A 57,207-nucleotide genomic window follows, 5' to 3' on the forward strand; every position below is an offset into this window, starting at 1 on the left:
ACCATCAGCCGTGGCGTGCTCTTCGCCGTCATCGTCCTCAACGGCAGTTCGCTGTACCGGCGCTGGCGTGGCCGCTCGACGGCCGCGGAGCTCCTGAAGGTAATGACGCTTTGGCCGCTCATGTTCTGCCTGATGGCGGTGTATGCGCTTGCGATGAGAGATGGTCACGACACATCACGCTTATGGTGGGGTGGTTGGTTCGGCCTGAGCATCACGGGGGCCTTGCTTTTGAGAATGGCTGTTGGGGCAGCCGTACGCTGGGTCAGCGCTCAGAAGATAGATACGCGTATTTCTGTCGTGGTCGGCGCAAACCCCGAGGCACAGGGCTTGGTCGATGCCATTCGGCGAGACGATTCGTGCGGAATCGAAGTCCGTGGCTGGTTTGCCACGCATGCCGACCGCGGGGAATTGACCGGTGCGCCCATGCTCGGGCGGCTAGATAACCTTGGCGAGTACGTCGCGTCACGCAACGTCGACCTAGTTTGGCTGGCATTGCCCATGCGCGATCAAGCGAAGATCGCCTTCGCTCTCGACCAGCTAAAGCATTCAACAGCAGACATCAAGCTGGTGCCCGATCTTTTCGGTTTGCATCTGTTGAACCACTCGGTCGAAGAAATCGCCGGCTTGCCGGTGATCACACTGCAACAAACGCCGTTGTTGGGCAGGGCACGTCTAATCAAGGCGGTCGAGGACTTCGCCTTGTCGACGTTGATTCTCTTCATGATCTCTCCGCTGATGATCACGATTGCTATTGCAGTGAAGCTCAGTTCGCCTGGGCCTGTGTTCTATCGACAGCAGCGCGTGAGCTGGAACAACAAGACGTTTGACATGCTTAAGTTTCGGTCGATGCCGACCGATGCAGAGCAAAAGACCGGTGCGGTTTGGGCCAGAGCCGGCGAATCACGGTCGACGCAAGTCGGCGCATTCCTGCGCAAGACGAGCCTCGATGAATTGCCTCAGTTCCTCAATGTGTTGTTGGGTGATATGTCCATCGTCGGACCGCGTCCGGAGCGACCTGTATTCGTCGAGCAGTTCAAGAACGAGATCCCTTCGTATATGAAAAAGCACATGGTCAAGGCCGGCATTACTGGGTGGGCACAGGTCAATGGCTGGCGCGGTTCCACAGATTTGACCAAGCGCATCGAGTGCGACATCGAATACATCGAGAACTGGTCGCTGGGCTTCGACTTGAAAATCATTGTCTTGACGCTGTTCAAGGGCTTTATCAACAAGAACGCCTACTGACGTGAAGGTTGCCATCGTTCACTACTGGCTGGTCGGCATGCGCGGTGGTGAAAAAGTTGTAGAAGTGCTGTGCGATCTGTATCCCGAGGCAGATATCTTCACGCTGGTGTGCGACCCGGCTGCCATCTCCGAGAAGCTCAAGCGCCATCGCATCACGACATCGTTCTTGCAAAAACTAGGCGGCGTGCGGCATTACCAAAAGATGCTGCCGTTGATGCCCTATGCCCTGGAGTCTTTCGATCTCACTGGCTACGACTTGATCATCTCCAGCGAGTCAGGTCCGGCCAAGGGCATCATTCCAGGTCCAGACTCCACTCATATTTGCTACTGCCATTCGCCGATGCGCTACATCTGGGACTTGTATCCGCAGTACCGTTCCGCGGCGGGATCTTTGACTCGTGCCTTGATGTCGCTGACTGCGCCGTCGCTGCGCCAGTGGGACGTAAGTACGTCGCATCGCGTCGACCATTTCATTGCTAACTCCGCCTATGTGGCGCGAAGGATCGAGAAGTATTACCGACGCACTTCCCATGTCGTGAACCCGCCCGTCGACCTCGCACGCTTCGAGCCGGTCGATGCACCGGGGGACTACTACCTGTGTGCAGGTCAGATCACGCCTTACAAGAAGGTTGAAATCGCCGTGGAGGCGTGCACCCGCATGGGTAGGCGGCTTGTCGTTATCGGCTCGGGTGCAGGCCCAGCGCTCCGGCAGCTTGCTGGCCCTACCGTCGAGTTTTTAGGCGCTGTCGACGACGCCACCATGGCGCATCACTTCGCTCATTGCAAGGCGCTTCTTTTCCCTGGGGTCGAAGACTTCGGGATCGTTCCTTTGGAAGTGATGGCGAGTGGGCGGCCCGTCATAGCCTATGCAAAAGGCGGCGCACTAGAGACAGTCGTCGAAGGCAGCACGGGCTTGTTCTTCGCCGAACAAACCACAGAAGCCATGGTCGACGTGATAGGGCATTTCGAGGCTGTTGCAAGCTCATTTCGCTCCGAGGTGGCTCACTCGCATGCAGCCACTTTTGATACGGTCGTATTCCGGGCACGGATGGCCGAGCTTATCGGCTCGTTGGTTGCCACGCCCCCACGGCTTGCAACCTGACAGGGCGGCCACATGGAGCTAATCCCGGTCGGCATATTCTGGAGCGTTGCGCTGTGGGCCTTGTTCCAGAAGAAGCAGGTGTTGATTTACCTGTTCTTCGCATCCATGCCGTTCGGTTCTTTTGCTGCAATCCCCACCGAGTTGACCGCGGGGCTGACCCTAACGCCGACACCTATCGTCGCCATGCTGCTGATAGCGCGTGAACTTGGCAATGCACGCGGCTTGACGAAAGCGCTAGACGCTGCCTTGAAGTCATCCGGCTTGCTGCTGCTGTTTCTTTTTTGGCTAGTGGCCGCTGTGGTCACCCTCTTCATGCCGCGCTTTTTTGCCGGTCAGGTCGAAGTGGTGCCAGTGCGCGCGGGCGCATTGGCCTCGGACACGGCAATGCTCGCGCCCACTGTTCAAAACCTCTCTCAGTTGGTGTATGTCAGCATTTCGGTACTGGCCGTTTTTGCCTTCGCAAGTGTCTTGCGCGGCGAGGGCATGCGCCGACACGCCCTGAGTGCTTTGTGCCTGGGTGCGGCCTTCACGGTCTTTACGGGATTTCTTGATTTTGCGTCGCAATACTTGCCTCTTCAGTCGTTCATGGAAGTCTTTCGCACGGCCAGCTACGCACTTATTACCGAGGCAGAAGTTCAGGATGTCAAGCGCGTCGTAGGCTTGATGCCTGAGGCATCGTCTTTCGGCAGTCTCTCTTTGAATTTTCTGACGTCGCTCTACTTTTTTCGACGGGCGATGCGGTCCGGGCATCTTCGTGATCGCGTGGTTCCGGCTTTGATGGGCTTGCTGCTCCTGCTCGTGTGGATGTCGACCTCATCGGCAGCGTATCTTGGTCTGGGCCTTTTCGGCGCGGCGGCGGCTGCGGAGTGGTGCTGGCGATTCTTCGCGTCAGACCGCAATCACTATCTTCGCCATGGTCTTATGGGCGAGTTTTGGTTAGGTGCCGTGGCCGTATGGGCCATTCTTCTGGTCGTTATCGTTGTCCCCAACGTCCTGACTCCACTGCTAGACATGGTCAACGTGACGGTGCTGCAAAAGGCGAACACCAGTTCGTTCGAAGAGCGAGGAATGTGGACCCAGATGTCCTGGAACGCGCTGTTGGCAACTCATGGTTTGGGAGTCGGTCTGGGCGGCAGTCGCGCCTCGAATTTTGCAGTGGCCCTTGTCAGTAATGTGGGATTGGCCGGCGCAGCGCTCTATTTCCTTTTTGTTTTGCAGTGCTTTTTTGTGCGGCGGGCAGGGCGTAGGGACGCCGAGGGAAGTGCTCTCTTATCGGCCGCCCGCTGGTCGTATCTACCCATGTTTTTTGTCAGTCTGACTATTGGCACTACGCCGGACTTCGGTTTGTCCAATGCGTTCCTGTACGGGTTTGCGGTAGCAATTGCCCATAAGATCCTTCAACGCGCCGTCTGGCCCACCGAGGTTCATCGGCTTTTGAGCACCCCGCGTTTCAGGGCGCCGCAAGTGCGCAGCAGACGGAGTGCCCGCATTGACTGAGCAACCGAGCATGGCGAGCCGTGCCGTCGGGGCGGGCGTGTGGACCGTGGGTACGCGTCTGGCCACGAAGTTGATTGATCTGGCAATGCTGCTGTGCCTCGCTCGGTTCTTGGGGCCGGCTGAATTCGGTTTGGTCGCGGTGGCGATGGCTGTGGTCGTTGTCATAGAAGCCTTGTTCGAGCTGCCGATGGCAGCCGCGTTGATTCGTGCGCCTGTTCTGGTTGCAGACATGTTGCACACCGCTTTCACGCTGAGCCTGCTTCGCGGGCTGGTTATCGCCGCTCTGCTGCTTGTTATTTCCTGGCCGTTGGCAGTGTTCAACGAAGAGCCTCGACTGACAGCTTTGCTGGCAGTACTCGCGCTGGCCCCGGCGTTGCGCGGGTTGGTCAGCCCGCGAATGGTGGAATACGCGCGCGCCTTCAACTTTCGCCCCGACGCGATGCTGGAGCTGGTGGGCAAGGCCGCGGCTTTCATCATCGCGGTCGCCATCGCTTTCAATACGCGGAGCTATTGGGCGATTGCTGCTGCGACCGTGTGCGGACCGCTAGTTACAACGTTTATCTCGTATTTCATAGCACCGTTGCGACCGCGTTTTACGCTGACGCATTGGAAGGATTTTTCGAGCCTGATCGGCTGGAATTTCATAGCCCAGTTGGGCTCGGCTCTGAACTGGCAGATCGATCGGCTCCTTCTTCCAAGACTGATTACGACCGCGGCGTTTGGGCAATACGCCATGGGCAAGCAGATATCGGAGCTTCCGATTCAGGCGCTCGTTCAGCCATTGGCTCGTCCTAGTATGGCGGCATTGGCGTCGGCCGCCGAAAGTCGAGGTTCGCGCTACCTGCAGTTGTCTCATGGGATCGCATTCGTCATTGCACCGGTACTGGGGTTGATGCTGGTGTGGCCAGAAGTGCTTGTTCGCGTCACATTGGGAGAGAGCTGGTTGCCAGCTTCGGAGTGGATGCGCTGGATCAGCGCATCGTCGGTGCTGGGGCTACCCGCCATTCTGTTGGGGCCGCTTGCGATGACGCTGGACCGCACGCGCTGGTTGGCTGCACGGACACTCATTGAATTGCTGGTCAGGCTGCCTCTGGTATGGATGGGCGCTTTACGATTCGGGATTCCGGGCGCTATCGCCGGCAGTGCAATCGCGACTGCCATCGGTACTTTTACGGCGCTATTTATGGTGCGGCGTCTGAGCGGTGCAGGGGTGATCGCTCAACTGGGGACGCTCTTACGGCCGCTGTTGGCGGTATTGTTGGCTGGCAGCCTGCTGTGGCTGACAAAGCCCGTCGCGCTGGGCGCTTCAAGCCTGCCACAGCTGTTGGTAGCTGCCGTACCGATCGGCATCGTTTATCTGGTTGTCTACGGAACGTGTGCAATGCTTGCATGGCAATGGGCAGGGCGGCCGGCAGGACTCGAACAACACTTGCTCGAGCTTATCCGCAGCAAGATCATGCCGAGGCCGAGTCAAGATGCCACTAGGTCTGTGCTCGGACAAGTCAAAACAAAATGAAGTCCTGAAATCGATGTCAAGAAGTCTCAATGACACAGGCGCCAAGGGCGCTGCCGTAACAAGACTTGCCATCAACGGCAAGTTCCTGCAGCCGAAAACCAGTCGATCCGGAGTCAACCGTGTAGCTCGCGAACTCCTGCGGGCCCTGGACAAAGCACTTGCGGACGATCCCGTGCTTGCGGCTGCTGTGTCGTGCCGTGTGATCATGTCTGCGGGGCAGTACGGCGACCTTCCGCTTTCGCATATTCGAGTGGAATTGAACGATGGGTCCAGCGAAATGGGCTCTTTTATGCGCAAGCTGAATGGGGCGTTTTGGGAGCAACTCGTTTTGCCCCGGCGCATCAAAGGCGACACCTTGATCAACTTTTGCAACACGGGGCCGGTGCTTCACAAAGATGCGTTCACCATGGTTCATGATGCACAGATATACCTATCGCCCGAGTCGTACTCCTTTGCTTTTCGCACTTGGTATCGACTAGTGTTGCCCTGGCTGGGGAAACGCAATACGGCATTACTCACTGTGTCGCAGTTTTCGCGGGAGCAACTGGACCATTTCAGGGTCGCTACCTCGGCACGTATTCGGGTAATACACAACGGCTGCGACCATGTGCTTCGGCTTGTTCCTGATTCGACGAAAGTAGCGGCCTTCAAGTTGGCGGGAAGCTGCTATGTCATAGCACTCGCCAACGTCCAGCCTCATAAAAATATTCAGGTTCTCCTGAAGGCTTTTGGATCACCAGCGTTACGTGACGTCACTCTTGCCCTGTTTGGTTCGGCGACACGTGAGGACTTTGAGAGTCAAGGTCACATTGTTCCCCCCAACGTCAAATTTCTCGGATTTGTCAGCGACGAGCAATTGGTTGGGCTGCTGGAGCAGGCCAAGGCGTTGGCCTTTCCCTCCACGACGGAAGGCTTCGGTCTGCCACCGCTGGAGGCGATGGCACTGGGGTGTCCGGCAATCCTTTCGCCCTGCGGCGCACTACCCGAAGTGTGCGGCGATGCTGCACTGTGGGCCGATTCGCTGGACCCGGTGCAATGGGAGCAGCAGATTGTCCGCCTGTGCAACGACAGCCTGCTGCGCGCCGAGATGCAGCGACGTGGACGAGCGCACGCTGCTCAGTTCACATGGGAAAAGGCGGCACATCGGTTGCTCAAAATAGTGATGGGTAAACCCGGGCCGATTGCGCGCTGATCCAATCGATGTCGATATGTCTTGTCCCTTACTTACAAAATATGCGCCCGCAACGCCGCATCTTTTCTCTTTCATGAACTCAGAGATTGTCCCCCTGAAAATTGCCATTGCTATTGCCACTGCAGGACGGAGGGAAGTGATCGCGGAAACGATCGATCTCCTGGCCAAACAGTCGCGCATCGCTGACGAGCTGTTAATTTGTCCTGCGCGGGACGAAGATCTCGATATGGCCTGCTTGCAGGATTACCCTGGAAAGGTTCGCGTCTTGCGCGGGCCGGTGGGCTCTTCTGCTCAGCGAAACGTGCTGCTCGACGCCACGGCAGCCGACATTGTGATTTTCTTCGACGATGATTTTTTGCCTGCAAACGACTACGTTGAAGAGGTTGAACTGTTGTTCACCGAGCATCCGACTGTCGTGGTGACGACAGGCAAAGTTCTGGCGGATGGAATCATCGGTCCTGGCCTTGGGCATGCAGATGGCTTGATCATCCTCAAAGCATCCGAGCCAAACAGCGAGACAACAACTTTGGTGTCGGCGTACAACGGATACGGATGCAACATGGCTGTTCGAATGCAGGCCGTGCGAAATAATCGAATTCGCTTTGATGAACGGTTGCCGCTCTACGCATGGCTCGAGGACGTGGATTTCTCAAGGCAGCTCGCGTCATACGGGGAAATCGTTCAAGCGGCGCGCCTTCGGGGTGTTCATCTTGGTACCAAGCGATCGGGCCGCAGCCCCGGACGACGTCTGGGCTATTCCCAGGTAGCGAACCCTTTGTATCTCGCGCGCAAGGGCACCATGCACTGGCCTCGCGCGCTGAAGCAGATTGCAAGAAATCTGCTCGCCAATGCTTTCCGGAGCTTTTCTCCTGAGCCATGGGTTGATAGGCGCGGACGTTTGCATGGAAACATGCGAGCGCTCCGCGATTTGGTCGGAGGGGGAATTTGTCCGGAAAGAGCCGCGAGTCCGTAGAGCCCGTCGCCGAGACTACTGTGCCGATCACTCACCGCTCTTGTGGAAAACAGGGCAATTAACATGCGCATTGCGATCGTCTCCAAAATTCCGATGTTCCCCACCACCGGCGGGAATCGGGCGAGAATTCTTACTCTTGTGCAAGCGCTCCATGCAATGGGCTGCGAGGTGTTTTTCATACTCATTCCATCTCGGCAGCTTGCTGTATTCGATGAAGAAAAGCATGTTGAGCTGTTAGGGGCACACAGATTCGTAATACTTGAATTTACACTGCTGGCTCGAATTAGAGACTTCGCAAAAAAAGCTTTTTACTCGATTCACTACAAACTGTATAAGAAAGTAAAAAGAAAAACCGCGCTACGAAATAGCCCGGATTATTTGTTCGAGCGAGAAATTACAAGCTCCATCAACGATCTTTTTGAAATTTGGCAGCCTCGGGCAGTAGTAATCGTCTATGTCCACTTTTCTGCGGTATTGGACTCGCTGAACTCGTCTATATACAAAATTATAGATACGCAAGATGCGTTCTTTAATGAATTCACGGCTGAAGCAGAATCGAAAGGCTTGAATCGCGCAGACAAAATTATCGCCATTCAGGATAAAGAAGCCAATTACTTTAGGTCGATACTTCCGCGTGCGAACGGGGACAAGGTGGCGACAATTGGTCACATCACTATTTCCTCCGAACGGGCCGTCCTTAGGCAAAATTGCGCTGCTTCATTTGTCGGATCGTTATTCGAAGCAAACATAATTTCGATCTTCTATTTTGTCAATGATGTTCTGCCAGCAATCTTGAAAGAAGTTCCAGACTTCAGGTTGTATGTCGGTGGGTCTATATGCGACGTCCTCCAGGGAAAAGAAGGTGTGATCCCTTTAGGCAAGGTGGACAGGCTTCTTGATTTGTTCGAAAAAGGACCAATCTTGATAAATCCTATTCGGGATGGCACCGGTCTGAAGATTAAGTTAATTGACGCTATGGCACTGGGTTTACCGGTAATTAGTACCGTCCGCGGAGTCGAAGGATTACCAGACGACATGGTTCAATGCGTGGAGGTCATCGATGATGACGACGCGGCGGCATTTGCAGCGGCCGTCATCAAAATGTGTTTAGATGAGAACTCTAGAGCTAAAAAGGGCGCCCAAGCCTTTGAATGCTCTAAGTTCTGGAATGAACGGCAACGCGGCGGTCTCCGCACGATTCTCGAAGAGGTTAAGAGGATTTCAGCATAGAACTCGTCGGTCTTCAGCTAATTTCCAAGACTCTCCGCGGATGGAGTCGGCCTCTAAATAAATCGCTGACAGCGACTAGGTTTCCTTTAAGCCGACCCCGACGATCAACCCAGGGTTCCGGATTCACGCAACGCGCCAGATTGGCAGTCACATTGCGACCCATTTGAAAGAAAGCGCGTGACCACGCGAACGTTCCCTTTTTTGCCATATATATGGGATTGGCTATCTGCGAGTAGCCAAAGCGCACTCCTGAGGTTCGGCCGCGCTTGGTGGCCAAATGCACACCTCTAAGCGATCGGCTCTGACCTATGGCACCCTTGGAAGACATTGATCTTGAAAAATCAACGTCTTCCAGCCATGAATAGAGCGGTAGATTCTCGTCGAACGCCGCGCTCGAATCTCGAATAATTGATGCGCGAAATGCCATATTGCAACCGTAGACGTTGTAAATGGTATCTGGTGTGAGATCAGTGCATTCACTGTGTGAACTCAAAATTCTCAGCGCTTCATCGTGCTCTATACCAGGGCCCAAAGCCCCATCCACGATGACTACCCCTGTCATTGCTACAAAATCTGGCGAGGCCGAAAAACAGCTGATTGTCTTTTCTAGAAAATCTACCGCTGGATAAAAATCATCGTCAAAAAAGACAACTAGATCATCGTGGGAGATTTTCTTGAGTATCAGGTTTCGCTGAGCACAAAGTCCGCGCGCGCCGCGCACGACTTCGATTGGATAGGGCAACTTCGAGATGATCGATTCATCGAAATCGTGATCTGTGGCGGGGCAAATAATTACGCGGTCAGGAAGTTTGCGCTGCAGAGTCAATTGCCAGAGCATTTTTTCGAGTACATCTCGCCGGCCGGCAGTAGCGATGCCGACAACAATATGCTCGTTGGCATTGGCTCTCATTCGCAAAAACGTCAATGTTGGAGAACGACAGGTGCGAAACAAGAGATTGCGATATCTTCTTCAGGGGTGCTGATGCCTAAAGCGAGCCGCGTGAGCAACACATGGCGCGAGCCAAAATCTTTGATCATTAAGCCGGCATTTGTCAGATGGGATCGCCTTGCAATTTGAAGGTCGCGGTCCTGGCCAACCACTGCAGCGGCCCGAATAGCAGTCGCCAAGCCGATCGCATCGCCCGGCTCTGCATAATGAGCCGTGCCCCCAAGGTAATCTTCAATACCGCCGGTACGGGTTAGCACCACAGGACGGCCAGCGTTGATGCCTTCCATTGCCACGGTAATTCCGGAAGCGTGCAGGTTGCCTAGGAGCGGAACCGCAACGACATCTGCGGCATCGTAGGCGGCTATGAGATCCTTGATGCCGACAGCGCTGCGCACGACGAAGTTTGGAACGTCAGCGGATATCAATCGACTTGCCCGTCGACGCTTAGAGAGCACGACGATCTCTATATCCGAATTGTCGCGGGCGACTTTCTTTAGTGTGTCCCAGTCTCTATGCCGGTCGTTCCCCGGTGCAACCACTCGCAACCTGCCGTCAGGCCGAGGTTGCGAAACTGGTACCTCAAATGTCGGCTCGATACCAAAGGGAACTTTAATGACTGTGCGCCCCAGCACTTCGGTACCAAGTTTCGAGTTCAATGCGCTGTGAGTTGTCGGTACGGTCACCTCTTCGAACAGCCAATGATGGAAGCGTTTGCGCAAAGGGCTCCATTTCGACCATTTGTCCCATAGCCAAATACTCTGTCCAACGAGCGGAATCCGCTTCATCAGGTGTAACTTCATCAGCAAAGCGTCTGCAAGATACTCACTCTCCGTGTGGGTCCATATGACATCGGCCGAGTCGGCACATCTGCGATTGCGAAATGCGTGTATCAGATCGAAGCCAAACAAAAACTTGAAACCGCGACGAAGCAAGGACACCGCCTTTGGCTCTGGAGCATCGGCAGAATAATTGAGGTTGACCCAAGTCTGAGCCCAGTGATACCCATACGGTTGTTCCTCAAACACAATGCCTTTTTGGTACGCCTTCGCCCATGTGTCCGGACCGCGTCCGTAGTCAAGATGGACATAGGCCGACGGACGATTAAACGTCTTAATGGCAGTTAAATCTCGATCGGGTCCTGGTGCATTTATCCGTCCAATGTGACCGTCTCCGTTAGTGGCCGTCGTACTCATATTTACGAGCCTCTAAAGAATTTTCGGATTAAATTGGACGGCATACTGGCGCGCAGCATGGTGGTAGATCCGGTGGCTATAGCCGTAGTCTCCGTTATACCTTCGGTTGAAGTTCATTCCATTGAACAACACACCATTGATCGGCGTGCCGGCCTGGGCGAGTCGGCGCACGCTTTCATTCAACTCCTCCAATTTAGTTTTATCGGCTCGAGCCACGAGTAACACTACACCGCAAGCAGGCGCCACAGCGGCCGCGTCAGCTGCTACCAACACTGGAGCAGTGTCTATGACCAAATGATCATAGCGTGATGAGAGCATATCCAAGGCAAGAATGAAGGCCTTAGACTCCAGCATGTCGGCGGGCATGCGGGGCAGCTGTCCGGTAGTCAATACGTCGAGGTTGGGGCGAACCTGGGCGTGAATTGATTCTTGCATTCTGAGCTTCCCGGACAGCAATTCTGACAAACCACCTTCTTGTTTAAGACCAAATATTCCACGCGGCTCACGTTTTCGAAGGTCTGCGTTGATCAACAGCACTCGCTTGCCAGTCTGCGCTAGCAAAAGCGCAAAATTACTGGCAATAAAGCTCTTGCCTATTCCCGGTGTTGCACCGGTAACGAGAATTCGGTTATTCGTCGCTTCGGCCATCGCGATTTTGAGGCTGACGCGTAGCCCCCTCAATGTTTCGACCGGGTAGCTGTGAGGGTAAATGTCTGCCAACAAATTATTTGCCGTGGCTTTATTGTCGCCTTGGTCCAAAAGAGTTTGCTCGGGGCTATGGGGAACAACGGCATACACTTCCAATCCGGTGTGAAGTTCGATGTCTTTTGGACTATGAACTCCGGGCCTCGAACGCGTACGGATCAGAGCAATAGCAGGTCCTACCAAAATTCCCAACATTAATGCGAAAGCCAATACCAAGATCTTCTGCGGCTTAACCGGTATTTTGGATACGGCGGCTTTGTCGAGTAGCCGCACATTGCCGATTTTTCCTTCTTTCAGCAATCGCATTTGCAATGCATTATTTTGCATAGATTGATAGAGTGCACTGTTAACGCGCACTTCACGTTCAAGTCGCAATGCATCGCGTTGGATATTCGGCATCCCTGCAATGCGCGTGTTGATGGAGCCTAGTTCGCTTTGTACTGCACCGATCTGTTTGTCTAACGTTTGAACCTTGCTGCTCTGGTCTGAAAACGTTGGCTCCGCTTCACGGCGCTTTTGTTGCAGGTCTAAAAGACTGCTCTGCAAATCAGCTGTCTTTTTAAGCCAGACTTTTGCTTCTTCATCGAACGCGATCGTTCCGTTCTGATTTCGAAAGCGCGCGAACGCGTCCTCCGAAGTCTTGAGCTGATTTTCAAACGTCGGGAGTTGCGCATCGAGAAATGCGAGCGTTTTTTCGGCTTCGGCGGACTTCCGCGCCATGTTCTGTCGCACGTATTGCTCGCCAATCGCATCGAGCACACGTGCCAGACGCAGACGGTTGCTGTCTTCGAGAGTCACGCCGATCACATTCGACTGCCGACCCTGCTCCACCAGCTGCAAACGCCCCTGCAACTGCTCGATGGCGCGATCACGTGACGACACGAAGACGGTGAACTTGGCACCGGGTCTGCCTGCCAGCTGGCTCAGTTGAATATCGAGAACGCCGTCGGACAAGGTGTAGCGCAGGGGCTGCCCGAGCACGCCGTTGAGCGGGGCTTCGAGCATTTCGTGGCGCACTGTGTAGCGGCCTCCACCTTGCGTGGTGACGATGAAAGGGCCGGTGTCTTCCAGCGAGGGAGGCACATTGAAGCGAGTCACATCGATGCGCTCGGCTCCGGTCACATAGCCGCCAAGAATGGGCATCGAAAGACCCACATCGTGGCGCGCGAGCCATGCGCCCACTATGGGCAGATAGCGCGGTTGGGCGCTGATTTGCAGGTCTGCCTGATCGGCTGCCGCATTGAGCACCATGCGAGAACCAAGAACCTGGAGTTCGCCGGTGAGCGGCGTCTTGACCTCGAACAGCCCGGTGGTCTCGTTCAAGAAGCTTTTGCTGTCCGGCGCAGAGTCTTCAATCTGGATCAGGAGGTTGGCGCGGTAGATCGGCGTGGCCAGCGTCACATAGACCAGGCCCACGAGCAGAGCGAATGCGACTACTCCGCTGATCAGCCATTTGTGGTCGAGCAGGATGTCGCTGTAAGCCGAAAGGCGCGGCGCGTCATCCGCGTCGACCATCATCATGGCCTCGCCTGAGGCGGCTAGCGCGCGCTGGCGAGCATCTGGCGTGGAACTGATAGGAGGGCGACTCATGCTGGATTGGGAAGGCTCAAACGAAAGGTAATTGCCGGTAGAAAACTTGCCGGTACGGGGCCTGCGCAGCGAGGACTGCTGGTCACCAGGATGGGTGCCATGTCAGTGGTTTAGGGCAGTGGAGGATCTAACGGTGCGCCCCATGAAGGTTCTGAGAGTCATAGCGTGGTGATTTGGGGGAAACGGCGCCATAACGCCGCAAGATCTGTGCTCGACAACAACTTAAGTTTACATTTTGTGCTGAATGTAAACCAAAGCGTTCGTTTGCCCGGCGTCCATTAGTCGACGTTTTCGAAAATTACTCGACTTGCGTCGCACGAAAACTACCTAGGCGCGGGGCGCGCACCCACCCGAGGCGCTACCACACGCATGGTGGCCAATCCCAAGGACCTTTGCTTCCGCGTGGAGACGTGAGCGATACCCACACCAGCGAGATCAATCACCCGGCTGCGGAGTGGCGATTGCAGTCCGCGGATCACTCAGCACTGCAATACCAAAGTGGTAATGGGCTTCGAGTGACGTGCAAATGAAAGTATTCATACTATTTGAATATTCTGGTGGGCATCACTTGCCAAATCGGGTCGGATTGCTAATCGCAAATCAAATTGACACAACTGCAAAAAATATCACGGTGCAGAATGCCCTCTGCTAAACCGGATTAGGTTGACGGCCACAACTTAAGTTCGCATTTGACGCTGGTTCGGTTGGCATTGAAATTGCGCTTGATAGATAAATAAGAAGCCAGAGACAGCCCTAATACTTTTGGGTACGGCGCCCCCTTTTAATTGGTCTCTGGGAGAGTCTGATGTTGTCGACGTTTGCTATTGGCTTACAGGAAACGCGCCTTTTGGCGTTAGGAAACTTTAATCCATTATTGGGCTTGGCCCTGCGAATTGGAGATTTGGCTGTATTTGTAGGAAGCGGCCTACTGGCATTTGCTTTGCGCTTCGGCCACTCCGAAATGGGCACCGATTACGTGCATGCAGTGACACGCGGTGTGTTGTTCGCGGTCATCGTCTTCAACGGCAGCTCGCTGTACCGAAGCTGGAGGGGCCGCACCATCGCCGCGGAGCTATTCAAGCTCGGCACGCTGTGGCCCTTGATGTTCTGCTTGATGGCCGTGTACGCGCTGGCGACGAGAGACGGGCAAGACACATCACGGCTGTGGTGGGCTGCTTGGTTTGGGCTTAGCGTAGGTGGTGCACTGCTTTTGCGCGCGGCGGTGAATGCAGGAGTGCGCTGGACAAGCGGTCAGCGCAAAGACGCCCGCGTGGCCGTCGTCGTCGGCGCAAATCCTGAGGCGCAGCGCCTGGTCGATGCCATTCGGCGCGATGACTCGTGCGGCATCGAGGTCCGCGGCTGGTTTGCCACCCACTCAGACAGGAGTGAGTTGACTGGCGCACCCATGTTGGGACGCCTCGACAACCTGGGCGCCTACGTCGAGTCGCGCGGCGTCGAATTGGTCTGGCTGGCATTGCCCATCGGCGATCAAGCAAAGATCTCCTATGCACTCAGCCAGCTGCGGCACTCGACTGCAGACATCAAGCTCGTGCCTGACCTGTTCGGGCTGCACCTGCTGAATCACTCGGTTGAAGAGATCGCCGGTCTGCCTGTAATCACGCTGCAGCAGACCCCCTTGCACGGTGCGGCGCGCGTGGTCAAGAAGGCGGAAGACTTGGTGTTGTCTGCACTGATCGTTGTGCTGATTTCCCCCTTGATGCTTGCCATAGCCGTCGCCGTCAAGCTAAGTTCCCCGGGCCCGGTTTTCTATCGGCAGGAGCGGGTCAGCTGGAACAACAAGAAGTTCCACATGCTCAAGTTCCGTTCGATGCCCGTAGATGCAGAGCAAAAGACCGGCGCCGTATGGGCCCAGGCCGGTGAAACGCGGTCGACACAAGTCGGTGCATTCCTGCGCAAGACAAGTCTCGACGAGTTACCTCAGTTTCTCAATGTCTTGATGGGTGACATGTCCATCGTCGGACCACGGCCGGAACGACCTGTGTTCGTTGACCAGTTCAAGAACGAGATTCCCGCGTACATGAAGAAGCACATGGTCAAGGCGGGAATCACCGGCTGGGCGCAAGTCAATGGCTGGAGGGGCTCCACTGACCTTGCCAAGCGCATCGAGTGCGACATCGCATACATCGAGAACTGGTCACTGACGTTCGATTTGAAGATCATCGTCTTGACGCTGTTCAAAGGCTTCATCAACAAGAATGCGTACTGACGTGAAGGTCGCGTTGGTCCATTACTGGCTGGTCGGTATGCGCGGAGGGGAGAAGGTCCTCGAAGTGTTGTGCGACCTCTACCCCGATGCGGACATCTTCACGCTGGTGTGCGATCCGTCTGCCATCTCGGAAAAGCTCAAGCGTCATCGCATCACCACGTCGTTCTTGCAGAAGATCGGTGGGGTACGGCACTACCAAAAGATGCTGCCGCTCATGCCTTATGCGTTGGAGTCTTTCGATCTCACCGGCTACGACCTGATCATCTCCAGCGAGTCAGGGCCGGCAAAGGGAATCATCCCCGGACCAGATGCGACCCACATCTGTTTTTGCCACTCGCCGATGCGCTACATCTGGGACTTGTACCCGCAGTACCGCGCAGCGGCCGGTCCCATCACGCGCTCGTTGATGTCGCTGGCGGCGCCTTCGCTGCGCCAATGGGACGTGAGTACCTCGCACCGCGTCGATCACTTCATCGCCAATTCGGCCTATGTGGCCAAGCGCATCGAGCGCTACTACAGACGCACTGCGCAAGTGGTGCATCCGCCAGTGAACCTCGCACGCTTTGCGCCGCTCGCTCCATCCGAAGAGCCAGGCGACTACTACCTCTGTGCCGGCCAGATCACGCCGTACAAGAAGATCGAAATCGCAGTCGAAGCCTGTGCCCGTTTGGGCAGGCGCCTTGTCGTTATAGGCGCCGGTTCGAGCCCCGCGCTCAAGCAACTGGCGGGCCCCACCGTGGAGTTTTTGGGTGCGGTCGACGACGCCAGCATGACGCATCACTTTGCGCACTGCAAGGCGCTTTTGTTCCCAGGAGTAGAAGACTTCGGCATCGTTCCACTCGAAGTCATGGCGAGTGGCAGGCCGGTCATTGCCTATGCCAAAGGCGGGGCGCTCGAAACGGTTGTCGATGGGCGCACCGGCTTGTTCTTCCATGAACAAACGACAGAGGCCATGGTCGATGCGATAGGGCGGTTCGAGGCCACTGCGGCGTCCTTCCGTTCCGACCTGTTGCATGCGCACGCGGGCACCTTCGACACGGCTGTGTTCAAGGCGAAGTTGGCAGAACGCATCGATTCGTTGCTCGCCATTCAACAATGCCCAGCGGTCTGAGCAGGCAAGTGCATGGAAGCCATCCCTATCGCCGTCTTCTGGGTCATCGTCGTGTGGACCTTGTTCCAGGAAAAACAGGTTCTGCTGTACTTGCTGTTCGCCTCGATGTCGTTCGGCTCGTTCGCGGCCATTCCCACGGAGGTGACGGGCGGCCTTACGCTCACGCCGACGCCGCTCGTCGCCATGGCGCTGATAGCGCGGGAGCTGGGCAGCATGCGCGGCCTGGCGACGGCGGTCCAGTCCGCACTCAAGCCGTCCGGCTTGTTTCTCTTGTTTCTTTTCTGGGCGGTGGCCGGCTTCGCCACCGCGTTCATGCCGCGGCTCTTCGCGGGGGTTGTTCAGGTGGTGCCTGTTCGCTTCGGCGATCTGGCCGATTCGGTGTTGCTCGTGCCGACCGTCCAGAACATCTCGCAGTTCGTGTACGTCAGCATATCGGTGCTGAGCGTTTTTGCCTTTGCCAGCCTGTTGCGTGCCGAGGCCATGCGGCGGCATGCGTTGGTCGCGCTTTGCTTTGGCGCAGCAATGGCGGTTTTCACCGGATTCCTCGACTACCTATCTCAGTCGACGGGGCTGGAGTCGTTGCTCGAAGTCTTTCGCACCGCCAGCTACGCGTTGCTGATCGAAGATGAAGTGCTCGGTGGCAAACGCGTGGTCGGATTGATGCCGGAGGCTTCGGCTTTCGGCACGTTGTCGTTGAGTTTTCTGGTGTCTTTGTATTTCTTTCGGCGCGCGATGCCGGCAGGCCTGCTGCGGGATCGCGGGGTACCTGTCCTGATGGCCTTGCTGCTGCTGTTGAGCTGGCTTTCGACTTCGTCCGCTGCATATTTGGGGCTTGGACTGTTTGGTGCCGCAGCGGCGGCGGAATGGTGTTGGCGCGTGATTGCCGCAGGGCGCAATCCTTACCTGCGCCGCGGTGTCTCGAGCGAGTTCTGGTTAGGAGCCGCTGCGGCAGGCGTACTGGTCCTGGCTGTCCTGGTCGTTCCCAAGGTATTCAACCCCATGGTCGAGATGTTCGATGCAATGGTGCTGCAGAAGTCCAACAGCAGCTCATTCGAAGAGCGCGGCATGTGGACGCGAGTTTCCTTGAACTCCTTGTTTGCAACGTATGGCCTGGGCGTCGGCCTGGGCGGCACCCGCGCATCCAACTTCGCCGTAGCCCTTGCAAGCAATACCGGTGTTCTGGGCGCGGCGTTCTACTTTCTGTTCGTGGCGCAAACCGTATTGATGCGGCGAGCGCGGCAAGGCGACGCAAAAGGGCAGGCCATCTTGTCGGCTGTCCGGTGGTCCTATCTGCCTCCCTTCTTCACCAGTCTGACGATCGGAACGACGCCGGACTTCGGCTTGTACAACGCGTTTCTCTATGGGATGGCTGCGGCAGTGGCTGGCACAGAGCTGCAACGGGTGTTTCGCCCGGCCGTCCATAGGGAGGCACGTGTCAACTAAGTCGTCAAATATCGCGAGCAAGGCGGTCGGCGCCGGAGCTTGGACTGTCGGTACGCGGCTGATTGCCAAGCTGATCGACCTGGCCATGTTGCTCTGCCTGGCTCGTTTTCTGGGGCCGGCTGAGTTCGGCCTAGTGGCCACCGCGATGGCCGTAGTGTTCATCGTCGAAGCCTTGTTCGAGTTGCCGATGGCCGCAGCGTTGATTCGCCTGCCTGAGTTGACGCCCGCCATGTTGCACACGGCCTTCACGCTCAGCCTTTTGCGCGGGATCGTCATTGCACTCCTTTTGCTGGCGCTGGCCTGGCCGCTGGCTGCGTTCAACGATGAGCCACGGCTGACGAGCTTGCTCGCAGTGCTCGCGCTGGCGCCGGCGCTGCGTGGGCTCGTCAGCCCGCGAATGGTCGAATATGCGCGTGCGTTTAACTTTCGACCTGACTCTGCAATGGAGCTGTCTGGCAAGGCTGTCGCATTCACCGTATCGGTTGCTATCGCTGTCATCACTCGCAGTTACTGGGCTATTGCAGCGGCGACCGTGTGTGGCCCGTTGGTATCGACGCTCTTGTCTTACTACATCGCCCCATTGCGACCGCGACTGACGCTCGTTCATTGGGCAAATTTCTCCAGCCTGATCGGCTGGAACTTCTTGTCCCAGTTAAGCGCGGCACTCAACTGGCAAATCGACCGGTTGATGCTTCCGCGGCTGACCACCGACACGGTGTTTGGGCAGTACGCCATGGGCAAGCAAATGTCGGAGATTCCGATTCAGGCACTGGTCGCACCTTTGGCTCGCCCTGCGATGGCGGCGCTGGCATCTGCCGGCGGTAGCCAGGCCTCGCGTTACCTTCAGTTGTCGCACGCCATTGCGCTGGTGCTGATTCCTGTGATGGGCGTGCCGCTGTTTTGGCCGGACGTGTTGGTCCGCGTGACGCTGGGCCCTGCCTGGGTGCTGGCGGCCGAGTGGGTTCGCTGGCTCAGTGCAGTCGCCTTGCTTGGACTACCAGCCGTGCTGATGGGCTCGCTCGCAATGACACTGAACCGGTCCCGCTGGGTCGCCGTACGCACCCTCGTCGAACTGCTGGCCCGGTTGCCGCTGGTTTGGGCAGGCGCCGTGCACTTCGGCATCCCCGGTGCGATTGCCGGTAGTGCGATCGCCACCGCGACCGGCACGCTCACTGCGCTTTTTATCGTTCGGCGCCTGATCGGGACCGGCCTTGCGCAGCAGGTGTTTGCGTTGTGGAGGCCCATGGTGTCGATGCTGCCGGCGGGTGCGGTTCTCTGGCTTGCGAGGCCCAGGCTGATGGCCGCCGAAAGCCTGACCGAAATGGCGATATCAGCAGTGCTAGTGGGAGCGCTGTACCTGTTGGTCTATGCGCTGTCGGTCCTGGCTGCTTGGCGGCTTGCCGGTCGGCCAGCTGGCCTGGAACGGCACCTGGTCGACACCCTTCGCAAGCGGTTCAAACATTCGACTAACGCAATGGAGTCCCATGGTACGCAACCTCAATGACACACCGCCGTCTGGAAATGGAAGCAAGCGAGCGGCCATGCCCGGGCTTGTGATCAACGGCAAGTTTCTGCAACGCTCGACGAGTCGGTCCGGCGTCTATCGCGTGGCGCGTGAATTGTTGGTCGCGCTGGACAACCTATTCGCCCAAAACCCGGCGTTGGCCAATGCGGTGCCGTGTCGCGTGATCGTGCCGGGTGGCCGAGGCACCGACCTCCAGCTTTCTCGCATCGGGGTGGAAGTCGACCATGGGGCCAGTGAGATGAGGCCTCTGATGCGTCGGCTTTACGGCGCGCTATGGGAACAACTGGTGCTGCCCCGACGTGCCAGTGGCGACACGCTGATCAGTCTTTGCAACATGGGGCCTGTGATGCATGGCCAAGCATTCACCATGGTTCACGATGCGCAGGTCTACACCTCGCCTGCCTCGTACTCCCGCCTTTTCGGAACCTGGTACCGGTTGATGCTGCCCCGGCTGGGCAAACGCAACAGGGCATTGCTGACCGTCTCCGATTTCTCGCGAAAACAACTGGACGAGTTTGGCGTGGCCGATGCAGCGCGCATCCATGTGATCCACAACGGTTGCGACCATGTGTTGCGGCTCGTCGCGGACTCGGCCAAGGTCGATGCGGCTGGCCTTGCAGGCGAGCGCTACGTGCTCGCCCTTGCGAACATTCAGCTGCACAAAAATATCGCAGTGTTGCTGAAAGCTTTTCAGGCGCCCGCGTTGAGCGACATGACCCTTGCGCTCTTCGGTCCGGCAAAACGCGAGGACTTCGAGAGTCGAGGTCACGTCGTGCCGATCAACGTCGAGTTCCTGGGGTTCGTCAGTGACGAAGAATTGGCGGGACTGCTCCAACGCGCCACCGCACTGGCTTTTCCTTCCACCACTGAGGGATTCGGGCTACCGCCGTTGGAAGCGATGGCGCTCGGTTGCCCGACCGTCGTTGCGCCCTGCGGTGCGTTACCCGAAGTCTGCGGTGACGCATCGCTATGGGCCGATGCGCACGACGCCGATCAGTGGGCCGCGCAGATTGTTCGTCTGCGTGATGACGAGGTCCTGCGCGCAGACATGAAGCGCCGCGGGCGAACTCAGGCCGCAAAGTTCACATGGGACAAGGCTGCGCGTCGGTTGCTCGAAATCGTGATCGGACAGCCGTTGGCCGATGCCGACCTGTTGGCACCTGCGCATCGTATCGATCGTCGGCCACTTGCACCGCCGTCGTTGTCGGGGCGTGCGCTGTGACGCAGTCGCTCAATATTGCGATCGCTATCGCCACTGCGGGGCGCCGAGAGGTGGTTGCTGAAACCATCGGTTTGCTCGCTGGCCAGTCCCGAATGGCGAACGAATTGATGATTTGCCCGGCCACGGAGCAGGACTTCGATCCGGTATGTTTGCAGGGCTACTCGGGACCGGCTCGCGTTTTTCGCGGACCGGTCGGCTCGTCGCCGCAGCGCAATGTGCTGCTCGACGCGACCGAAGCCGACGTAGTGATCTTCTTCGACGACGACTTCCTGCCGTCCGACGACTATGTCGCGGAGGTCGAGAGGATGTTCGCAGCCAACCCTGAAGTCGTCGTTACCACCGGAAAACTACTGCGCGACGGTGCGCTTGGTCCCGGCATCGTTCACGAGGAGGGGCTGCGTCTCTTGAGAGAAGCGGGACCGAACAGCGAGGCCCAGTCGATAACGTCGACATACAACGGCTACGGATGCAATCTCGCCGTTCGCATGAAGACGGTGCGTGATCATGGAATCCGCTTCGACGAACGCCTTCCGCTCTATGCATGGCTCGAAGACGTGGACTTCTCGCGGCAGCTCGCATTGCATGGCGACATCGTCAAGGTTGCGCGCTTGCGCGGCGTTCACCTCGGTACCAAACGAACGGGTCGTAGCCCGGGGGCTCGCCTCGGCTATTCGCAAGTTGCCAACCCTGTCTATCTGGCACGCAAGGGGACCATGCGTTGGCCGCTGGCTTTGAAGCAGGTCGGAAAAAACATGCTCGCCAACGGCCTGCGCAGTTTTTCTCCGGAGCCTTGGGTCGATCGGCGTGGCCGCTTGCTGGGAAACATGCGGGCGATCAAAGACTTGATCGGCGGAAAGATGAGTCCAGAGAGGGCCTTGAACGTCTCGCGGTAGACGTGTGCATATTGCTCATCGAACGGTTGAAGCTCTCAAGGCGCTGTCAATGTCCACTTACATCCAGACCAATTTTTCTGTGCTCCCAGGGGACTTCGTGAACCTGGGAGATGCGATGCTTTCGCTCGCCGCAGCACGTCGCATGACGCGCGACGGTGGTCGCGTCTCGGTGTTGCCCTATCGACGGCCCAGCGACGAAGTGCGCGAAGAATTCGAGAAAGAAGGGTTTGAAGTCATCTCCATGCGGGATCATCCTTTGCTTGCATTTCGGGTCTGCAACAGTTCCTCGATCTGGATCGGTGGCGGCCACGCCATCAGAAATGAAGTCTCCCTGGGCTGGCTGTCTTTCACCACCGTCGTGTCGTGGCTGGCCAGAAAATCCGGACGAAATGTACGGGTCATTGGCTCCGGGGCGACCCACATCAAGTCGCGTTGGAGGCGATGGCTGTTCGGTAATATCTTTTCTGCTTGCGACAAGGTCTGCGTCCGCGATCAGCTCTCGGAAAAGTCACTGAAAGCGGACTTTCCTGATGCCGCCGAGAAGGTAAATCTGGTCGGCGATCTCGCATTCCTTAAAGGGCGCCTCGATTTTCACGCAAACCTGCTCGAAGAATTCTCTTGTGTGGTTTCTCCCGGCATCGACCTCGTCGAGGGCCGAACTGAAGATCCTCAGGAGATCCTCGAAGCGTTGCGGGTGCTGTTCGAACGATTCAAAATGAAGCACGTCATCATCGTGTCCCACGATTCCAGGAGCGAGTTCGGACTTCCTTTTTGCGAGGCTTTCGAATCGGTCGTTCGCGAGGCGCTTCCAGTGACGGTGGAAGTGATTACGCAAAAGGGAATCGAACACGGCCTGATGGAACCGTATGGCCGAGCGCGCTGGATCATCACGGGTCGCCTTCATGGTCTGATCATCGGTGCCATGCTGCGCAGACGGGTGTTCTACACGACCGGCTCTGCCAAAAAGCTGCGGCCGTTTGCGGAACTCTTTGAATATGGAATGGCAACGCACGTGCAGGGCATCCAATCCCCAAGTACCGCAAACGAATCGATCGCGCCGGCTGTTCTCAAACAGGGAATTGCCGCTGAATTGAATTTCAATGTGTAGAGCGGTTTCAGTCTTGGGTGTGCATCGACTTCGTCGCGCTACGCGCTTGGCGTCAAGCGCTGTCTTGCTCGCCGTGACGATGGCGTCGACCCATGGCGCCGACCCTGCAAGCGCGGCGCGTCCCTTCGGTGATTTCGTCGGCTTGGGCGTCAAGTTCCTTCAGGGCCAGCCACTCGACACCTTGCCCATGTTGGCCGACCTGAAGGTCAAGTGGGTGCGCGAGCACGTCAGCTGGTCGGCTGTCGAGCCATCGCCCAGCCAAATACCCGGTCGCTATGCCGCGTTGCCCGATAACCTTCGAACGCAACTCGCCTACTACCGCGCAAACGACATCGGCGTGGTGGCGCTGCTCACCCTTTCCAACGGAAAGACTGCACCGCAGACGGCTGCAGACGTAGCGCGTGATGCCGACCCTGCGGCTTTCGGTCGGTTCGCGGCGGAAGCTGCACGCCTGCTGAAGGCGGAGGGTGTGCGCTTCGTGCTCGAAGTGGGCAATGAACCGCACAACTCGTTCCTCCCCAAGGCGCTCGGTGGGCAGTGGAACGGCAAGGCTCCGTCGCCATGGCTCGATCACTACGTTCGCATGGTGAACGCCGCGGTGCAGGAAGTGAAGGCCATCGACCCCGCTGTCAAGGTGCTCGCCGGCGACGACATGTGGGTCATCGACTACTGGATGCTTGCAGGCGGTCTCGATCCGCGTCTCGACGGTCTCACGGTCCACCCCTACACCCCCGGCATTCCCGAGATCACGGCAATTGCGAACGACACCGACTGGGTGCGCCCCTTTGTCGCCGTCGATCCGGATCGCTCGTTCCAGTCTGCATTCGTGCGCTTGCGTGCAGCGGCGCTCGCGCGACAGGGCCGTCCATTGGAGCTTTGGGTCACGGAAATGGGATGGCCGGTCGCAGAGGGCGCGAGCCCTGTCAAAGGCAGCGTGCCTGAGCGCACCGCGGCTGCGTACATCCCGAGGTCTTTTATCCTGGCCGCCGAGGCGGATGTCAAAGGCTTTTTATGGTTCTCATCGAATGACTCCGTGGACGGACCGATGGGGCTCACACGCAACGACCGTACGCAAAGGCTGACGTATGGCGCATTCAAAACGATGACGTCGGAGCTCGGCACCTTGCGCTTTGCGCGGCGCTTGCTCGGGGGGCAGGGCACTTCGGCCGCTGCACAGGCGTTCCTGTTCACGGACGATCGCACCAGCACCGTCGTTGCCTGGCAAGCCACGGGCAGCAACGACTCGGAGCTCGTTGTCCCGCAAGCTGGCACGGAGCAGTTGATGGTCACCGACTTACTGGGTCGTCAGCGAACGCTGCAGGCGAACGACGGTCGATTCGCGGTGGCGCTCAGCGGCGAGCCCGTCTACGTGCGGCTTTCATCAGGGGCAACGCAGATTCCCCAGATCACGGTCAAGTCATCGACTGCGAAGGTCCGCCCATGAGAGCGACCATGAAGATCCGTCCCTCAAGTGCCCTGACCAACGGTGGCGAGAGGCTGGCTGGCATCGATGGTTTGCGCGCAATCGCGATGACCATGGTGATCGCGCAGCACTGCGGCCTGCTTCCTTTCGGATGGATCGGCGTGTGGTTGTTCTTTGTCATCTCGGGCTATGTGATCACCCGCGGCTTCATCGCGGAAGAAGCTTTGGTTCACCTTGGCCGGGCCCTGCCATCGGCAGGTCGGAGGTATCGCGCATTCGTGCGTCGGCGGCTGCTGCGCATCGTTCCTGCGTACGCCCTCTATCTCGGCGTATGCGTGTTGCTCTTTGCGATCCCGTACGGCATGGCTGGTTCGATCGACTCGATCGGCCTGATCACATTCACCTACAACTGGCAGATGGTGTTTCAGCCCGTGGCATCGACAATGCATTGGCCCGCGATCGCACATCTTTGGACATTAAGCGTCGAACAGCAGTTCTATGTGTTCTTCCCTTTGCTCTTTCTAGGTGTGCCGGAACGATGGCGCTGGAAGTTGGCAGGTGCCCTGGTGTTGCTGGCGCCACTGACGCGCTGGCTCTGGCTGCTCGTCGTAGGCGCAGCAATGCCGGACGCAGACGCCGGCAGGCTGGCCTTCAGTGTCTATGCGGCGACCATTTGCCAGATCGATGCATTCCTGCTTGGCGCGTTGATCGCACGGTTCCAGCCGCAGCTCTTGCGCAACCCGCGTGTGCCGATGCGCTGGTTGTGGGTGGCGCTTGCCGCGATTGCGGTGTTTGCCGTGATCTACATGTCACTCAACTACGCGCGTGGCGATCGTGGTGCAGACGTGCTCAAGAACATCTTCTCCGGCATCGTGTACGGCCAGCAGCGCGAGTTGTTCGGGTACTCGGTCATCAATCTGTTTGCGGCCGGGGTACTGCTGGTGACCATCGCGGGTGTGCGTGGAACGGCCTGGTTGTCGAAGCCATGGATGACTTGGATCGGCCGCATTTCCTACGGCGGCTATCTGTTCCACGCATTGGTGCTGTGGATTCTGTCCGAGTCGATCGGTGAGCAGTTGAAGTACGCGCCTACGGCATGGCGTGTCGCCGGGTTCGCTGCCGTATTCATGACAACAGTAGGGCTGGCCTCGCTGTCATTCAGCTGTTTCGAGCAGCCGATTGCTCGGCGCTTCAAGGCTTGGGCGTCGGGACATGCGTCTGCACTTCGCATGCTCAAGTCGGCAAAGATCGAGCCTTGACCCCCCCGTTCAGCGGCGGTGTGCAGCCGTAGCGGTTTTCTTTTTTCGAGTGGAAAGCATTCGCTTCAGATACCGTCGCGCCGCAGGATCGTAGGTTCTGGCGAGGTAGAGCGACACAGCACAAATGCCGACAATAAATGCCGGAATCCAGACAGCCGGGCTGACGCCGAGTTTGCGAGCGAGATATGAGAAGCTGAACAGCGGACCGAAGTGCAGCATGTAGACCGGGTAGGAGATGTCACCGAGCACCGTCGCAACACGCTTCAAAGCAGCCGGTGGATTGAATGCGACTCCCATGCAGACGATCGCAGGGAAGCACAGAACGATTGCAACGATGTCGTAAAGCGCCCGGTATTCTGGCGAAACGTCGACAACCAGCACCGCGCAAAGCGCCGCCGCAGCGACGACTGAAAGTGATGAATCCCGCGGCTGGCTCCCGGTCCCGTATTTAGTCAGCAGCACGCCGAGGCCAAAACCGAAGAAGCTGCGAACGAGGCCGAAGTGAACTTCTGACCAGGTATAGCCCGCTTCAGCCCATCCGGTGCCAACGACCAATGCGCACATTGCGATGCAAAGAACAACAACGTATGCAATCAATGTGCGTTTCGATGCTCTGACGAGCACGCTGGCCCAAACCACATTGACAAGAAGTTCGAAGTAAATCGACCACGACGGGCCATTGATGGGAGCGAGTTCATCCGTTGCAGGAGAAGGCAACATCAGGAGATTGAAGACGGCGCTAATTCCAAGGTCAGGCCACGACATTTGAATGGCGTGGTCCGTCGCGATCTGCGCTAGGCGCCGGAGCAAGCCAATCAAGAAGCCCAGGAGGTAAAGCGGGTAAAGCCGGATGAACCGCTCCATCAGAAAATCAGTGAGAGACAGGCCTCTTTCGAGTCTCGTCTGATAGGCCCTCGCAATGACGACGCCACTCAGCAGAAAAAAGAAGTCGACTGCGAGGTAGCCGCTCTGCGCGAACGGCCCGATGAAATCGAGATGGAACAGGATGACGCCGACCGCTGCCAGCCCGCGCATCGCGTCGAGCGTCAACAGACGCGAATTTTTGAAAGGAAGCATTGGAAGGCTCGCCGCCTCTTACGCGGCTTGGCGACTTGTTACGCTGCCTTGGCCGCGTACTCATAGTCCGAGTACTTGTAGCCCCCATGGCGGTAGCCCTGGTTGCCGTTGTACCGGCGACGAAAGTCCATTCCGTTGAAGAGCACCCCGTCGATCTTCACACCGGCTTTTGCAAGCCGGCGAACACTCTCGTTCAGTTCCCCCAGCTGGCTCTTTCCGGCACGCGCCACGAGCAGCACGAGTCCGCAGGCGGGTGCCACTGCCGCCGCATCGGCTGCCACCAGCACTGGCGCAGAGTCGATGACCACGCTGTCGTAGCGTGATGAAAGTTCGTCGAGCGCGACGGTAAATGCCGCGGACTCCAGCATGTCCGCAGGCAAGCGAGGCAGCTTGCCGGTGGTCAGCACATCGAGATTGGGGCGCACCTGCACATGGATGGCTTGTTGCGCACTGAGTTTGCCGGTGAGGAGTTCAGACAATCCTCCCTCGTGCGGGAGACTGAAGGTGCCACTCAGATCGCGTTTTCGAAGGTCGGCATTGATGAGCAGCACACGCTTGCCGGACTGGGCCAGCAGCATCGCGAAGTTGCGGGCGATAAAGCTTTTGCCGATACCGGGGGTGGCACCGGTAACGAGTATGCGGTTATTGCTTGCCTCGGCCATCGCAATCTTGAGACCGACGCGCAGTTCACGCAAAGCTTCTATCGGGTGACTGTGCGGAGATACATCGGCGAGCAAGGTACCGGACGACTTCTTTCTGCCGGTGCCTCGATCGATCAGAAGCTGCTCCGGGCTGTGGGGCACCACGGCATACACGTCCAGGCCGGTGTGGACTTCGATCTCTTCAGGGTTGTGAACGCCCGGCCTGGAGCGGGAGCGCCATATTGCAAGCGCTGGCCCGACCATGAGACCCAGCACCAATGCAAGAGCGAGGACGATCAACTTCTGCGGCTTGACCGGCACCTTGGACACGGCGGCCTTGTCGACCAGCCGCACATTGCCGGTCTTTCCTTCCTTCAGCAACCGCATCTGCAACACGTTGCTCTGCATGGACTGGTACAGCGTGCCATTGACGCGCACGTCGCGCTCCAGCCTCAAGGCATCGCGCTGCACATTGGGCATGCCGGCAATGCGTGAATTAAGGGCGCCGAGTTCGCCCTGCACGGCGCCGATTTGCTTGTCCAACGTCAGCACACGAGAGCTTTGATCGGTGAAGTAGGGCTCCGTCTCGCGTCGCTTCTGTTGCAAGTCGAGAAGGCTGGTCTGCAAGGTCGCTGTTTTGGCCAGCCAGACCTTGGCCTCCTCGTCGAAGGCGACGGTGCCGTTCTCATTGCGAAAGTGCGCGTAGGCGTCTTCCGAAACCCTGAGCTGGCGCTCGAAGATGGGAAGTTGGGTGTTGAGAAACGTGATGGTTTTTTCGGCTTCCGCCGATTTGCGTTCCATGTTCTGCCGGAGATACTGCTCGGCGATGGCATTGAGAACGGCGGCCAGACGCACCCGGTTGCTGTCTTCCAGCGTCACGCCGATCACGTTGGACTGGCGGCCCTGCTCGACCATTTGCAGACGTCCTTGCAAAGCGTCGACGGCGCGATCCAGTGATGCCGCATAGACGTTGAATTGAGCCCCGGGCTTGCCGGACAACTGGCTCAGCTGAATGTCCACGACGCCGTCGGACAGCGTTTGCCGCAGCGGTTGCCCGACCACGCCCTCGAGCGGCACGTCGAGCAGTTCATGACTCACTCGATAGCGTCCGCCGCCGAGCGTCGTAATGATGAACGGTCCGGTGTCCTCGAGCGAAGGCGGCACAGTGAAGCGGGTCACGTCGATGCGCTCGGTTCCGCTCACATAGCCGCCGAGAAGAGGGTCCGAAAAACCAACGGCGCGGCGGGCGAGCCATGGGCCGACCAGTGGCAGATAACGCGGTTGTGCATTTATCAGCAAGCCCGCCTGTTCGGCCGCCGCGTTCAACACCATTCGAGAGCCGAGAACCTGAAGCTCGCCGGTGACTGGCGTCTTGACCTCGAACATGCCAGTGGTCTCATTGAGAAAGCTCTTGCTGTCTGGCGCGGAGTCTTCGACCTGTACCAGCAGGTTGGCGCGATACACGGGTGTAGCCAGAGTCACGTAGGCGAGACCAATGAATAGTGCCGTTGCAACGATGCCGCCGATCAACCACTTGTGGTCGAGCAGGATGTCTTTGTAGGCCGACAAGCGCGGTGCTTCTTCGGCATCGACCAACATGGTGCTTTCACCCGAATTTGTGAGTGTCCGCGCGCGAACATCGGGCGTCAAAGTGATGGGGGATCTGCTCATGCTAAGTGGAAAGTTCCTGTATGCAACGCCAGAGCGCGCATCGAGTGTTGGAACTGCATTAGAGAGCAGAAATCGTGCCTCAGGCCCTCAATGGAGAGTCATCAATAGAACGTTGCATTGCGATACAAGAGCGTCGGAAAGGCGAGTCAGAGAAATCTGTGGACACTCCCAGAAACTCATCAGTTTTAATAGCCCTTTGGGTTACTTTTTTGCCAGCGCCAACTGTCTTCGCACATCTGTTGCAATCCGCGACGTGCCTTCCAACCAAGTGTTGCGTGCGCGAGTGACGGGTCGCCCCAATAAGCAGGCACATCGCCTGCACGGCGCGGCCCAATGTCATAGGCAATGGGCTGGCCGCTCGCCAGCTCGAAGGCCTTGACGACATCGAGCACCGAGGCCCCTTGACCCGTGCCGAGATTCACTGTCACGAGGCCCGGTGCAAGTGCCGCGTGACTCAACGCGGCGACATGCCCTTCGGCCAGGTCCATCACATGCACGTAGTCGCGCACTCCCGTGCCATCGGGTGTCGGGTAGTCACCGCCATGCACTGCAAGACGGTCGCGCAGTCCCACTGCGACCTGGCACACATAGGGCATCAGGTTGTTCGGCTTGCCCTGCGGGTGTTCGCCGATGAGTCCGCTTTCATGCGCGCCGACCGGATTGAAATACCGGAGCAGTGCAATGCGCCAGTCAGGCTGTGCGACATGCAAGTCGGCCAGCATCTGCTCGACCATGCGCTTCGAATGTCCGTAGGGGCTCTCTGGCCGGCATGGCGCGCTCTCGGGTATGGGCGAACTTTCCGGCTCGCCGTAGACGGTGGCCGATGACGAAAAGATCAGCGTCTTGACGCCTGCCGCTTGCATCGCCGCGGCGAGAACCAGCGTGCCGTTCACGTTGTTGTCGTAGTAGTGCAGCGGGTCTGCGACGGAATCGCCTACGGCTTTGAGGCCGGCGAAATGCATCACGGCTGCAATGGCGTGTTCTCGGAACAGGCGGTCGAGCAGGGCGCGGTCGCGCACGTCGCCTTCGATGAATTCGATGGTTTTGCCGGTGATCGTGGCAAGCCGCCGAAGCACACGCACGTCGCTGTTGCCGAGGTTGTCGAGGATCACAGGTGTGTAGCCGGCTGCCACCAGCGCGACGCAAGTGTGGCTGCCGATAAAGCCGGCGCCGCCGGTGACGAGGATCAGTTCGCTCATGTCGTTCCCTCAGAAAGTCATTTGACCGGCGCTTATTCTGCGTGACTTCGACAGGAATCTAGGTGAGATGTCACCCTGTCGGAGCCTCGTTTCCTGACGCAGCCTGCCAACCAAAGGCCTCACGACCGCCGTTCGTCGGAGCGAGCGAATCTCAGCGCACCTTTAGCCTCAACTTGAGCGTGTGCATGCCGATATGAGAGGGATGACCGAATCCCTGTTCCTTAGTTCGCACCACGACCTGTGGATCGTCGCGGCTTCGGTCGTGATCGCGACGCTCGCGTCGTTCGTCACGCTCGACCTGTCGATGCGCGTGCGTTCGCCCAGCGGCGACGTGAGCAACACCTGGTGGATGACGGGTTCTCTGGTCATGGGCACGGGCATCTGGGCCATGCATTTTGTCGGCATGCTGGCATACACCTTGCCGATTCAGATCGGCTTTACCGCCTTCATTACGCTGGTGTCATGGGTGGCCGCAGTGGCCGCTGCCGCCGTTGCGCTGCGGGTGGCCAGCAGCGCCGACTACAGCACGCGGTCGATCGTCGTGGCCTCGCTGGCGATGGGCGTCGGCATCTGCGGTATGCACTACATCGGCATGGCGGCGCTGAGCGTCACGCCGGGCATCGTCTGGGACTACAGGATCGTGGTGGCCTCCGCGGTCATCGCTGTCGCTGCGTCGGCGGCGGCGCTGCTCATTTTCCGGATGCTGCTGCAAGTACGCGCGGAGCGGCGCTTTCCGATGCAACTGCTCGCGGCCGTCATCATGGGGATGGCGATCTCCGGCATGCACTACACCGGCATGGCCGCGGCGCAGTTTCCGGTCGGCACCGTGTGCCTGAGCGCCAACGCGCTGAACGGCAGCGGGCTGACCGCCATCGTCGTCGTTGCGTCGTGCATGCTGCTGGTCGGCGCGCTGCTGGCGTCGCTGCTCGAGGCGCGGCTGCAGATCGTCGCGCGGCAGCTGTCGCAGTCGCTGACCGAGTCGAACGCCCGCTTGCAAAGTGCCAACGACGAGCTGCTCAAACGCGCCTTCTCCGACCCGCTGACAGGCTTGCCGAACCGGCTGCTGTTCGAAGACCGCTTGCGACACGCGGTGCAACGGCTGGAGCAGGTCAACCAGTCGGGTGCCGCCGAACAACTCGCCGTGCTCTTCGTCGACCTCGACGGTTTCAAGCCGGTCAACGACTCCTTCGGCCACGCGGCCGGCGACCAGATCCTGAAAATCACCGCCGAGCGCCTCATCAAGCAGTCGCGTCCCGGTGATACCGTGGCCCGCGTCGGCGGTGACGAGTTCCTGCTGCTGCTCGAAGGCATGAAGGCGCAAGAAGACTGCGTGCAGATCATCGACCGCATCCTCTACGCGCTGTCTCGGCCCTTCGACATGATGGGCAAGCACCTGCAGATTGCGTGCTCCATCGGCGTGGTCATGCATCCGCTGCAAGGCGAGCCGGACAAACTGATCGCCAACGCCGACGTGGCCATGTACGCGGCCAAGCGCTCCGGCGGCTCCAGTTATGCGTTCTTCGAGTCGCACATGGCGGTCGACACGGCCGACCAGCTTCAGCTGCAGAGCGACCTCCGGCTGGCGCTGGAGAGCAACCAGTTCGAGCTGTACTACCAGCCCAAGATCGATGGCCGCCGCAATCGCATGAGCGGCGTCGAGGCGCTGGTTCGCTGGAACCATCCGCGGCTCGGTCTCGTGAGCCCCGACAGCTTCATCGGGCTTGCCGAACGCTACGGGCTGATCGTGCGGCTGGGCAACTGGGTGCTCAACGAGGCTTGCCGCCAGGTCGCAGACTGGAGCAAGGAGGGCACGCACATGCGGGTCGCCATCAACCTCTCTGCCAACCAACTGCGCGAGCCGACGTTGGTCGACAAAGTCGAAGAGGCGTTGCGCAAGCACGGCGTGCTCGGCTCGCAGCTGCTGTGCGAGATCACCGAATCGGTCGCGATGCAGGACATGAAGGTGACGCAGCGCACCTTCGAAGGCCTCTCGCGGCTGGGCGTGCATCTGTCGATCGACGACTTCGGCACTGGCTATTCCAGTCTGAGCCACTTGCGCGATTTGCCGGCGCGGCAACTCAAGATCGACCGCAGCTTCGTCAAGGACCTGGAGACCAAGGCGGATGCGCGCGCTGTCGTCGAAGCGGTGGTCAAGCTCGCCCATGCATTGAATCTGACGGTGGTGGCGGAGGGCGTCGAGACGCTGGGGCAGCGCGACATCGTGTTGAAGCTCGGCTGCGACGAGTTGCAAGGATTTTTCTACGCCCGGCCGATGCGGGCCTGCAAGATCCTGCCCTGGAAGTTCGACCAGGCAGCCAACGCCACGCGACCCGCAGAACTGGCGACGGCCTTCGGCACGCGGTTCTAGGCCGCTCCGCGGTCGGGCAGCCGCGGGACAGCGCTGCCAAAATAGGCTCGAAAGGATTTCCATGAGCCTCACGAGCCGTATGACCCGCACGCAGGCCCTTGCCCTGGCCGCCGATTACTTCGACGATGGCCGTTTTCAGCAGGTGCTGGCGCGCCGTGTCGCGTGCCCCACTGAAAGCCAGGAGCCGTCGCGCGATGCGGTGCTGGCTGCGTATCTGGCCGAGCAGATCGTGCCGGATCTCGAAGCGTTGGGCTTCGTCTGCACCACGCTCGCCAACCCGATCGCCGGCGGCAGTCCGTTTCTCATTGCGGAGCGGGCCGAGCCGGGTGCATCTTTTACCGTGCTGAGCTACGGCCACGGCGACGTGGTGCGCGGGCATGCGGCGCAGTGGCGGCAAGGCCTCGATCCGTGGCAATTGACCATTGAGGGCGACCGCTGGTACGGCCGCGGCACTGCGGACAACAAGGGGCAGCACTCGGTCAATCTGGGCGCGTTGTCGCAGGTGCTGGTCGCGCGGGAAGGTCGGCTCGGCTACAACCTGAAGCTGCTGCTGGAGATGGGCGAAGAGACTGGGTCGCCAGGCCTGCGCAAGGTGTGCGAACTGCATAGCGAGGCGCTGCGCGCCGATCTCTTTCTCGCATCCGACGGCCCACGCGTCGCAGCCGCTCGACCGACGCTGTTCCTCGGCTCGCGCGGCGGCCTCAACTTCGATTTGCGTATCGCGCTGCGGCCGTCGGGTCATCACTCCGGAAACTGGGGCGGCTTGCTGCGCAACCCCGGCATCCGTTTGGCGAACGCCATTGCCTGCCTGGTCGACGAGCGCGGCCGCATTCGTGTCCCGAGCCTGCTGCCTGATGCCTTGCCCGACAACGTGCGCCAGGCGCTCGAGTCCATCGAGGTCGGCGGTGGCGTGGGCGACCCCGAAGTCGATGCGGACTGGGGCGAGCCGGGCCTGTCGCCGGCCGAGCGCGTCTTCGGCTGGAACACGCTGGAGGTGCTGGCCTTCAAGACCGGCAACCCGGAAGCGCCGGTCAACGCCATCCCCGGCCACGCCAGCGCGCATTGCCAAATCCGCTATGTGGTCGGCAGCGACAGCACGCACTTTCTGGCGCATGTGCGCGAGCATCTCGACGCCCATGGCTACACCGATGTCGAAGTCACGCAGAGCGGCGAGCTGATGGAAGCCACGCGGCTCGACCCCGACAACGCGTGGGTGCGCTGGGCGCTGGCATCCATCGAGCGCAGCACCGGCAAGGTGCCCGCGCTGTTGCCCAACCTGGGCGGCACGCTGCCCAACGATGTCTTCGCCCACGTGCTCGGTTTGCCGACGCTGTGGGTGCCGCACTCGTATCCGGCCTGCGCGCAGCACGCGCCCAACGAGCACATGCTCGGCAGCGTGGCGCGCGAGTCGTTGCAGCTGATGGCAGGCTTGTTCTGGGACCTGGGCGCGGAGGGCGCGGCGATTGCCGCCGAGCGCCGATCAGCACCTGTAAACACCCGCAGTTCCGCGTTTTGAAGCCGCGCATCTCCGCTTAAATGCAGGGACCACGTTTCAAAGTGTCGCTGCATGCTGCTTCCGCAAAGTCAAGCCAACGAAGGACCGCGCATCAAGGCGCTGGACGACCTGCGCGTGCTCGACACCGAAGCCGAAGCGGCCTATGACGACATCGCAGCGCTCGCGGCGCAGATTTGCGGCACGCCAGTGGCATTGGTGTCGTTCGTCGACCGCGAGCGGCAATGGAACAAGGCCACGGTCGGCCTGACGATCTCCGACACGGCGCGTGCGCATTCGTTTTGTGCGCACGCCATCGAAGTGTCCGACGCGCTGCTGGTGATCGAAGACGCCACGCTCGACGACCGGTTCGCGGGCAACCCGCTCGTAACGGCCGATCCGCACCTGCGCTTCTACGCCGGTGCGCCCATCGTGACAGCGGCCGGTGCCGCGTTGGGCACCGTCTGCGTCATCGACACCCGCCCCCGACAAATCAGCGACGCGCAGCGCGATGCCTTGGCCATGTTGGCACGCCAGGCCGCATCGCTGCTGGCGTTGCGCGCACGCACGCATGAAGCCGAAGCGCTGGCGCTGGAACGCGACCGGCTCGCCACCGAGGCCGATCTGCATCAAAAGCGCAGCGACCAGCTGCTCGACCTGGTGCTGCGCGGCGGCGACCTGGGCTTGTGGGACCTCGATGTGGCGTCGGGCCGGTGGACGATCAACACACGCGAGCGCACCATGCTCGGCTACAGCGCCGATGAAGCGCAGCCGGGCAGCCTCGACTGGAAGGGGCTGATCCATCCCGACGACTGGCGCGCCTATGCGGCCGAGTTCAATAGTCATCTGCTGGGCCGCACGCCGTTCTGCGAGTTCGTGCACCGCATGCGCCACCGCGATGGGCAATGGATCTGGGTCATGAGCCGCAGCGTTGCCGTCGAGCGCAACGCCGACGGCCGTCCGCTGCGCGTGGTCGGCACGCACATTGACGTGACTGCGCAGCGGCAGGCTGAAGAAGAGCGGCGCAAGACCGGCGAGCGGCTCGAACTGGCGCTGAGCGGCGGCGACATCGGCCTGTGGGACCTCGACTTGCGTACGGGCAGGGCGACCTACAACGCGCAGTGGTGGGTCATGTTCGGCTACGTGGTCGGCGAGATCGAGGCCGTCGACGGGCTGTGGCAAAGCATGGTTCATCCGGAGGACTACGACGCGGCGCGCACTGGGCTGGCGCGGCATGTGAATGGCGAGACGCCCATGTATGAAGGCGAAGTCAGGGTGCGCCATAAAGACGGCCGCTGGTTGTGGATTCAGAACCGCGCCAAGGTGGTCGAGCGCGGGCTGGACGGCGCCGCGCTGCGCATCGTCGGCGTCAACCTGAACATCAGCGAACTCAAGCAAAAGCAACTGCTGCTCGATGCGCTGGCCCGAGAAGACGCACTCACCGGTTTGCCCAATCGCCGCTCGTTCGAAGAGCGGGTGTGCGATGCCATGGCGCGGTCGCGCCGTTCACGCACTCCCATGTGCCTGATGTACCTCGACGTCGACAACTTCAAGCACATCAACGACTCGCACGGCCATGCCGGCGGTGATGCGGTGTTGAAGGAATTCGCGCGACGCATCAAGCGCGGCGTGCGCACCACCGACATGGCGGCGCGCTATGCGGGCGACGAGTTCGTGCTGCTGCTGGAAGACGTGGCTGGCGAAGAGGCTGCAGCCATCGCAGCGCGCAGAATTCTGATGGCACTGAAGCCTGTCTTCGGCATCCCGGGTGGTGCGTTGCGTGTGACGACCAGCATCGGCGTCGCGTTGTCGGGCATCGACGATGAAGACATTCCTGCGCTGCTGGCACGTGCCGATGCGGCCCTCTACGAAGCCAAGAAGGGCGGGCGCAACGGTTTCCGCATGGCGGGTGCGGAGTTCAACTCGTTGGTCGGCAGCGATGCGGTGCCGGCCGCTGCTTCGACGTTGAAGCATTGAGACACTGACGCCCGATTTCCGGGTCGCTAGGGCATGGCAAACTTCTGCCGCCCCGTCAGTTCAACCCAACCGAGAGCGCCTGCCCGTCATGACCGCCATGAGTACGTCAGAAATCTTCCTGATCGCGATGTTGATCATCTTCACCGCGCCCTATTTGATCTGGCGTCTGGGGCGCACGGAGTACTTCGCGCCGCTCGTGGTGGTGCAGATCATCACCGGCATCCTGCTCGGCCCCGGGGTGTTGGGTACGCTGTTCCCCGACTACTACAAATTTGTCTTCAGCGCGCCGGTGATCCTGTCGCTCAACGCCATCGCGCAGTGGGCAGTGATGATCTTCGTCTTCATCGCCGGCATCGAGCTGGATTTGAAGCAGGCCTGGACGCACCGGCGCGAGAGCGGCATCACCGCGGGAATGGCGCTCGGCGTGCCGCTGCTGTTCGGCGGTGCGGCCGCAATGGGCATGCTCATGTTTCCGGGCTGGATCGGCGCCAAGGCGCTCACCTGGCAGTTCGTGCTCGGCATCGGCATGGCGTGCGCGGTCACGGCGCTGCCCATCCTCATCCTGCTGATGGAAAAGCTGCAGATCCTGCGGCAGCCGATCGGCCAGCGCATCCTGCGTTACGCGAGCGTCGACGACATCGCGATATGGGGCGTGCTCGCGTTGATCCTGATGGACTGGGAACGCGTCGGCAAGCAGGTCGCCTTCCTGGTGATCTTCGGCGTTGCCAGCGTGGTCTATCGCTGGCTGATGGCTCGCATTCCGGAGCGCGACCGCTGGTACTGCAGCTTGATCTGGCTGGCCGCCTGCGGCCTGGGCGCCGACTGGTCGGGGCTGCACTACATGGTGGGCGCCTTTATCGCGGGGGCCGTCATGGATTCGGCGTGGTTCGACCAGAAGCAGATGGACTGGCTGCGCCACAACGTGCTGCTGGTGTTGATGCCGGTGTTTTTCCTGAGCACTGGCTTGCGCACCAACTGGCAGGTGGGCGGGGCTGCGGTGTTCATCGCGGCGGCGGTCTTGCTGGTTGCCTCGGTCGCCGGCAAGCTGATCGGCATTCACATCGCCGGCAAGATCCTGAAGTGGCAACCCGGCGAAAGTTCGCTCGTGGGCTGGCTGCTGCAGACCAAGGCGCTGATCATGATCATCTTTGCCAACGTGCTGCTCGACAAGGCGATCATCACCAACGAGAGCTTCACCGCGTTGCTGGTGATGGCGGTCGCCAGCACCATGCTGACGGTGCCGATCGTCTCGCCGAAGCTGGCGCGGATGAAAGAGATCGTCTTCAGGTCGAAGTAGAAGCCAGCATGGTCCCGCGGCAGTTCGCCGAGCCGCAGTGGCACGGAAAGTCCGCCGCCACTTTGTCGTTGTCTGCGGCCAGCCCATAGTCGATGAACAGTTCGTCGCCGGCCTCCACCGCCACGATGGTCTGGAACCTCAGCACCAGTTCGCCGGATTCGTCGTACTCCTCGACCGCTTCGCAGTTGGGGTCGCACGAGTGGTTCAGGTGGCGCGTCGCGTTCCCGCCCTTGGCACCGTCGATGGTCTCGTCGTTCGTCAGCTTGAAGAGATAGGTGAGGTTGTCGTCCCACGTCTTGGCTGCGATCTGCGCGGGCGAATAGCGCCGGCCTTCGTACAGGCCCAGAAAGGCGTCGGCCGGCAGGTCGCGTGTCGCAAAGCCGCCGAGCCCGTGCACGCCGCTGGCTGAAACCCGGATGCAGGGCGTTGAAGAAACGCTGGAACGTGCCATGGATCAAGGGTCTTGAAAAAGAGCGAGCATAGACTCGACCGTGACGGCGTCGATACGGTGCCGCAGGAGACCTCGAAATGCAGATGCGCGACCTTTACCAGCAGAAGCGAACGACAGCCGCGGAGGCGATGCGGCACGTGAAGAACGGCGACTTCATCGTCGTGCCGACGGGCGTCGGGGAGCCACCTGCACTGCTCACCGCACTGTCGGACCAGCGGCGCGATTTCCTCGATGTGAAGGTCGGGCAAATCCTCGCGATGCGCAAATACGCCTACCTCGACCCCGAGACGGTCGACCATGTCCGGCACGTGGCATTCTTCTACGGCGGCGCCTCACGGGCGGGTGGACAAGCCGGCTGGATCGACTTCATTCCCAACTACTTTTCAGAGATCCCGGCGCAGATCGAACGCGGCCAGATGGCGGCCGACGTGGTGTTCAGCATGGCGTCGCGGATGGACGATGAAGGCTTTTTCGCGCTCAGCCTCGGTGTCGACTACACGATGGCTGCTGTGGCAAAAGCGCGCGCGGTGGTGCTCGAAGTCAACCCGAACGTGCCCTACGCATTCGGCGAGTGTCGCGTGCACATCTCGCAGGTCACCTCGCTCATCGAAAGCGATGAGCCGGTGCTCGAAGTCGGTCTGCCCAAGATCGGCCCGGTGCAGGTGGCCATCGGCAAGTACGTCGCCGACATGATCGAAGACGGCTCGACGCTGCAGATCGGCTACGGCGGCATCCCGGATGCGGTGGTCATGCAACTCACCCACAAGCACGACCTCGGCATCCACACCGAGATGATCGGCGACGGCATCCTGTCGCTGGTCGAATGCGGTGCCGTGACCAATCGGCGCAAGAACTACCTTCCGGGGAAGATGATCGCGACCTTCGCGCTCGGGTCCAAAAAGCTCTATCGGTTCATGGAGCGCAACCCGATGCTGGAGATGCATCCGGTCAACTTCACCAACGACCCCGCGCTGGCCGGCCTGAACGACAACATGGTCGCCATCAACGCGACGCTGCAGATCGATTTGCTGGGGCAGTGTGGCTCGGAGAGCCTGGGCTCGGCGCCGTTTTCAGGCACCGGCGGCCAGAGCGACTTCGTGCGGGCAGCCAATCGCTCGCGAGGCGGCAAGGCGTTCATCGTCGTGCCTTCTACCGCCCGCAACGACACCATCTCGCGCATCGTGCCGGTGCTGTCGCCTGGCACGCATGTGAGCACCAGCAAGAACGACATCAACTACGTCGTCACCGAATACGGCGTGGCGCAGTTGCGCGGCAAATCGGCCAAACAGCGAGCGAAAGAACTGATCGGTATCGCGCACCCGGACTTTCGCGAGGAACTCACCGCGCAGGCGAGGCTGATTCACCTGCTTTGAGTGAGCGAACTACCGAAGCTGCGTGTACACGACGACGCCCAGCACGACCACGATCGCGAGCAGCAAAGTCCAGCGGTTCAATAAGCCCGACTGCTTCGTCGCGCGATAGCCTTCGAGGCGGCCGGGCAGGGTCTGTATGTCTTCGATGCGCTTGGGTGGCGCCAGCCGCGCGTCTTGCGCCATCAGCGTGAGCAGCGGCACGACGGCGGCATGCGCGTCCGGATCTTCATCGCTGTCGTTGTGGTCGTCCGACGCCCGCTCGACACTCGCGACATACGCGAGGAAGGCGCTGCCCTCGTGCGTGAAGCCAATGTCGTCGCCGCTCATCGCCAAGGCGCCATGCTCGACCAGCGCGTCGAGTCCGCGCCGCACATAGGAGCGCTCGTTGCCGGGCACGCTTTCCTGAAGTTCGATGCGCGAGGTTTCGGTGCTGCGCGACGCCATGCAGCGTTCAAGGATGAGGGTGGTGAGTACGCTGGCAAAGGCTTCGCGGTCGGTCAGGCTGCGGGGCATTCGTGGTCCATTCGTTTTCCATTCGTGTTGTTCTGTGGCATCCCTGAATGTGGGGTCGATTCTTCCATCTCCGGCCTTCGCCACAATAGGGGTCATGACCCAGCCTTCGACCGAACTCATCCATCACCCCTACGTACCGCCGGCCAGGTTCGCCGCGCCGCAACCCGGTGTGTTCAAGGCCTCGACCGTGTTCTTCGCCGACGTCGCCGCACTGCGCGCACGCGACTGGAAAACCAAGGCCGGCTACACCTACGGCCTGCACGGCACGCCGACCACGTTCACGCTCGAAGAACGGCTCGCCACGCTCGAAGGCGGCACGGCCGCGTTGTTGGTGCCGAGCGGCCTCGCATCGATCACGCTGGTGTCTTTCGCCTTTCTGAAGGCCGGCGACGAGGTGCTGCTGCCCGACAACGTCTACGGTCCGAGCAAGGCGTTGGCGACAGGCGAGCTGGCTAACTTCGGCATCACCCACAAGCTGTACGACGCGATGAATCCAGCCGATCTCGCGGCCAAGATTTCCGACCGCACGCGGCTGGTGTGGGTCGAGGCGGCTGGCTCGGTCACGATGGAATTCCCGGACTTGCCGGCGCTGGTCGCCGCCTGCCGTGCGCGCGACGTGCTGTGCGCGCTCGACAACACCTGGGGCGCCGGGCTGGCTTTTGCGCCGTTCGATCTGGACGGCAGCGGCACAGGGCAGGGTGTCGACATCGTCGCGCACGCGCTCACCAAGTACCCGAGCGGTGGCGGCGACGTGCTGATGGGCGGCGTAACCACGCGCGACGACCGCCTGCACAACGCGCTCAAGCTCACGCACATGCGCATGGGCTTCGGCGTTGGGGTGAACGATGTCGAATTGGTGCTGCGATCTCTGCCGAGCATCGGCTTGCGCTATGCGGCGCACGACCGGGCGGCGAGACAGCTTGCACGCTGGTTGCAGGCCCGCGACGAGATTGCGCAAGTTCTGCACCCGGCACTCGAAGGCTCGCCGGGCCATGACCACTGGCGTGCCCTGTGCGGCAAGACCGATCTGGCCGCTGGCTTGTTCTCGATCGTTTTCGACGAGCGCTTCAGCAGCGAGCAGGCCGACCGCTTCTGCGACAGCCTCAAGCTCTTCCGGCTCGGCTATTCGTGGGGCGGCCCGGTCAGTTTGGTGGTGCCGTACGACATCGGCCTGATGCGCGACCCGACTGTTGCGCGCTGGTCGTACAAGGGGACGCTGGTGCGATTTTCGGTCGGCCTGGAAGATGTCGGCGACCTGCGCGACGACCTGGAACAAGCCCTGGGCAAGCTCTGAGCCGTCTTTCGTAATCGCGTACAGTCGGAAGCATCGCAATCCCACGGATTGCCCCGCACCAAGGAGACGCAGTGGCCGCACCCAATTACGGATATGAGAAGCGACAGAAGGAACTGGCCAAGAGGAAGAAAAAGGAAGAAAAGCTGCGCGACAAAGTCAATCGCAAGCTGAGCCCGAGCAGCGATGGCCTGGCACCCGGAGATCCGGAAAGCGACGTGGCCTCGCTCGAACGCGATCCGCCAACCGTGCCGGACCTTCCGACCAAGAACGGCTGATCGTCTCTCGACCTTCTTTTCGCTCTACTTCTAGCGTTCGTGAAAAAGCCGCCATCTGCTTCGTGCAGTGGCGGCTTTTTCGTTGGCTCGTCGGCTTGAATCGATCGTTTACTTCAACAGCTTGCGCAGTTGCGGCCAGACGTTGTCGAGCATCTGCGGATGCGCGGCCGCCACCGGATGGATGCGGTCGGCCTGGAACATCTGGATCGGGTCGGGCGCGTCGGCGACGCCCTTCAAGAAGAACGGAACGACCGGCGCACCGGTGGCGCTGCCTGTGCCGGTAAACATTCGCGAGAAGCGATTCAGATAGTCCATGCCGTAGTTCGGCGGCACCTGCATGCCGAGCAGCAGCACCTTGGCGCCGGCAGCCTGCGCCGCCTTCGTCATCGCGGTGAGGTTGGCTTCGGAATCCTTGATGGCCAGCCCGCGCAATGCATCGTTGGCGCCGAGTTCGAGCACCATCACGTCGGGCTTGTTGAGCTTGAGCAGCGCATCCATGCGCGAGCGGCCGCCCGATGTGGTCTCGCCGCTGATGCTTGCATTGACCACACGCGCGTCGATCTTTTGTTCGGCCAGGCGCTTTTGCAGCAACGCCACCCAGCCTTCACCGCGCTTCAGGCCATATTCGGCGCTGAGCGAGTCGCCCATGATGAGGATGGTCTGTGGCGCGGCCTGAGCGAAGGAAGCCCCTGCGCCCAGAAGCCCCGCTGCGCCGGCCAGCGTGGCGCTCAAGATAAAGTGACGTCGCTCCCAACGTCGATCCACAAGTCGATTCAACACGCAAAGCCTTTCAAAGTACCTGATGTCCGCACTGTCACAAGCCACTGCCACTGAAATTGTTGCCGTCGACCATGTTTTCAAGTCCGTCACCGATTCGAGCGGCACGCTGGACATTTTGCAGGACATCCAGTTCACTCTCGGCGCACGGGAGACTGCGGCCATCGTCGGCGCGTCGGGCTCCGGCAAGAGCACTTTGCTGTCGATCATCGCGGGCCTCGACACACCGACCCGCGGTACGGTGCGGCTCGGTGGCGAAGACCTGTTCGCCATCGACGAAGACGACCGCGCGGCGCTGCGCGCCGAAAAGGTCGGCTTCGTATTCCAGAGCTTTCAGTTGCTCGCCAACCTGAGCGCCCTCGAAAACGTGATGCTGCCGCTGGAGCTCGCCAACCGCAAGGACGCGCGCAAGGCCGCGACGGAGATGCTGGGCCGCGTCGGCTTGAGCCAGCGCCTCGGCCACTATCCGAAGGTGCTGTCGGGCGGAGAGCAGCAGCGCGTGGCGCTCGCCCGCGCCTTCGTCGTGCAACCAGCCTTGCTGCTGGCCGACGAGCCGACCGGCAGCCTCGACCACGCGACCGGCGAGCAGGTCATGAAGTTGATGTTCGACCTCAATCGCGAGCTGGGCACCACGCTCGTGCTGGTGACGCACGACCGCGGCATCGCCGACCGTTGCGAGCGCCGCATCACCATCGAAGCGGGGCGCGTGGCGTCGGACGACAAGAGCGCCTGAAGTCCTGGCCTGAGCATTCGCCCTGCCGACTGCCAGACCTCGATAATCGCCGGATGTCTTCCCCCAAAGTGATCTTCGGCTTTCATGCCGTGGGCGTGCGTATCAAAACCGCGCCGAAGTCTGTGCTCGAAGTGCTGTTCGACTCGAGCCGTCGCGACGCGCGCATGAAGCAATTCATCGCGCGTGCGCAAGATGCAGGCGTGCGTGTCGTCGAGGCTGATTCGTTGCGCATTGCCAAACTCGCCGGCAGCCACGGCCACCAGGGCATTGCCGCCCGCGTGGAGGCTATGCCGCAATTGCATTCGATCGACGAACTGCTCGAAGGCCTGGAAGCCGCCGGCACGGTGCCATTGTTGCTGGTGCTCGACAGCGTGACCGATCCGCACAACCTGGGCGCCTGCCTGCGGGTGGCCGACGGTGCCGGCGCACACGCGGTCATCGCGCCGAAGGATCATGCTGCCGGCATCAACGCTACGGTGTCGAAGGTGGCGAGCGGTGCGGCCGACACCATGCCGTACTTCATGGTCACCAACCTGTCGCGGACGCTGAATGAGCTGAAGGAGCGCAGCATCTGGTGCGTCGGGACCAGCGACGACGCGCCCCGCACGCTGTACCAGACCGACCTGAAGCGGCCGCTGGCGCTGGTGCTCGGTGCCGAAGGCGAGGGCATGCGCCAGCTCACTCGCAAGACCTGCGACGAATTGATCAGCATCCCGATGGCGGGCGCGGTCGAAAGCCTGAACGTCTCGGTGGCGAGCGGCGTGTGTTTGTATGAGGCGATGCGTCAGCGCATCGCCGTGTAGGTAGGGTTCAGCGTCCCGGCTTCAGTGGCGCAGTGCCAGCACCTGCCAGAGGTCGCAACTGCCGGGGCATCGGGTAAGACTGGGTACCGCGGCCGAAGGCTTCAGAGAGCCCGATTGCGTCGCGCTCGATAGGGTGACGGCTTGTGCGCTGCTCTGTTCGTCTCCTGCGTAATGCATCGGCAACTTCAAGATAGTCCTGCGGGGCTTTTGTCTTATCGAGGCACCTTCACGGAGGGTCTAGGCGAGCGTGAAGAAGCGCATCACCACCTGGGTCGGATGCCTTACGCCGGCACCGACGAACATCCGCTCGCAGACCCATTTGAGCGCCGGAGACGATGTCTCGAAGCGCGGGCTGCAGCGAAAGTAGACCTGCGCCGGATCGGCCGGCTCACCGCGCAACAACTTGGCCATGACGTCGGCTGGCGCCGAGCGGATCGCGTGGTTCTGCACGTAGATCAGATCGCCGCCATCGGTTTCGAGGCTGTAGCGCGCGTCGAGCTCGGACAGGGTGTCGCTGAGGATGAGTTGGAAGTCGCTGCCGCCGGGCAGCACGCGTGCATGCCAGTCGATGCCGCGCGCTTCGCCACCGTTAATGGGTACGACCCTGCGCAAGCCACGCGGGCCATGGCCGAGCACTTGTGGCACGCCGACGTCGACGCTGAGGTCGGCAAAGAAATCGAGCGAGGGTGTTGCGATCGCAGTGGCGAGTCCGCTGGAGTTGCCTCCGGACAAGGCTGCTGGAGTGTTGGACGAAGTCATCGCGCCAGCTTAGGCAGGCGCAACGTTTCGTGCCATCGGATCATCCCGGAGGCAATCCCGAACTTCGGCTTGGTGCTGGTTCTGGTGCGGGGGCTGTGCGGTATAGATTCAGGACGGGTCTTTGCCGCGGGTACGACTCACCGCACTGAAGATGCCGATGCCCAGCACGATGAGCGAGCCAATGCCGATGTAGAGCGTCGGCACGCCTGCGACCGACGCGCCCCAGGCGAGGCCAGCCAGGAAAATTAAAAAGCCGATCATGTAAAGCGCGAATGACATGGGAATCCTCTCTCTCGAATACTGCGATGGCCGAAGTATCGAGAGCGCTGCCCATAGCCGCAATGGCAGGCGGCGCCAATCGCTGTGGGAGCTTGCCTACTGATCAGCCGGGTGGCAGATCAGGCGTCCTTCGCTTCAACACTGGATTCCGTACTGGCTGCATCGAGCGCCGCGATCGTTTCAGCATCCAGCTTCAGTTCGGCCGCCTTGACCAGATCGTCGAGCTGCTCGACCGAGGTCGCGCTGGCGATCGGTGCGGTGATGGCCGGCCGCGCGATCTGCCATGCGAGCGCCACCTGGCCGGGAGTCGCGTCGTGCTTGCGCGCCTCCACATCCAGCGCGTCGAGGATGCGAAGGCCGCGCGCGTTCAGGTACTCCTTGGTCGTGCTCTCACCGCGCTTGCTCTTGGCTGCGTCGGCTTCGCTGCGGTACTTGCCTGTCAAGAAGCCGGCTGCCAGCGCATAGAAATTGATGACGCCGACGCCACGCTTCAGGCACAACGGTTCCAAATCGCCTTCGAACACCGCGCGGTCGTACAGGTTGTAGAGCGGCTGCAGCGACTCGTAGCGCGGCAGGCCGAGCTTGTCCGAAAGGTCGAGTGCTTCGGCCAGACGCGGCGCGGTGTAGTTCGACGCACCGATGGCGCGCACCTTGCCGGCCTTGATGAGGTCTGCGAAGGCGCCGAGCGAATCTGCCAGCGGTGTCTCGGCATCGTCGTCGTGCGACTGGTAGAGATCGATGTGGTCGGTCTTTAGCCGCGTCAGCGAGGCCTCCACCGCCTCGCGGATGTAGGCCGGCGACAGGCCGACCTTGTCGTCCCCCATCGGCTTGCCGACCTTGGTGGCGAGCACCACGCGATTGCGCTTGCCGGTCTGGCGCAGCCACTTGCCGATGATCGTTTCCGACTCGCCGCCAGTGTGGCCCGGCACCCAACGCGAATACACGTCGGCCGTGTCGACGAAGTTGAAGCCGGCGTCGAGCCATGCATCGAGCAGGCGGAACGACAGGGCTTCGTCGACGGTCCAGCCGAAGACGTTGCCACCGAAAGCGATGGGAGAAACCTGAAGGCCGGAGCGGCCGAGCGGACGAAGTTGCATGGGTGTTCCTGATGAGCGGGTGAGAAGGTAACAAGGACTGCCGTGCAGGGTTGGCAGCCGGATTTAAACGAAGCCGAGCGCACCCAACGCGGCCCCGGCGCCGAGCAGCCACAGCAGATGAATGCGGGTGCGCCAGACGATCAAGCCGGCCACGCCCGTCACAGCCCACACGTGCCAAGCCGGCGTGACGCCCAGGTGGTTCGTGTTCGACAGAATCCATCCGGTCGCGATCAGCAAGCCGACCACCACAGGAGCCATGCCTTGCTTGAAGGCGCGCACTTCGCGCCGCGTGCGATTCCGCCGCGCCCAACGCGTGGCAATGTAAGTGAGCGTGGTGCTCGGCAGCATGATGCCGACCATGGTGATCGTCAGGCCGAGAAGGCCGAGCAGCCACGCCTGCGGTCCACCGCCGATGCCGCCGCCAGCGTTGAGGCCGACGTTCCAACCCATCAACGCCACGAACAGCACGTTGGGGCCGGGCGCAGCCTGCGCGATGGCGACCGAAGAATTGAGCTGCGTGGCGGTGAGCCAGTGATGCTGGTCGACCAGGTAGCGGTGCATGTCCGGCACCGTGGTGATGGCGCCGCTGATCGACAGCAGCGACAGCAGCATGTACTGACCGAAGAGCGCCAGCCAGTCGTGCCAGTGCATGACGATCGTCAGATTCGTCAGGTCGGTCATGGCGTCAGCTTTCGCCAGGTCGCCGCACACGCTGCACCGCCTACGACCAATAGCACCCAGCCCAATGGAATCTGCAAGACGCCGATCAGCACAAACACGAGTGCCACTGTCGCCAGGCAAATGCCGAAGCCGAGCGGATGCTTGCGAAGTTGCGGAATGAGCTTGACGCCGGTGGCCGCGATGAGCCCGCCCGACACCGCGCCCATGCCGCGCAGGGCGGCCGCGACCTGCGGGTTGGTCGCGAAGTGCGCATAGACCATCGCGAGCGCCAGGATGATGACCAACGGCACCGCCAACATGCCGGCCACGGCTGCGACGGCACCACGCAAGCCGAAGTAGCGGTCACCGATCATCAGGCTCAGGTTGATGACGTTGGGCCCGGGCATGACCTGCGCCACGGCCCAGTCTTCGAGAAATTCGTCGGGTGTCAGCCACTTCTTTTTCTCGACCAACTCGCGCTGGACGATGGCGAGGACGCCGCCGAAACCCTGCAACGCGAGCCAGGTGAACGACACGAAAAGATCGCGTGGCGACTGGGGGAGGGGATGGGACATGCGATCGGGCGCTGCCGCCACGTTGGAAGAAGCCGGTTGCATTTGTCGAAGATTATCGTTGGCGAAACGGCCGTCAGCAGGCCGCGCGCACGACTGACAGCTTTGCCTAACCCGGGGGTAATACTCGGCAGATGCAACTGCCGCAACTTCCGGAAAAACTTCGTGCCCTGTTCGACTTGTCGAAGCGGGCCTTCGCGTCGTGGGCGAACGATTACGCCCCGAGCATGGGGGCCGCGCTCGCTTACTACACGGTGTTTTCGGTCGCGCCGTTGCTGCTCATCGTCATCTCGGTAGCGGGGCTCGTCTTCGGCCGCGATGCAGCCCGCGGAGAGATCTTCGCGCAACTGTCGGGGCTCATGGGGCCGCAAGGAGCGATGGCGGTGCAGGGGATGCTGGAGGCGGTCAACAAGCCGACCGAAGGCATCGTCGCGACAGTGATCGGCATCGCTCTGCTGGTACTCGGTGCGACCACCGTTTTCGGCGAATTGCAGGATGCGCTCGATCGCATCTGGCGGGCGCCGGCGCGCGACAAGAATACGGGCCTGTTCAACATGCTGCGGGTGCGTCTGTTGTCGTTCAGCATGATCATGGGCATCGGCTTTTTGCTGATGGTGTCTCTCGTCGCTAGCGCGGCGCTGGCTGCTTTGGGCAAGTGGTGGTCGCCGCTGTTCGGCGGCTGGGCCACGCTGGCGCAAGCGGTCAACTTCGTCTTCAGCTTCGTGATGGTGACGGTCGTCTTCGCGATGATCTACAAGATCATGCCGCGCGTGCGGGTGCTGTGGCGCGACGTGTGGGTGGGCGCGGCGGTGACGGCCCTGCTCTTCACCATCGGCAAACACCTGATCGGCCTGTACATCGGCAAGAGCAGCGTGGCCTCGGGCTACGGCGCGGCGGGCTCGCTGGTCGTTGTGCTGGTGTGGGTCTACTACTCGGCGCAGATCTTTTTGCTGGGGGCAGAGTTCACCTGGGTCTATGCGCACACGTTCGGTTCGCTTAAAAACGCAGCGGCGCGACCGGCCGACGGCCGGCCGTCGCCTACGCGCGGTGAAGCGCTCGGGTCGGCAAAAGTCGGCTGAGGGCGCGATCGCCTTCGTATCAAGTCGCGCGTTTTGCCGACATGACGCCAGCTCCGCAATTGCCTATGCTCGAAAGTCACTTCGACTCAATCCAGGAGATAACCAATGAACCGATACGGCACCTTTTTGCGCGCAACCCTCGCCGCAGGCGTCGCCACCATGGCGCTCGCCGGCTGCGGAATGATGGGCATGAATTCCAACACTGCCAGCTTCAGCGGCGCCATGAACGCATCCAGCGAAGTGCCTCCGAACATGACGCGCGGCAGCGGCATGGCCGAGGCCACCCTCGACAAGGGCACCAATGTGCTGAAGTACAAGGTCACTTATTCGGGCTTGAGCGGTCCTGCCACTGCGGCGCACTTTCATGGTCCCGCAGTCGCTGGCGCCAACGCCGGTGTGGTGGTGCCTTTCACCAGCGCCGCCACCCCTATCGAAGGCACTGCAACGCTCACTCCGGCTCAAGCGGCAGATCTGATGGCTGGCAAGTGGTATGCCAACGTGCATACCGCGGCCAACCCCGGCGGCGAAATCCGCGGACAGATGTTGCCGAAGTAAAAACTCGGAGCCGGTCTGCCGGCTGTCAGAAACGCGGTGTCCAATGCGGGAATGAGCACAAGCAAGCCTTCGCCGGTTCCCGCGGCCCGCCAGACTTCGAAGCCCCGCATTCCGCCCGCTCCCCGCGCAGCGCTTTCGGGGCTTTCGTCTGCTCCGGCACCCGCTTCCGACATGGGCCAGGCCACCAAGGCGCTCGTCCTACAAGGCGGAGGCGCGCTGGGCGCCTACCAGGGAGGCGTCTACGAGGCACTGTTCGAGCGCTATCAATCTCTCGACTGGGTGGCCGGTGTTTCCATCGGTGCGATCAACGCGTCGATCATCGCGGGTAACGCGCCGAATGAACGCATCGACAAGCTCAAGGGATTTTGGGACCTTCTCTCGTCGGGACCGGGTCAGCAACTGCCGTCGGTTCTTGGCGACCGCATGATGCTCAATCAGTGGAGCGCGGCGTCAGCGGTGTTTTTCGGGATTCCGGGGTTTTTCAAGCCGCGCATCGGCCCCGCCATGCTGCTGGGCAGCTCTGCGCCGGTGCTCAGCTACTGCGACACGACGGATCTCAAGTCGACGCTCGAGCGATTCGTCGACTTCGACCGCATCAACCGCAAAGACGCCATGCGCATCAGCGTGGGCGCGGTGAACGTGCGCACCGGCAACTCGATCTACTTCGACAACACAGCACAGAAGATCACTCCGGAACACATCATGGCGAGCGGCGCGTTGCCGCCCGGTTTTCCGCCGGTGCACATCGATGGCGAAGACTATTGGGACGGCGGCATCGTGTCGAACACGCCGCTGCAATATGTGCTCGACGTCCATCCGCGCACGCAGCCGTTGGTGGTGCTCCAGGTCGACCTGTTCAGCGCACGCGGCGTCATGCCGCAGACGCTGGCCGAAGTGTCGCAACGGCAAAAAGACATCATCTATTCGAGCCGCACGCGGATGAACACCGATGCGGTGTCGGCCAACGTCAACCTGCAACAGGCACTGGCCGACCTCATCAAAAAGCTTCCTGCCGCCTTGCGCAACGACAAGAGCGTGGAAGCGCTTAGCGCACAAATGACGCACAAGCCCATCGACATCGTTCATCTGATCTACCGCAACCGGCCTTATGAACTCGACTCGAAAGACTATGAGTTTTCTCGTACGACAGTCAACGAGCATTGGGAGGCCGGCGCGCGCGACATGAACAACACGCTGGCGCATCCGGACTGGCTGAAGACGACCAGCGCGAACGGCGTGACCACCTACGACCTGACCGAGCCCGACGCATTGCGCGTGCACAAGCCCAGCCTGGACACGCGTGCGGGCACCGCCCGTTCCGGCAATACGTGAGCCACCGAAGGGCAAAGACCGCCCCGTCCCGCATTTAAACTTTTATTCATTGAAGGAATTCTTATGCAACTCAAAAACAAAGTCGCTTTCATCACCGGCTCGGCCAGCGGCATCGGCAAGGAAATTGCCATCGTGTTCGCCAAGGAAGGCGCCAAGATCGTCATCGCCGACTTGAACAAGGAAGCAGCGGACGCCACGGCAGCCGAGCTCAAGGCCACGGGCGCCGAAGCCATTGGCATCGGCATGGACGTCACCAACGAAGACCAGGTGAACGCAGGCGTCGAAGAAGCCGCTGCGGCCTTCGGCGGCATCGACATCCTGATCAGCAACGCCGGCATCCAGATCGTTCATCCCATCGAAGAGTTCAGCTTCGCCGACTGGAAGAAGATGCTGGCGATTCACCTCGATGGTGCTTTCCTGACGACGCGTGCGTGCCTCAAGCACATGTATGCGCAAGGGCGCGGCGGCAGCGTGATCTACATGGGCTCGGTCCACTCGAAGGAAGCGTCGCTGCTCAAGGCACCCTATGTGACTGCCAAGCATGGCCTCATCGGCCTGTGCAAAACGGTTGCCAAGGAAGGCGCCAAGTACAACGTGCGCGCCAACGTGATCTGCCCCGGTTTCGTGCGCACGCCGCTGGTCGAAAAGCAGATTCCCGAACAGGCGAAAACGCTCGGCATCACCGAGGCGGAAGTCATCAAGAACGTGATGCTCAAGGAAACCGTCGACGGCGAGTTCACAACGACCGACGACGTGGCGCAGGTAGCGCTGATGTTCGCGGGCTTCAAGACGAATGCGTTGACCGGACAGTCTTTGGTCGTCAGCCACGGCTGGTTCATGCAGTAACTGTAGGGCAGGTCGCTTAAAGCTTCAGCGACCAGGTCTCACCCACCAGCTTTTGTCCGAAGCCTTCATACGGCGCGGACTTGACCAGCTCGAAGCCGCGCTTGGCGTAGATGCCGCGAGCGGCAACGAGGCAGCTGTTGGTCCACAACACCATCTTCTTGTAGGCCTTGGCGCGCGCGAAGGCGATGCATTCGTCGGTGAGCCGAGCGCCCAGACCGAGCCCGCGGGCGCCGGGCGTGAGCAGCAGCATACGTAGTTGCGCGGTGGTGGCCGATTTGCGGACGACGAAGGTCGCGCCGACGCGCTCGCCTTCGAGTTCGGCGATCCAGCACTTCTCCCATTGGGGGTCGAACTTGCGGATGAACTGCGCGGCGATGTCGGCCACCATCGCTTCAAACTCGCTGTTCCAGCCGAACTCGCGCCAGTAGATCTCGCCGTGCTGTTGCACGACCCAGCCCATGTCGCCGGGAATCGGGTCGCGCAGCAGGGCAGTGCGGGGCTTGATGGCATCGGCAGCCTGCGGTTCCAGCAGGGCTTCGATCTGCTGCATGGCGGTCACCACTTTCTGCTGGCGTGCGGGATCGAGCGATGCCAGCAGCGCAGTCGCCTCGTCGCGCGACCTCTGCTGCAGGGGTTCAAAAGCCATGCGGCCGGCTTCGGTGATGGTCAACACGCTTTGACGCGCGTCGTTGGCGTGGGCACTGCGTGTGAGCCAGCGGGCCTGTTCAAAGCGCCGCAAGATGCGGCTCAGATAACCCCCGTCGAGCCCGAGGTCGCGCGCGAGTTCGCTGGCGACGGGTGCCTCGCGGTGCGCCAGTTCGTAGAGCACCCTCACATCGGTGAGCGACAGGTCGCTGCCCAGATAGGGATCGAGCACGCCGATGCGGCGGGTGAAGAAGCGGTTGAAGCGTCGCACGGCTTTGACGGAGGCGGTCGGCACACTGGTAGAAGTCTGGGACATGCATGCCATTGTCAACAAATTGATTGACTGAGGCAAGTAGTTGCGACGCGGCTGCATTGTCCCGCCGAATGCCGGACTATGCTTGCCATGGGCGACAAAAAGAGAGTGCCGACTTACAATCGGGAGTTGCCTGAGGCCTTCCGCTCAAGCCCCGGAGGCGCTCGCCGAGCAGTTTGCGACCTTCTCTCTATCCGCATTGCCGGCCGCACCGGCCCCCAGTTTTTTTGCCCCTGATGAACGCCCCCGTCGACGTCTCCTTTTTCGCTCGCGCCGCCAAGCCGCTGACCAGCTATCGCAAGTACTGGGCGGCCCGCTTCGGCACGGCCAAGTTCTTGCCGACGTCGCGCAAGGAGATGGAAGCGCTCGGCTGGGACAGTTGCGACATCGTGATGGTCACCGGCGACGCTTACGTCGACCATCCGAGCTTCGGCATGGCGGTCATCGGCCGCATGCTGGAGGCGCAGGGCTTTCGGGTCGGCATTGTCGCGCAGCCCGACTGGCAAAGCGCCGAGCCGTTCAAGGCGCTCGGCAAACCAAACCTGTTCTTCGGCGTGACGTCGGGCAACATGGATTCGATGATCAATCGGTACACCGCCGACCGCAAGATCCGGAGCGACGACGCTTATACCCCCGGCGACATCGGCGGGAAGCGTCCGGACCGCGCGGCCATCGTCTTTTCGCAGCGCTGCAAGGAAGCCTGGAACGACGTGCCGATCATCCTCGGCGGCATCGAAGGCAGCCTGCGACGAATCGCCCACTACGACTACTGGTCGGACAAAGTGCGCCGCTCGATCGTCACAGACTCGAAGTGCGACTTGCTGCTGTACGGCAACGCCGAACGTGCCATCGTCGAGATCGCGCATCGCCTAGCAGCACGCGAGCCGGTGCATGACATCACCGACGTGCGTGGCACCGCTTACGTTCGTCGCGAGACGCCTGAAGGCTGGTTCGAGATCGACTCGACCAGCGTCGATGAGCCGGGTCGCGTCGAGGCGCATGTCAATCCGTATTTGATGGTGTCGGACCAGGCGAAGGCGAACGGGGCCACGTGCGCGCGCGAAGACGAGGCCGACGCCGTCGCCAAAACCGCCAATAAAGCGGCAGAAGCCAACCCGGCCATCAAACCGCTGACATTCATGCCAAACCCGGCGCTCGTCGCGCGGGTCAAGATCCAGGTACCGCCGCGCGACCGTTCGGTGATTCGCCTGCCGTCGTACGAGCAGGTCCGTGCCGATCCGATCCTCTATGCCCACGCCAATCGCGTGCTGCATCTCGAAACCAACCCCGGCAACGCCCGCGCGTTGGTCCAGGCGCACGGTGAAGGCGCCACGGCGCGCGATGTGTGGATCAACCCGCCGCCGATCCCGCTGACCACGGCGGAGATGGACCACGTGTTCGACTTGCCGTATGCGCGCAGCCCGCATCCGAACTACGCCGACGAAGCCGGCAGCCACGATGGCGCCACCAAGATTCCCGCGTGGGAAATGATCCGCTTCAGCGTGAACATCATGCGTGGATGCTTCGGCGGCTGCACCTTCTGCTCGATCACCGAGCACGAGGGCCGCATCATCCAGAGCCGCTCCGAAGAATCGATCATCAAGGAGGTCGAGGCCATTCGCGACTCGGTCACCGGCTTCACCGGCACGATCTCCGACCTCGGCGGACCTACGGCCAACATGTACCGGTTGGGCTGCAAGAGCCCCGAGATCGAGAAGGCGTGCCGCAAGCCGAGCTGCGTGTATCCCGGCATCTGCCCGAATCTCGGTACCAACCACGATCCTCTCATCAAGATCTACCGCCGCGCGCGGTCGCTGCGCGGCATCAAGAAAATCTTGATCAGTTCGGGCCTGCGTTACGACCTGGCCGTGCAGAGCCCGGAGTACGTCAAGGAACTGGTGCAACACCACGTCGGCGGCTATCTGAAGATCGCGCCCGAGCACACCGAGCAGGGCCCGCTCACCAAGATGATGAAGCCGGGCATCGGCAGCTACGACAAGTTCAAGCAGATGTTCGAAAAGTTCTCGGCGGAGGTGGGCAAGAAGCAATACCTCATCCCGTACTTCATCGCAGCGCACCCAGGAACCAGCGACGAGGACATGATGAACCTCGCGATCTGGCTCAAGAAGAACGGCTTCAGGGCCGACCAGGTGCAGACCTTCTATCCATCGCCGATGGCCACCGCGACCGCGATGTACCACAGCAACCGCAACCCGCTGCGCAAGATCACGCGCGACAGTGAAACGGTCGACATCGTCCGCGGCGACAAGCGGCGCCGGCTGCACAAGGCCTTCTTGCGCTACCACGATGCCAACAACTGGCCGCTGCTGCGCGAGGCGCTGAAATCGATGGGCCGCGCCGACCTTATCGGCAATGGCAAGCACCACCTGATCCCGACCTGGCAGCCATTGACCGACGGCAGCTACACCAGTGCGCGCAAGAAAAATTCGAGCGCGGCGCCGACGAGCACTCAGAGCACCGCGCCGCTGAAGCTGGCCGTCAAGCCGGCGCCCGGCCGCATGCTGACGCAGCACACCGGCCTGCCGCCGCGCGACAACGGCTCCGCGCCGGCGCCGCGATCGGCGCGCGGCATTCGCCGGCCGCGCTGACCGGCCCAGTCACGCCCTGCGCTCACGCGCGGAGTTCAGAGCACGGGCCACCCGGCGGGCAGCCGAACGATCCATGCGGTTGCCGCGGCGAAATGGGCCACCACTGTGGTCCAGTACCCGACCATGAAACTCGTCTTGCGGGACTTGTGATGGAACAGCCGCTGGGCACACCAGGCACCCGGCCATCCGCCAAGCAACGCCAGCAGGTGGAGCGTGCTTTCGGCGGTGCGCCATCGTCCGTTTTCCGCGGCACTCTTGTCGAACCCGTAAACGAAAAATGTAAAGAGGCTGATGAGCACAAGCACGCCGACCGCGATGAGTGGAACGCGTCCGGCCCACACGCCGAAGCCCAGCAAAGCCACGTAGCAGACCATCAACACGGCGCCGGGCAGCGCAGAGGAAGTCGATCCCGAGCCGCTGTGACGCTGGCTGCTGCCGGCACGGTTTCCGCGCGTTGCAGGCGAAGCGGGGCGGGCACGGGAGGTCGGACGATGGGCATGCATTGGCGTCATGTCGTGCGCCCCGTGTGCGCGGAAGGCAGCCGCACCGACGGCTCTAACCGCTACGGCGCGAGGGCCCTTGCCGCCGACGTGAATCTCTTCGAAGACCAACGACATGCCGACCACCGGGCTCACTCCGCGGTCGTGGAAATCGCGCAGGTGCACGAAGACGTCGGCAGAAATGTCGGGGCATCGAATGAAGCCAAAGCGCCGGTCTTTCTCCCATCGAACGAGCGTGCCTTGTCGGTTCATTGAATTTGTGGCGCTGGTGGACGTGGTCCGGAATTCTCCCTTGTTCGAGCCCCGGTGTGGCCGAGCATCGAACCGGCCGCCGTTGTATGGTTGGGGCATGAGCCTGTCGCACCGCATCTGCAACGCCTGGATCGCCGCTTGCGCGGTCGGCGTGGCGGCGAGCACGACGGTTTGCCTGGCGGCGGCGCCGACCGAGTGGGTGCCGCCTTCGACCTCGTCTGAAGCCGCGCAGACGGGGTCCCCTCCCTTGCTCGCGACCTACCAGCGCATGAGCGAAAGGCTCGCGCACAACGCTTTCGGTCGACCGCTGCAGCTCGACTCGGCGGAGACAGCGGACGGGCTGAAGGGCGACGTCTACGCGGTGGTCGATCACCCGATCGCCGAGGTGAGCGCAACGCTGAAAAGCGCGTCGCACTGGTGCGAGCTGCTGCTACTGCACATCAACAATCGGCGCTGCAAGACGACCGGCGAAACGACCGGGGCCACGGCCGGCGCCCAGACGCTCACCTTGAGCGTGGTGCGTGCCTACGACCAGGCGCCCGAGAGCGCCTTCGAGCTGCCGTTCGCCTACCGCGTAGTGCATTCGGAGGCCGACCATCTCGAGGTCGATATGTCGGCGCCGAGTGGGCCTCTGGGCACCAGCAACTATCGCGTCTCGCTCGAGGCCGTGGCCATCGAAGAGCGCAAGACATTCGTGCATTTCAGCTACAGCTACGACCACAACATGATGGCGCGCCTGGCCACGCAGGCCTATCTGGCGACCTTCGGCAGTGACAAGGTCGGCTTCACGATCGTCGGCAAAGGCTCAGGGTCTGAGCCCGAATACATTCGCGGCACGCGCGGCCTGGTCGAGCGCAACGCCATGCGCTACTTCCTCACGTTCGATGCATATCTGGCCGAGCGCGCAGCGCCGACGGGCCAGCAGTTCGAGCGGCGGCTGCGTCATTGGTACAACGGCGCGGAACGCTATGCGCGCCAGTTGCACGAGGTCGATATCGAGACCTATCTCGCGCTGAAGCGAGACGATCGGGAGCGGACCAGGTCCAGGCAGGGCACCGGTGACCGATGACGATGGAGGCATGCAGTCGAATCCGCACGCTCGCTCAGCCGCGAACCGCTGCTTGCGCGTCAGGCAGCGGCGGCTGCGGCGACGTCCGCAGATGCCGGGTCGCGCTGGCGGTGCGCACCACTGCCGACAGTAGCGACCGGAACCAGATCTGACCCGGCGCGTGCTGCGTGCGCCCATGCCACAGTTGATAGAAGCGCATTGGCGGAAAGCCGATGGGCGAGGGCACCACCGCCAGCGGCAGGATGGCCGCGAAGTGCTGCGCGAAATGCCGGCTGGTCGTGAAAATCAAGTCGGTGCCGGGCAGCAGATGCGGCGCCATTGCGAAGTAGGGGACGGTCACGGTCGGCGTGCGCGTCATGCCTTGCGACGCAAGATGCGTCTCGACCACGCCGCGTTGCGTGGTGCTGTAGAGCAGCGGCAGCACGTGCGCGCCCTGCAGATAGTCGGCCAGCCTGAAGTCGCCAGCGGCGGGGTGGTCGCGGTCGATCAGGCAGACGATCTCGTCGTCGAGCAACAGGGTCGTGCGCAGGTGCTCCGGTGGCTGCGGCCAGTTGCCGATGACGACGTCGAGTTCGCCTTCAGCCAGTGCGGTGTCGAAGTCGTACTCGGCACCGAGCGGCTGAAGGATGAGGCGTGCGCCAGGGGCTGTCGTTCGCAGGTAGTTGACCACCGCGGCCATCAGCGGTGGCGCCAGATAGTCGGGCGTGCCGATGCGGAAAGTTTGTCGCGTGGTAGCCGGGTCGAACGCATCGCCGGTCGCCAGCAACACGTCGAGCTCGCCCAGCACTAACTGCACAGAAGACTCCAGTTGCAGTGCGCGCTCGGTCGGCACCAGCAGTTGATGGTCGCGCGTGAGCAGGGGGTCGCCGAAGATCTCCCGCAGCCGCTTCAGCGTGGCGTTGACAGCCGGTTGAGACTGGTTGAGCCGCGTGGCAGTGCGCGAGATGCTGCGCTCCGTCATCAGGATGCTGAAGACGCGCAACAGGGCGGTATCGAAGGGGTCGTCGGGTCGTGACATGTTTAGGTTGAGCGCACGACTTTGGTGCCGTGCCCTCTCCCTTAGCGATTGGCGTGCCACCGCGCCGCACGGCGCCGAATGCAGGCCTTTGGTCGTACGAAGCTGACTGCTGCTTTACCGCCTCTTCGGCATCAAGGTCGGCTCACCGCAAACCAGCAACTCCCCACGACCCGGCCGCGGGTGAAATTCGGTGCCGTCCCACACCACCTCGCCGCGGCTTAATGTCATGCCGGGCCAAGCCTTCAGGCGCATGCCTTCGTAGGGCGTGTAGTCGACTT

Annotated in this window: 49 protein-coding genes (2 of these 49 running past the window's edge); 31 read left to right on the top strand and 18 right to left on the bottom strand. The window is 60.9% G+C overall.

The window, feature by feature from the left end:
- From H7F36_RS15240 to H7F36_RS15270, 7 genes are all read left to right on the top strand, one after another.
- On the top strand, positions 1–1,245 hold the 3' portion of the coding sequence (locus H7F36_RS15240) for an undecaprenyl-phosphate glucose phosphotransferase (protein ID WP_222620383.1). It extends 207 nt beyond the left edge of the window; the window shows 1,245 of its 1,452 coding nt (coding positions 208–1,452); the start codon falls outside the window, past its left edge; the stop codon is at positions 1,243–1,245.
- Position 1,246: 1 nt separating this feature from the next.
- Positions 1,247–2,347, top strand: a complete 1,101-nt coding sequence (locus H7F36_RS15245) for a glycosyltransferase (RefSeq protein ID WP_187051620.1) — start codon at positions 1,247–1,249, stop codon at positions 2,345–2,347.
- A gap of 12 nt (positions 2,348–2,359) precedes the next feature.
- Positions 2,360–3,844, top strand: a complete 1,485-nt coding sequence (locus tag H7F36_RS15250) for a hypothetical protein (RefSeq protein WP_187051621.1) — start codon at positions 2,360–2,362, stop codon at positions 3,842–3,844.
- A gap of 10 nt (positions 3,845–3,854) precedes the next feature.
- Positions 3,855–5,360: an oligosaccharide flippase family protein gene (locus H7F36_RS15255; RefSeq protein ID WP_187051622.1), complete on the top strand. Its 1,506-nt coding sequence runs from the start codon at positions 3,855–3,857 to the stop codon at positions 5,358–5,360.
- Positions 5,320–6,552, top strand: coding sequence for a glycosyltransferase family 4 protein (locus H7F36_RS15260; protein ID WP_187051623.1), 1,233 nt, complete (start codon positions 5,320–5,322; stop codon positions 6,550–6,552). Before H7F36_RS15255 ends, H7F36_RS15260 begins: the two co-directional genes overlap by 41 nt.
- A gap of 73 nt (positions 6,553–6,625) precedes the next feature.
- Entirely contained in the window at positions 6,626–7,525 is a 900-nt protein-coding gene (locus tag H7F36_RS15265; RefSeq protein ID WP_187051624.1) for a glycosyltransferase family 2 protein, read from the top strand.
- 63 nt (positions 7,526–7,588) lie between these two features.
- Positions 7,589–8,755 (top strand): glycosyltransferase, encoded by a 1,167-nt coding sequence (locus H7F36_RS15270; protein WP_187051625.1) that lies wholly within the window; start codon positions 7,589–7,591, stop codon positions 8,753–8,755.
- A 13-nt stretch (positions 8,756–8,768) separates the two neighbouring features.
- On the opposite strand, the gene H7F36_RS15275 is transcribed toward H7F36_RS15270, so the two are convergent.
- From H7F36_RS15275 to H7F36_RS15285, 3 genes are read right to left on the bottom strand one after another with little or no spacing between them, the layout of a single operon-like run.
- On the bottom strand, positions 8,769–9,665 hold the full coding sequence (locus H7F36_RS15275; RefSeq protein WP_187051626.1) for a glycosyltransferase family 2 protein: 897 nt from the start codon (positions 9,663–9,665) through the stop codon (positions 8,769–8,771).
- An 11-nt stretch (positions 9,666–9,676) separates the two neighbouring features.
- The gene (locus H7F36_RS15280) at positions 9,677–10,897 is read right to left on the bottom strand and encodes a glycosyltransferase (protein WP_187051627.1); all 1,221 of its coding nucleotides are present in this window, start codon (positions 10,895–10,897) and stop codon (positions 9,677–9,679) included.
- Between the two features lie 12 nt (positions 10,898–10,909).
- Positions 10,910–13,123 carry a polysaccharide biosynthesis tyrosine autokinase gene (locus H7F36_RS15285; protein ID WP_261802312.1) on the bottom strand — a complete coding sequence of 738 codons (2,214 nt, stop codon included), beginning with the start codon at positions 13,121–13,123 and terminating at the stop codon, positions 10,910–10,912.
- A gap of 874 nt (positions 13,124–13,997) precedes the next feature.
- Here H7F36_RS15285 and H7F36_RS15290 point away from each other — a divergent pair.
- The 9 genes from H7F36_RS15290 to H7F36_RS15330 all read left to right on the top strand — a co-directional run bounded on the left by H7F36_RS15290 (position 13,998) and on the right by H7F36_RS15330 (position 25,403).
- The gene (locus tag H7F36_RS15290; RefSeq protein ID WP_187051629.1) at positions 13,998–15,419 is read left to right on the top strand and encodes an undecaprenyl-phosphate glucose phosphotransferase; all 1,422 of its coding nucleotides are present in this window, start codon (positions 13,998–14,000) and stop codon (positions 15,417–15,419) included.
- On the top strand, positions 15,409–16,530 hold the full coding sequence (locus H7F36_RS15295) for a glycosyltransferase (protein ID WP_222620384.1): 1,122 nt from the start codon (positions 15,409–15,411) through the stop codon (positions 16,528–16,530). The genes H7F36_RS15290 and H7F36_RS15295 overlap by 11 nt, the downstream gene beginning before the upstream one ends.
- Positions 16,531–16,542: 12 nt before the next feature.
- Positions 16,543–17,973, top strand: coding sequence for a hypothetical protein (locus H7F36_RS15300; RefSeq protein WP_187051630.1), 1,431 nt, complete (start codon positions 16,543–16,545; stop codon positions 17,971–17,973).
- Entirely contained in the window at positions 17,963–19,477 is a 1,515-nt protein-coding gene (locus H7F36_RS15305; protein ID WP_187051631.1) for an oligosaccharide flippase family protein, read from the top strand. Before H7F36_RS15300 ends, H7F36_RS15305 begins: the two co-directional genes overlap by 11 nt.
- A 37-nt stretch (positions 19,478–19,514) precedes the next feature.
- A complete protein-coding gene (locus H7F36_RS15310; protein WP_187051632.1) occupies positions 19,515–20,720 on the top strand; it encodes a glycosyltransferase family 4 protein in 1,206 nt (401 codons plus the stop codon).
- On the top strand, positions 20,717–21,613 hold the full coding sequence (locus H7F36_RS15315; protein WP_187055155.1) for a glycosyltransferase family 2 protein: 897 nt from the start codon (positions 20,717–20,719) through the stop codon (positions 21,611–21,613). The genes H7F36_RS15310 and H7F36_RS15315 overlap by 4 nt, the downstream gene beginning before the upstream one ends.
- Positions 21,614–21,662: 49 nt before the next feature.
- Positions 21,663–22,721, top strand: a complete 1,059-nt coding sequence (locus tag H7F36_RS15320; protein WP_187051633.1) for a polysaccharide pyruvyl transferase family protein — start codon at positions 21,663–21,665, stop codon at positions 22,719–22,721.
- Between the two features lie 79 nt (positions 22,722–22,800).
- Entirely contained in the window at positions 22,801–24,165 is a 1,365-nt protein-coding gene (locus H7F36_RS15325; protein ID WP_222620385.1) for a hypothetical protein, read from the top strand.
- Positions 24,166–24,173: 8 nt separating this feature from the next.
- On the top strand, positions 24,174–25,403 hold the full coding sequence (locus H7F36_RS15330; RefSeq protein ID WP_187051635.1) for an acyltransferase family protein: 1,230 nt from the start codon (positions 24,174–24,176) through the stop codon (positions 25,401–25,403).
- 9 nt (positions 25,404–25,412) lie between these two features.
- On the opposite strand, the gene H7F36_RS15335 is transcribed toward H7F36_RS15330, so the two are convergent.
- The 3 genes from H7F36_RS15335 to galE all read right to left on the bottom strand — a co-directional run bounded on the left by H7F36_RS15335 (position 25,413) and on the right by galE (position 29,991).
- On the bottom strand, positions 25,413–26,480 hold the full coding sequence (locus H7F36_RS15335) for an acyltransferase family protein (RefSeq protein WP_187051636.1): 1,068 nt from the start codon (positions 26,478–26,480) through the stop codon (positions 25,413–25,415).
- A 38-nt stretch (positions 26,481–26,518) separates the two neighbouring features.
- On the bottom strand, positions 26,519–28,720 hold the full coding sequence (locus tag H7F36_RS15340) for a polysaccharide biosynthesis tyrosine autokinase (protein ID WP_187051637.1): 2,202 nt from the start codon (positions 28,718–28,720) through the stop codon (positions 26,519–26,521).
- A 257-nt stretch (positions 28,721–28,977) separates the two neighbouring features.
- A complete protein-coding gene (gene galE / locus H7F36_RS15345) occupies positions 28,978–29,991 on the bottom strand; it encodes a UDP-glucose 4-epimerase GalE (RefSeq protein ID WP_187051638.1) in 1,014 nt (337 codons plus the stop codon).
- A 202-nt stretch (positions 29,992–30,193) separates the two neighbouring features.
- Here galE and H7F36_RS15350 point away from each other — a divergent pair, with 202 nt between their 5' ends.
- The 4 genes from H7F36_RS15350 (at position 30,194) to H7F36_RS15365 (ending at position 37,125) form a co-directional block, all read left to right on the top strand.
- Entirely contained in the window at positions 30,194–32,359 is a 2,166-nt protein-coding gene (locus H7F36_RS15350) for a putative bifunctional diguanylate cyclase/phosphodiesterase (protein WP_187051639.1), read from the top strand.
- A 79-nt stretch (positions 32,360–32,438) separates the two neighbouring features.
- Positions 32,439–33,875: a M20 family metallopeptidase gene (locus tag H7F36_RS15355; protein ID WP_187054999.1), complete on the top strand. Its 1,437-nt coding sequence runs from the start codon at positions 32,439–32,441 to the stop codon at positions 33,873–33,875.
- Between the two features lie 51 nt (positions 33,876–33,926).
- Positions 33,927–35,828 (top strand): diguanylate cyclase, encoded by a 1,902-nt coding sequence (locus H7F36_RS15360; protein ID WP_187051640.1) that lies wholly within the window; start codon positions 33,927–33,929, stop codon positions 35,826–35,828.
- 97 nt (positions 35,829–35,925) lie between these two features.
- A complete protein-coding gene (locus tag H7F36_RS15365) occupies positions 35,926–37,125 on the top strand; it encodes a cation:proton antiporter (RefSeq protein WP_187051641.1) in 1,200 nt (399 codons plus the stop codon).
- Here H7F36_RS15365 and H7F36_RS15370 read toward each other — a convergent pair.
- Positions 37,112–37,576 carry an SET domain-containing protein gene (locus H7F36_RS15370; protein ID WP_187051642.1) on the bottom strand — a complete coding sequence of 155 codons (465 nt, stop codon included), beginning with the start codon at positions 37,574–37,576 and terminating at the stop codon, positions 37,112–37,114. The two genes, H7F36_RS15365 and H7F36_RS15370, sit on opposite strands and share 14 nt — an antisense overlap.
- Before the next feature lie 77 nt (positions 37,577–37,653).
- On the opposite strand from H7F36_RS15370, the gene H7F36_RS15375 reads away from it, so the two are divergent.
- A complete protein-coding gene (locus H7F36_RS15375; protein WP_187051643.1) occupies positions 37,654–38,949 on the top strand; it encodes an acetyl-CoA hydrolase/transferase family protein in 1,296 nt (431 codons plus the stop codon).
- A 9-nt stretch (positions 38,950–38,958) separates the two neighbouring features.
- On the opposite strand, the gene H7F36_RS15380 is transcribed toward H7F36_RS15375, so the two are convergent.
- On the bottom strand, positions 38,959–39,462 hold the full coding sequence (locus H7F36_RS15380; protein ID WP_187051644.1) for a hypothetical protein: 504 nt from the start codon (positions 39,460–39,462) through the stop codon (positions 38,959–38,961).
- A 94-nt stretch (positions 39,463–39,556) separates the two neighbouring features.
- Here H7F36_RS15380 and H7F36_RS15385 point away from each other — a divergent pair, with 94 nt between their 5' ends.
- Positions 39,557–40,756, top strand: coding sequence for a PLP-dependent transferase (locus H7F36_RS15385; RefSeq protein WP_187051645.1), 1,200 nt, complete (start codon positions 39,557–39,559; stop codon positions 40,754–40,756).
- A 71-nt stretch (positions 40,757–40,827) separates the two neighbouring features.
- Positions 40,828–41,031, top strand: coding sequence for a hypothetical protein (locus H7F36_RS15390; protein WP_187051646.1), 204 nt, complete (start codon positions 40,828–40,830; stop codon positions 41,029–41,031).
- Positions 41,032–41,139: 108 nt separating this feature from the next.
- Here H7F36_RS15390 and H7F36_RS22270 read toward each other — a convergent pair whose 3' ends face one another.
- The gene (locus tag H7F36_RS22270; RefSeq protein WP_410003030.1) at positions 41,140–41,763 is read right to left on the bottom strand and encodes an arylesterase; all 624 of its coding nucleotides are present in this window, start codon (positions 41,761–41,763) and stop codon (positions 41,140–41,142) included.
- Between the two features lie 70 nt (positions 41,764–41,833).
- On the opposite strand from H7F36_RS22270, the gene H7F36_RS15400 reads away from it, so the two are divergent.
- Both H7F36_RS15400 and rlmB read left to right on the top strand, forming a co-directional pair.
- Positions 41,834–42,541, top strand: coding sequence for an ABC transporter ATP-binding protein (locus H7F36_RS15400; protein ID WP_261802313.1), 708 nt, complete (start codon positions 41,834–41,836; stop codon positions 42,539–42,541).
- A 53-nt stretch (positions 42,542–42,594) separates the two neighbouring features.
- Complete coding sequence (gene rlmB / locus H7F36_RS15405; protein WP_187051648.1) at positions 42,595–43,344, top strand: 23S rRNA (guanosine(2251)-2'-O)-methyltransferase RlmB; 750 nt, start codon at positions 42,595–42,597, stop codon at positions 43,342–43,344.
- A 237-nt stretch (positions 43,345–43,581) separates the two neighbouring features.
- Here the strand turns inward: rlmB and H7F36_RS15410 are convergent, their stop codons facing one another.
- The 5 genes from H7F36_RS15410 to H7F36_RS15430 all read right to left on the bottom strand — a co-directional run bounded on the left by H7F36_RS15410 (position 43,582) and on the right by H7F36_RS15430 (position 46,756).
- Positions 43,582–44,103 (bottom strand): DUF3237 domain-containing protein, encoded by a 522-nt coding sequence (locus H7F36_RS15410; protein ID WP_187051649.1) that lies wholly within the window; start codon positions 44,101–44,103, stop codon positions 43,582–43,584.
- 108 nt (positions 44,104–44,211) lie between these two features.
- Entirely contained in the window at positions 44,212–44,382 is a 171-nt protein-coding gene (locus tag H7F36_RS15415; protein WP_187051650.1) for a hypothetical protein, read from the bottom strand.
- Positions 44,383–44,501: 119 nt separating this feature from the next.
- Positions 44,502–45,479, bottom strand: a complete 978-nt coding sequence (locus H7F36_RS15420; protein WP_187051651.1) for an aldo/keto reductase — start codon at positions 45,477–45,479, stop codon at positions 44,502–44,504.
- Between the two features lie 63 nt (positions 45,480–45,542).
- Positions 45,543–46,160: a chromate transporter gene (locus H7F36_RS15425; RefSeq protein ID WP_261802314.1), complete on the bottom strand. Its 618-nt coding sequence runs from the start codon at positions 46,158–46,160 to the stop codon at positions 45,543–45,545.
- Positions 46,157–46,756, bottom strand: coding sequence for a chromate transporter (locus tag H7F36_RS15430; protein ID WP_187051652.1), 600 nt, complete (start codon positions 46,754–46,756; stop codon positions 46,157–46,159). Before H7F36_RS15430 ends, H7F36_RS15425 begins: the two co-directional genes overlap by 4 nt.
- An 89-nt stretch (positions 46,757–46,845) precedes the next feature.
- Here H7F36_RS15430 and H7F36_RS15435 point away from each other — a divergent pair, with 89 nt between their 5' ends.
- From H7F36_RS15435 to H7F36_RS15450, 4 genes are all read left to right on the top strand, one after another.
- Positions 46,846–47,790, top strand: coding sequence for a YihY/virulence factor BrkB family protein (locus tag H7F36_RS15435; RefSeq protein ID WP_187051653.1), 945 nt, complete (start codon positions 46,846–46,848; stop codon positions 47,788–47,790).
- A 105-nt stretch (positions 47,791–47,895) separates the two neighbouring features.
- Positions 47,896–48,345 carry a CHRD domain-containing protein gene (locus H7F36_RS15440; protein ID WP_187051654.1) on the top strand — a complete coding sequence of 150 codons (450 nt, stop codon included), beginning with the start codon at positions 47,896–47,898 and terminating at the stop codon, positions 48,343–48,345.
- Between the two features lie 171 nt (positions 48,346–48,516).
- Complete coding sequence (locus H7F36_RS15445; protein ID WP_187051655.1) at positions 48,517–49,677, top strand: patatin-like phospholipase family protein; 1,161 nt, start codon at positions 48,517–48,519, stop codon at positions 49,675–49,677.
- A gap of 63 nt (positions 49,678–49,740) precedes the next feature.
- Positions 49,741–50,523, top strand: coding sequence for a 3-hydroxybutyrate dehydrogenase (locus tag H7F36_RS15450; protein WP_187051656.1), 783 nt, complete (start codon positions 49,741–49,743; stop codon positions 50,521–50,523).
- 16 nt (positions 50,524–50,539) lie between these two features.
- Here the strand turns inward: H7F36_RS15450 and H7F36_RS15455 are convergent, their stop codons facing one another.
- Positions 50,540–51,484 (bottom strand): GNAT family N-acetyltransferase, encoded by a 945-nt coding sequence (locus tag H7F36_RS15455; RefSeq protein ID WP_410003031.1) that lies wholly within the window; start codon positions 51,482–51,484, stop codon positions 50,540–50,542.
- Between the two features lie 233 nt (positions 51,485–51,717).
- Here H7F36_RS15455 and H7F36_RS15460 point away from each other — a divergent pair, with 233 nt between their 5' ends.
- A complete protein-coding gene (locus tag H7F36_RS15460; protein ID WP_187051658.1) occupies positions 51,718–54,090 on the top strand; it encodes a YgiQ family radical SAM protein in 2,373 nt (790 codons plus the stop codon).
- A gap of 35 nt (positions 54,091–54,125) precedes the next feature.
- Here H7F36_RS15460 and H7F36_RS15465 read toward each other — a convergent pair whose 3' ends face one another.
- Positions 54,126–54,842: a DUF1294 domain-containing protein gene (locus tag H7F36_RS15465; RefSeq protein ID WP_187051659.1), complete on the bottom strand. Its 717-nt coding sequence runs from the start codon at positions 54,840–54,842 to the stop codon at positions 54,126–54,128.
- Positions 54,843–54,939: 97 nt separating this feature from the next.
- Here H7F36_RS15465 and H7F36_RS15470 point away from each other — a divergent pair, with 97 nt between their 5' ends.
- Positions 54,940–55,911: a hypothetical protein gene (locus H7F36_RS15470; protein ID WP_187051660.1), complete on the top strand. Its 972-nt coding sequence runs from the start codon at positions 54,940–54,942 to the stop codon at positions 55,909–55,911.
- Between the two features lie 34 nt (positions 55,912–55,945).
- Here H7F36_RS15470 and H7F36_RS15475 read toward each other — a convergent pair whose 3' ends face one another.
- Both H7F36_RS15475 and hydA read right to left on the bottom strand, forming a co-directional pair.
- Entirely contained in the window at positions 55,946–56,929 is a 984-nt protein-coding gene (locus tag H7F36_RS15475) for a LysR family transcriptional regulator (RefSeq protein WP_187051661.1), read from the bottom strand.
- A 114-nt stretch (positions 56,930–57,043) separates the two neighbouring features.
- A protein-coding gene (hydA, locus tag H7F36_RS15480; RefSeq protein WP_187055002.1) for a dihydropyrimidinase crosses the window boundary here: on the bottom strand, positions 57,044–57,207 show its 3' portion. Its footprint extends 1,258 nt past the window's final position; 164 of the gene's 1,422 nt are visible here — the last part of the coding sequence; its start codon lies off the right edge, out of view; it ends in the stop codon at positions 57,044–57,046.

The sequence above is a fragment of the Variovorax sp. PAMC28562 genome (genome assembly GCF_014303735.1).
Classification (GTDB): Bacteria; Pseudomonadota; Gammaproteobacteria; order Burkholderiales; family Burkholderiaceae_C; genus Variovorax.

What these genes read in the sequence shown, in the direction of transcription:
- H7F36_RS15375 (WP_187051643.1), top strand. Translation starts at nt 37,654, where the DNA reads ATGCAGATGCGCGACCTTTACCAGCAGAAGCGAACGACAGCCGCGGAG.
- H7F36_RS15475 (WP_187051661.1), bottom strand. Translation starts at nt 56,929, where the DNA reads ATGTCACGACCCGACGACCCCTTCGATACCGCCCTGTTGCGCGTCTTC.
- H7F36_RS15440 (WP_187051654.1), top strand. Translation starts at nt 47,896, where the DNA reads ATGAACCGATACGGCACCTTTTTGCGCGCAACCCTCGCCGCAGGCGTC.
- H7F36_RS15350 (WP_187051639.1), top strand. Translation starts at nt 30,194, where the DNA reads ATGACCGAATCCCTGTTCCTTAGTTCGCACCACGACCTGTGGATCGTC.
- H7F36_RS15340 (WP_187051637.1), bottom strand. Translation starts at nt 28,720, where the DNA reads ATGTTGGTCGATGCCGAAGAAGCACCGCGCTTGTCGGCCTACAAAGAC.
- H7F36_RS15255 (WP_187051622.1), top strand. Translation starts at nt 3,855, where the DNA reads ATGGCGAGCCGTGCCGTCGGGGCGGGCGTGTGGACCGTGGGTACGCGT.
- H7F36_RS15335 (WP_187051636.1), bottom strand. Translation starts at nt 26,480, where the DNA reads ATGCTTCCTTTCAAAAATTCGCGTCTGTTGACGCTCGACGCGATGCGC.
- rlmB (WP_187051648.1), top strand. Translation starts at nt 42,595, where the DNA reads ATGTCTTCCCCCAAAGTGATCTTCGGCTTTCATGCCGTGGGCGTGCGT.
- H7F36_RS15435 (WP_187051653.1), top strand. Translation starts at nt 46,846, where the DNA reads ATGCAACTGCCGCAACTTCCGGAAAAACTTCGTGCCCTGTTCGACTTG.
- H7F36_RS15380 (WP_187051644.1), bottom strand. Translation starts at nt 39,462, where the DNA reads ATGCCCCGCAGCCTGACCGACCGCGAAGCCTTTGCCAGCGTACTCACC.
- H7F36_RS15250 (WP_187051621.1), top strand. Translation starts at nt 2,360, where the DNA reads ATGGAGCTAATCCCGGTCGGCATATTCTGGAGCGTTGCGCTGTGGGCC.
- H7F36_RS15270 (WP_187051625.1), top strand. Translation starts at nt 7,589, where the DNA reads ATGCGCATTGCGATCGTCTCCAAAATTCCGATGTTCCCCACCACCGGC.
- H7F36_RS15410 (WP_187051649.1), bottom strand. Translation starts at nt 44,103, where the DNA reads ATGACTTCGTCCAACACTCCAGCAGCCTTGTCCGGAGGCAACTCCAGC.
- H7F36_RS15295 (WP_222620384.1), top strand. Translation starts at nt 15,409, where the DNA reads ATGCGTACTGACGTGAAGGTCGCGTTGGTCCATTACTGGCTGGTCGGT.
- H7F36_RS15260 (WP_187051623.1), top strand. Translation starts at nt 5,320, where the DNA reads ATGCCACTAGGTCTGTGCTCGGACAAGTCAAAACAAAATGAAGTCCTG.
- H7F36_RS15360 (WP_187051640.1), top strand. Translation starts at nt 33,927, where the DNA reads ATGCTGCTTCCGCAAAGTCAAGCCAACGAAGGACCGCGCATCAAGGCG.
- H7F36_RS15470 (WP_187051660.1), top strand. Translation starts at nt 54,940, where the DNA reads ATGAGCCTGTCGCACCGCATCTGCAACGCCTGGATCGCCGCTTGCGCG.
- H7F36_RS15300 (WP_187051630.1), top strand. Translation starts at nt 16,543, where the DNA reads ATGGAAGCCATCCCTATCGCCGTCTTCTGGGTCATCGTCGTGTGGACC.
- H7F36_RS15415 (WP_187051650.1), bottom strand. Translation starts at nt 44,382, where the DNA reads ATGTCATTCGCGCTTTACATGATCGGCTTTTTAATTTTCCTGGCTGGC.
- H7F36_RS15445 (WP_187051655.1), top strand. Translation starts at nt 48,517, where the DNA reads ATGGGCCAGGCCACCAAGGCGCTCGTCCTACAAGGCGGAGGCGCGCTG.
- H7F36_RS15325 (WP_222620385.1), top strand. Translation starts at nt 22,801, where the DNA reads ATGGCGTCGACCCATGGCGCCGACCCTGCAAGCGCGGCGCGTCCCTTC.
- H7F36_RS15280 (WP_187051627.1), bottom strand. Translation starts at nt 10,897, where the DNA reads ATGAGTACGACGGCCACTAACGGAGACGGTCACATTGGACGGATAAAT.
- H7F36_RS15290 (WP_187051629.1), top strand. Translation starts at nt 13,998, where the DNA reads ATGTTGTCGACGTTTGCTATTGGCTTACAGGAAACGCGCCTTTTGGCG.
- H7F36_RS15400 (WP_261802313.1), top strand. Translation starts at nt 41,834, where the DNA reads ATGTCCGCACTGTCACAAGCCACTGCCACTGAAATTGTTGCCGTCGAC.
- H7F36_RS15265 (WP_187051624.1), top strand. Translation starts at nt 6,626, where the DNA reads ATGAACTCAGAGATTGTCCCCCTGAAAATTGCCATTGCTATTGCCACT.
- H7F36_RS15310 (WP_187051632.1), top strand. Translation starts at nt 19,515, where the DNA reads ATGCCCGGGCTTGTGATCAACGGCAAGTTTCTGCAACGCTCGACGAGT.
- H7F36_RS15330 (WP_187051635.1), top strand. Translation starts at nt 24,174, where the DNA reads ATGAAGATCCGTCCCTCAAGTGCCCTGACCAACGGTGGCGAGAGGCTG.
- H7F36_RS15460 (WP_187051658.1), top strand. Translation starts at nt 51,718, where the DNA reads ATGAACGCCCCCGTCGACGTCTCCTTTTTCGCTCGCGCCGCCAAGCCG.
- H7F36_RS15275 (WP_187051626.1), bottom strand. Translation starts at nt 9,665, where the DNA reads ATGAGAGCCAATGCCAACGAGCATATTGTTGTCGGCATCGCTACTGCC.
- H7F36_RS15365 (WP_187051641.1), top strand. Translation starts at nt 35,926, where the DNA reads ATGAGTACGTCAGAAATCTTCCTGATCGCGATGTTGATCATCTTCACC.
- H7F36_RS15285 (WP_261802312.1), bottom strand. Translation starts at nt 13,123, where the DNA reads ATGATGATGGTCGACGCGGATGACGCGCCGCGCCTTTCGGCTTACAGC.
- galE (WP_187051638.1), bottom strand. Translation starts at nt 29,991, where the DNA reads ATGAGCGAACTGATCCTCGTCACCGGCGGCGCCGGCTTTATCGGCAGC.
- H7F36_RS15430 (WP_187051652.1), bottom strand. Translation starts at nt 46,756, where the DNA reads ATGCAACCGGCTTCTTCCAACGTGGCGGCAGCGCCCGATCGCATGTCC.
- H7F36_RS15385 (WP_187051645.1), top strand. Translation starts at nt 39,557, where the DNA reads ATGACCCAGCCTTCGACCGAACTCATCCATCACCCCTACGTACCGCCG.
- H7F36_RS15355 (WP_187054999.1), top strand. Translation starts at nt 32,439, where the DNA reads ATGACCCGCACGCAGGCCCTTGCCCTGGCCGCCGATTACTTCGACGAT.
- H7F36_RS15370 (WP_187051642.1), bottom strand. Translation starts at nt 37,576, where the DNA reads ATGGCACGTTCCAGCGTTTCTTCAACGCCCTGCATCCGGGTTTCAGCC.
- H7F36_RS15425 (WP_261802314.1), bottom strand. Translation starts at nt 46,160, where the DNA reads ATGACCGACCTGACGAATCTGACGATCGTCATGCACTGGCACGACTGG.
- H7F36_RS15465 (WP_187051659.1), bottom strand. Translation starts at nt 54,842, where the DNA reads ATGAACCGACAAGGCACGCTCGTTCGATGGGAGAAAGACCGGCGCTTT.
- H7F36_RS15450 (WP_187051656.1), top strand. Translation starts at nt 49,741, where the DNA reads ATGCAACTCAAAAACAAAGTCGCTTTCATCACCGGCTCGGCCAGCGGC.
- H7F36_RS15420 (WP_187051651.1), bottom strand. Translation starts at nt 45,479, where the DNA reads ATGCAACTTCGTCCGCTCGGCCGCTCCGGCCTTCAGGTTTCTCCCATC.
- H7F36_RS15320 (WP_187051633.1), top strand. Translation starts at nt 21,663, where the DNA reads ATGTCCACTTACATCCAGACCAATTTTTCTGTGCTCCCAGGGGACTTC.
- H7F36_RS15455 (WP_410003031.1), bottom strand. Translation starts at nt 51,484, where the DNA reads ATGTCCCAGACTTCTACCAGTGTGCCGACCGCCTCCGTCAAAGCCGTG.